This window comes from Streptomyces sp. ATCC 21386, from assembly GCF_018728545.1.
Taxonomy (GTDB): domain Bacteria; phylum Actinomycetota; class Actinomycetes; order Streptomycetales; family Streptomycetaceae; genus Streptomyces.
Map to the genome: position 1 here is coordinate 8,541,864 of NZ_JAAVVL010000001.1, position 57,671 is coordinate 8,599,534.

Consider the following 57,671-nt stretch of genomic DNA (forward strand, 5'->3'; position numbering starts at 1 on the left):
AGGAAGACCTGGGGGGCGTGCAGCAGCGGCACGCGCACGAAGCCGATGAGTTCACCGGGTCGCAGCATCTCCATGCCGGCCAGCAGGTGCGAAACGGGCATCTCGCGGCGGGCCCCGCCCGGCCCCGCGATGATCAGCGTGGCCTCCAGGGCGGCGAGCACGGGCAGCGCGTCCCCCGTGGGGGCGGCCGTCGCGATGTTGCCGCCAAGGGTGCCGGCGTTGCGGATCTGCGGTGGTCCGGCGGCGCGCGCGGCTGCGGCGAGCGCCGGAATGAGCGCCGCGAAGTCCGGGCGCCCCATCCGGGCGTGCGTCAGTCCCGCCCCCAGGAGGGCATGCCCGTCCTGGTACTGCCAGCCGCGGATCTCGCTGATCCGGCCGAGGCCGACCAGCGCCGCGGGCCTGAGCTGCCCGGAGTTGACCGCGGCCATGAGGTCCGTGCCGCCCGCCACCGGAACCGCCCAGGGCATGGCGGCGAGGGCCGCCACGGCCTCGTCCAGCGAGCCGGGCAGGGTCACGGCCTGCGCCGCCTGCGGTGCGTGCGTGGTCAAACCGGCTGCCCCTTCCCGCTGCCCCACCTGGTCCCCGCCTGTGTTGCCGTACGGTACGTGCTGACAGGGCGGACGTGGCAACTCTGGCACATTCTCGCGAGGCCCGAACGCGGGGGTCCGCTAGGAGGCATTCGCCCGCCTCACCCGAGAGATGGTCCGATTTGATACGGAACCACCCATAGGTGCGCATCGACTCCTTCCGTCAACTCGAGCACCTCTTGTCCCACTCGTATCCCGAGCGGCCACCGTCGCAGGGCATGCGCTTTCGGTCCTACGTCTTCGCCCCCGCCTCACACGTTCGGGGGCGCCCCCTCGATCGGACGTCCGAGCACCCCGGGTCGCCGCTGCCACGGCCGCGGCCCCGAAGGCGGCCGATAACCGACCCCCAGGGCGTCAAGTCGGGCGTAGTGCGCCGTCATCCGCCGCTCGAAGTCGCCGAAGTCACGCTCGGCGGGGGCCGGCAGCCGACTCCAGACCACCTCGGCGAAGGCCGCGAGGCGCGGGAACGTCTGGTAGTCCACGCGCCCCCGGTCCTCCATCACCTCGGTCCACACGTTGGCCTGGGCGCCCAGCACGTGCCGGGCCTCGTCGGCCGTCAACTCCGGTGGGACCGGCTCGAACCGGAAGACGTCCTCCAGGGTGCGGACCCAGCCGATGGGCACCGGCTCCTCGGGGCCGCCGTCCTGACGGTGGTCCAGGTACACCTGCTGCTCGGGGCACATGACCACGTCGTGGCCCATGCGGGCCGCCGCGATTCCGCCCGCGTACCCCCGCCAGGACGACACGGCGGCACCCGGTGCGAGGCTGAATTGTGCCGCCTCACCTCCGGGCGCTCTGCCCCCCTGTCGGCCCTCCTCGTCGAGCGGTCGCTTCGCTCCCTCCTCCTCGTCGCTTCCGACAGGGGCGCGCCCTTCGGTTCGGCTCCCGCCCTGAAGGATCTCGTCCCATCCGATCAGGCGACGCCCGCGCGCGGTCAGCCAGTTGTCGAAGTGCCGGACGAACCAGGACTGCAGTGCGTCCTCGTCCGCGAGCCCCAGCTCCCGCATCCGGGCCCGCGCGGCAGCGGATTCCCGCCACTGGTCCTTGGGGCACTCGTCGCCGCCGATGTGCACGAAGGCCGAGAACGGGGCGACGTCGGCCGGGAACAGCTCCAGGAGCTCCTCGAACACCCCCTCGTAGAAGCGCAGGGTGTGATCGGTGGGGGCGAGGACGTTCTTGTTGACGCCCCAGGTGTCCCACACGCCGAGGGAGGCCGTGTCGACGACATCGGTGTTGCCGAGTTCCGGGTACGCGGCGATGGCGGCCTGGCTGTGCCCCGGGACGTCGATCTCGGGGACCACGGTGATGTGCCGCCGCGCCGCGTACGCGACGATCTCCCGGAGGTCGTCCTGGGTGTAGTAGCCCCCGTGCGGTTTGTCCTCCCACAGCGGTGACGCCCGGTGGCCGAATTTCGTACGCGCCCGCCAGGCGCCCACCTCGGTCAGCCGGGGGTACCTCTCGATCTCGACCCGCCAGCCCTGGTCGTCCGTCAGGTGCAGATGGAGGACGTTGAGTTTGTGCGCGGCCATCAGGTCCAGGTAGCGCAGGACCCCGTCCTTGGGCAGGAAGTGCCGGGCCACGTCGAGCATGAGACCGCGCCAGCGGAAGCGGGGCGCGTCCTCGACGGTGACGTACGGCACGGTCCAGACCCGGTCGCGGGCGGCCGGAGCCCTGCGGTACGCCTCGGGGCCGAGGAGCTGACGCAGCGTCTGGGCGCCCCAGAAGACACCGGCCGCGCCACCGCCCTCGACGAGGACTCCGGAGGCGTCGCTGACGAGGCGGTACTCCTCGGGGCCGAGTCGGGGGTCGAGCCGGAGTTCGATGCCGTCCCCGTCCGTGTCGTCGAGCTCCCGCCCCTCACGCAGCGGCAGGCCGGTGGCCTCCCGCAGGACGGTGAGCAGCCAGTGGCCGACGCCCTCGGTCCCCTCGTCGGCGTGGAGGCGGGAGCGCTCCGTGAGCCGTACGCCGCCGGAAGCGGAGCAGCGGGTGCGGGGCGCCGGGATCAGGTCCGCGTGCATCGCGTCAGTCCTTCACCGCGCCGCCCAGGCCGGAGACCAGGCGCCGCTGTACGAGTACGAAGAAGATCAGCACCGGCACGGTCATCACCGTGGAGGCGGCCATCACACCGCCCCAGTCCGGCTCTTCCGGCTTGTAGAAGACCAGCAGGGCCATCGGCAGGGTCGACTGGGAGGTGTCGCTGATGATGAACGACTTGGCGAACAGGAAGTCGTTCCAGGTCGAGATGAAGGAGAAGACGCTGGTGGCGACCAGGCCGGGGAGCACGAGCGGGAAAAGGATCTGCCAGAGGAATCGGGAACGGCTCGCCCCGTCGAGATACGCGGCCTCCTCCAGCGCTTCCGGTACGGCCTTCACGAAACCCCTCAGCATCCAGATCGCGAACGGCAGGGAGAAGGCGATGTGGGGCAGGATCAGCGCGCCCAGGGTGTTGAGTTGACCGAAGTCCCGCATCTGGAAGAAGAGGGGGATGGTCAGCGCCTCCACCGGAACCATCTGGGCCACCAGGAACATGATCAGCAAGGTGGTCCGGAATCGGAAGCGGAATCGGCTGACCGCCGTCGCGGCGAGAAACGCGATGAGCGCGGAGGCGACGACCACCGCGCAGGCGACGATCAGGCTGTTGGCGAAGTACCGGCCGAATTCCTGCTGCCCGAAGACACGGCGGAAGGAATCCAGGGTCGGCGCGAGGGTCCACGGCCGGGGCTCGGACGACTCGATCTCGCCCGCGGGCTTGAAGGCGCTCAACGCCATCCAGTACAGCGGGAACGCCACCACGACCGCGATGACCAGGGCCGACGCCTCCGCGGCGAGCCGCCAGGGCCGCCGTGTGAAACCCGGTGAATTCACAGCTCCTCCCCTTGCCTGCGCAGCAGTCGCAAATACACCAGGGTGATCGCCAGCAGAATCACCAGCATCACCACGCCGATCGCCGAACCGAGGCTGTACTGGGAGGACGCGAAGGCCTTCTGGTAGGCGTACACGTTCAGTACGAGGTTCTGGCCCGCGATTCCGCCGCCGCCCGTCATCACATAGATCTGCGTGAAGACCTTGAAGTCCCAGATGATCGACTGAATGGTGACGACGACGAGAATCGGGCGGAGCATCGGCGCGAGCACCGACCGCCAGATCCGCCACTGCGAGGCCCCGTCCAGGGCAGCTGCCTCCAGCACCTCCGACGGTACGGAGCGGATGCCCGCGTAGACGGTCACCATCACGAACGGGAAGGAGCACCAGACCACTTCGAGCAGGACGAGGAGGAAGGCGCTGTACCGCCCGTACGTCCAGGAATGGTCTCCGAGGCCCAGAACGCGGTTGACCGGCCCGAAGTCCGGGTCGAACAGCAGCAGCCACACCGTGGACCCGGTGACGGCCGGGGTCGCCCACGCGCCGAGCGCCGCCAGCATCAGCGCGAGCCGCGGCACGGCCCGTACTCGTGTCAGCAGCACGGCGAGCGCGCACCCGACGGCGAGCGTGGACACCACGCACGCCGCCGCGAACACGACCGTGGCCAGCAGCACCTGCCAGAACTGCCCGTCCCCGAACAACTCGGCGTAGTTCCCGAACCCCTGGAACGTGGCCGGTTCCCCACCGCTGACCTGCGCCTGCGTGTACTCGAAGAACGAAATCAGCCCGAGCTGGTAGACGGGATAAACCAGCAGCCCACCGAGAACGACCAGCGCCGGGCCGAGATAGAGCCAGGGGGTGACTGCGGCGCCCCCATAGGGGCGCGAGGAACTGCGCGACAAGCCACGACGAACCCGAGCCCGCCCACGCTCCTCACCCGCCACCCCACTGGGCGCCCCCCGCTCAACCGGCGGAGCCGAACGCATCGTTCATCTGCTTCGCCGCGTCCTGCGACGCCTCCGCCACGTCCTTCTTGCCGCTGACGACCTCCTGGAACATCGTCGGCAGCACCAGAGACGCGTCGATCTGCGCCCACGCCGGGGAGGCGGGCACGAACTTCGTGCCGGAGGCCAGCGTCTTCACGAACGGCTCGATGAAGGGCTCCTCCTTCGCCGCCTCCGCCCGCACGTCCGTGTACGTGGGCAGGAAGCCCATGGCGTCGAAGAGTTCGCCCTGGGTCTTCTTGGACGCCAGTCGCTTCATCAGGTCGACGGCGAGGGTGCGGTGCGTGGTGCTCTTCAGGACGCCGACGTTGTTGCCGCCCGCGAACGCCGGGGCCACCGAGCCGGACTTCACCCCCGGCAGCGGTACGACCGCGTACTTGCCCTTGACCTTGCCGGCTTCCACGGCCGCGTGGCTGAAGTCACCGCCGATCGCCATGCCCGCCTTGCCGGCGGCGAACGCGGTGACCGTGTCGTTGCCGCCCATGCTCGCGCACTTGGCGGCGGGGCAGTTGTCGTCGCCGAAGAGCGAGGTGTAGGCCTTGATGCCCTTCTGGGCGGCCGCGCTGTCGATGGTCGAGGTGTACGAGCCGCCCTTGCCCTCGGCTATCTCGCCGCCGTTGGCCCAGACGAAGGGCATGGCGCCGTAGGTGTAGGCGCCGCCGACGACGAGCCCGTACAGGTCGGGCTCGGCGGCGCGGATCTGCTTGGCGGTGGCGGCCAGCTCGTCCAAGGTCTTCGGGGGTTCGAGGCCGAGCTCGTCGAAGACATCGGTGCGGTAGTAGAGCGCGCGCACACCCACGAAGAAGGGCGCCCCGTAGACCTTGCCCTCGACCGTCACGGACGTCTTGGCGGTCGGGTCGGAGTCCTTGGCCTCGGACCAGCCGTTGAACTCCGCGGTGACGTCGGCGAGTCCGCCGTCCTTCACGTAGCCGGCGGTGTCCGTGTTGCCGTACTCGATGACGTCGGGGGCGCTCTTGGGGTCGTTGAAGGCGGCCTTGATGCGCTGGGCGCGGGTCTCGACGGGGATGTACTCGACCTTGACCTTCGCGCCGTCGTGCGCCTTCTCGAAGGCGGCGACCACCTTGTCGACGACCTTCTGCTTCGGCTCGTTGCTCACCTCCTGGAAGAGCCACACCCGCAGGGTGCCGGTCTTCTCGTCCTCCCCGGTGGAGGAGTTGTCGGAGGTCTGGGGGGCACAGGCGGTCAGCCCGGCGAGGGCCAGCGCCGCTACGGGCGCGGCGAGTCGGGCGGCGAGCTTCATCGAGCGAATCCTCCGGAGGGGGGAGCGGAGCGTTGCATTCTCTGCAACGGGCGTTCTGCTCTACACAACACACCGGAGGTTATGGACTACATGAACATGACCACAAGAGGTCTCGACCACCTTGTGATCCAAAGAAGCGCGCGACAAAGCTCGGGAGCACCGGTTCGTGGGCGGTGCGGGTGAGTGGGGGCTGCGCGAGCAACCACACACTCACCCGAACCCGCCCACGAACGGAATGCTCCCGAGCCGGAGCGCGCCCGCTCTACTTCTTGCCGTCGCCCTGGTCGTCGCCGCCCGCGCCGAGGGACTCGAAGATCTCCTTGCACATGGGGCACACGGGGTACTTCTTCGGGTCGCGGCCCGGGACCCACACCTTGCCGCACAACGCCACGACGGGCGTGCCGTCGAGGGCGCTCGCCATGATCTTGTCCTTCTGGACATAGTGGGCGAAGCGCTCGTGGTCACCATCGCCGTGCGACGTCTGCGGCGTCGGCTCGACGAGGGTCCCCGTACCAGTACCGCGCTCGGGCTCAAGAGTGCTCATGACGCCAAGGGTAATCAACCGCCGGGAACTGTGGGTCCCGGGCTTGCACAACGGGCGCCACTGGCCGTGACGCTTCGTTTGCGTCCAGTTCCACCCCGCTGCGCGGCGGTGGAGCAGGGACCGTCGACTGGGCCCCGCGTCGCCACAACTCCCACGCACGAGCGCGGATGTTGCGGGAGCTGTTCCGGTCCGCGTGATCAACGAATCCGCAGGACCGGCACGCGAACCGTGCTTGGGACACCCGGTTCGCCTGGTGAATGTGGCCGCATTCGGCGCAGGTGCGCGAAGTGCAGGCCGGATCGACGTACACCACGGGCACCCCGGCCCTACGGGCCTCCCCGCAGATTCGTCCGCAACGTCGCATACGCATCGCAGGTCTTCTTGATCACATGCTGGGCAGCCTGCGCCCCCAGGTTCCACCGGTCCTTGACCTGCCCATAGGTGTGCCTGCGCAGCGCGAAGTTCGTGAACACACCACGTTCGAAGGCCACCTCAGCCACCCAGCCGGCGGCCTCGTTGCAGGCGCGCAGGGTCTTCTCCAGCGCCGACGCCTGTACAGGCGTCGGCAGCAGCCTGACCTCCACCACCAGCTTCATGCCTGAGACGCCATGTCGCGCCCGACAGCATTCGACCCGAACTTGATCTCGAACACTCGAAAGAGTGATCCATGGAGATGTGCACCCTCCACACCTGCCCGACGTCAGTTGAGCGAAGGGTCGTCCGGATACGTGGCCACCATCGCGAGTTCGTTGCGCTGGCGGCGCAGGACCTCGCGCCAGAGCCGTTCCGGGCAGGGCGAGGAGACGTCGCCGGGTTCCGACTCGACGACGTACCAGGCGCCCTCCGCCAGTTCGTCCTCCAACTGGCCGGGGCCCCAGCCCGCGTACCCGGCGAAGATGCGCAGCGAGCCGAGCGCGGAGGCCAGCAGCTCCGGCGGGGCCTCCAGATCGACCAGGCCGATCGCCCCGTGCACGCGCCGCCAGCCGAGTGGCGCCCGGTCCACGGAGCCCCCGCCGGGGATCACCGCGACCCCCAGGGCCGAGTCCAGTTGCACGGGGCCGCCCTGGAAGACCACCCCGGGTTCGCCGGCGAGGTCCGCCCAGCCCTCCAGGATGTCGCCGACGTCCACCGGGGTGGGCCTGTTGAGGACCACGCCGAGCGAGCCCTTCTCGTCGTGGTCGAGAAGGAGCACGACTGCGCGGTCGAAGTTCGGGTCCGCCAGGGCGGGCGTGGCCACGAGCAGCCGCCCTGTGAGCGAGGACACCTCGGTCATGCCAGACATGATCCCGCATCCCGCCCGGGTACGGGGAGCCAATCCCCCCAGCAGTGTGCGCGCGGCCATGAATCCAGGCCAGCGGCCCGCAGGGGTCTCCGACAGGCCGGTGGCGGGAGACGGACGGGCACAGGGAAGCGGCCGGGGCGCACGGCCGGTCCGGTGACCCCCCGTGGCCGGTGGTGAACGGTTCGTGTTGTGGCCAATCCATGACGTGGCTGAGAGGCACTTGGGCTTACGGAAGGGGGGTGTGCGGCGATTACGCTAGCTCTCCGGCTCGCGCCGCGCCGGCCCCCGCACAACGGGTCCGTCGGCCGTCCGCCTACGCCGCACACGCCTCTGCCCAACTCCACGGAACGCGAGATCCATGACCGTCAACGGCTCTGACGACGTACTGCTTGTACACGGCGGCACCCCGCTCAGTGGCGAGATCCGTGTCCGCGGTGCGAAGAACCTCGTACCCAAGGCCATGGTCGCCGCGCTGCTCGGCAGCGGTCCGAGCCGGCTGCGCAACGTGCCCGACATCCGCGACGTACGCGTCGTGCGCGGGCTGCTGCAGCTGCATGGCGTAACGGTCCGCCCGGGCGACGAGCCGGGCGAGCTGGTGATGGACCCGACGAACGTGGAGAGCGCGAACGTCGCCGACATCGACGCCCACGCGGGCTCCTCCCGCATCCCGATCCTCTTCTGCGGCCCCCTGCTGCACCGCCTCGGCCACGCCTTCATCCCCGGTCTCGGCGGCTGCGACATCGGCGGCCGGCCGATCGACTTCCACTTCGAGGTGCTGCGGCAGTTCGGCGCGAAGATCGAGAAGCGGGAGGACGGCCAGTACCTGGAGGCGCCGCGGCGGCTGCGGGGCACGAAGATCCAGCTGCCGTACCCGTCCGTGGGCGCCACGGAGCAGGTGCTGCTGACCGCCGTCCTCGCGGAGGGCGTGACGGAACTCTCGAACGCGGCGATCGAGCCGGAGATCGAGGACCTGATCTGCGTCCTGCAGAAGATGGGCGCCATCATCGCGATGGACACCGACCGCACGATCCGCATCACCGGTGTGGACTCGCTCGGCGGCTACAACCACAAGGCGCTCCCGGACCGCCTGGAGGCCGCCTCCTGGGCGTCCGCCGCGCTGGCGACCGAGGGCGACATCTACGTCCGGGGCGCCCAGCAGCGCTCGATGATGACGTTCCTGAACACCTACCGGAAGGTGGGCGGCGCCTTCGAGATCGACGACGAGGGCATCCGCTTCTGGCACCCGGGCGGCCAGCTGAAGTCGATCGCGCTGGAGACGGACGTCCACCCGGGCTTCCAGACCGACTGGCAGCAGCCCCTGGTCGTCGCGCTGACGCAGGCCACCGGCCTCTCGATCGTCCACGAGACGGTCTACGAGTCCCGGCTGGGCTTCACCTCCGCGCTGAACCAGATGGGTGCGCACATCCAGCTCTACCGCGAGTGCCTCGGCGGCTCCGACTGCCGCTTCGGCCAGCGCAACTTCCTGCACTCGGCGGTCGTCTCCGGCCCCACCCGTCTGCAGGGCGCCGACCTGGTCATCCCCGACCTGCGCGGCGGCTTCTCGTACCTCATCGCCGCCCTCGCGGCCCAGGGCACCTCCCGGGTCCACGGCATCGACCTGATCAACCGCGGCTACGAGAACTTCATGGAGAAGCTCATGGAGCTCGGCGCGAAGGTGGAACTGCCGGGCAAGGCACTGGGCTAGGACCGCGCCTGGGAGAAGCAGGGGCGCAGCCCCGCTTCTCCCAGGGGCCCGGGGGACCGCGCGGCGGGCCCCGACGGACCCGCAGCCGACATCCCTACGACGATGGGGGCGGCACCCGGAAGACCAGGTGCCGCCCCCATCAGGCGTCCTACGTGCGCCCCATCGTCCCGTGAGAGACAGATGGCAAGGTTACTTGCCCTTGGCCGCTTCCTTGAGCTTGCTGCCCGCGGAGACCTTCACGCTGTAGCCGGCGGGGATCTGGATCGGGTCGCCGGTCTGCGGGTTGCGAGCGGTGCGAGCGGCACGGTGGGTGCGCTCGAAGGTCAGGAAGCCGGGGATGGTGACCTTCTCGTCGCCCTTGGAGACGATGTCGCCGACAGTCTCAGCGAACGCGGCCAGCACGGCGTCGGCGTCCTTGCGGGTCACCTCGGCGCGGTCGGCCAGCGCGGCCACCAGCTCACTGCGGTTCATGTTGTTACTCCCGTGTTCTTCTTGCCGTTGAGGCGGACCCGGGTCCGTCGTCAGACCCTCGCGCCCAGAAACGCATCCTGCACTCACCTGCGGCGGGAAAGCCAATCCAGCACCCCTGGGAGTCACACGAACACCCCTGGGAGTCATATGAACACCCTTGGGAGTCGTGGCAGGCCTGAGCTTGGCCGCCACACTAAAGGGCGGCGCAAGCCCTCCGGCCCCGCGACGCGCCGATGGGGCGGGCCGTGGCCACCGTCACAGCGGGCCTCAGGCCGACGCCGCCGCCTTCGCGGCCTCGCGCACCGCGCCGGCGACCGCGCCCGCGACCTTGTCGTTGAAGACGCTCGGGATGATGTAGTTCGGGTTCAGCTCGTCCTCGGTGACGACGTTCGCGAGCGCGGTGGCCGCGGCGAGCATCATCTCCGTGTTGACGGTCCGGGACTGGGCGTCGAGGAGACCGCGGAAGACACCCGGGAAGACCAGCACGTTGTTGATCTGGTTCGGGAAGTCGGAGCGGCCGGTGGCCACGACGGCCGCCGTCTGCCGGGCGACCGCGGGGTCGACCTCGGGGTCGGGGTTCGCGAGCGCGAACACAATGGCGTTGTCGGCCATGGCGGCCACGTCGTCGCCGTCGAGGACGTTCGGGGCCGAGACGCCGATGAACACGTCGGCGCCGCGCACGGCCTCCTTGAGGGTGCCCGTGAGGCCCTCGGGGTTGGTGTTGTCGGCGATCCAGCGCAGCGGCGAGTCGCCGGCGGCGTCGACGAGGTCGGCGCGGTCGCAGTGCACGACACCGTGGATGTCGGCCACGACGGCGTTCTTCACACCGGCGGCGATCAGCAGCTTGAGGATGGCCGTACCGGCCGCGCCGGCGCCCGACATGACCACGCGGATGTCCCCGATCGCCTTGCCCGCCACACGAAGTGCGTTGGTGAGGGCGGCGAGGACGACGATCGCGGTGCCGTGCTGGTCGTCGTGGAAGACGGGGATGTCGAGGGCCTCGCGCAGGCGGGCCTCGATCTCGAAGCAGCGGGGCGCGGAGATGTCCTCCAGGTTGATGCCCGCGAAGCCGGGGGCGATCGCCTTGACGATCTCGACGATCGCGTCGGTGTCCTGGGTGTCCAGGCAGATCGGCCAGGCGTCGATGCCGGCGAACCGCTTGAAGAGGGCCGCCTTGCCCTCCATGACGGGCAGTGCGGCCTTGGGGCCGATGTTGCCGAGGCCCAGCACGGCGGAGCCGTCCGTCACGACCGCAACGGAGTTGCGCTTGATGGTGAGGCGGCGGGCGTCCTCGGGGTTCTCGGCGATCGCCATGCAGACGCGGGCCACGCCCGGCGTGTAGATCATCGAGAGGTCGTCACGGTTGCGGATGGGGTGCTTGGACGCCATCTCGATCTTGCCGCCGAGGTGCATGAGGAACGTACGGTCGGACACCTTGCCGAGCGTCACGCCCTCGATGTGGCGCAGCTGCTCGACGATCTCGTCGGCGTGCGCCGTGGAGGTGGCGGCGATGGTGACGTCGATGCGGAGCTTCTCGTGGCCGGACGCGGTCACGTCGAGGCCGGTCACCGAGCCTCCGTGGGACTCGACGGCTCCGGTGAGCTGGGACACCGCGGTTCCGCTCGCGGGCACCTCCAGCCGGACCGTCATCGAGTAGGAGACGCTGGGCGCCGTTGCCATGGCCGACTTCCTCTGCTTTCGCGTACTTCTGCTACTGCGTTTGCTGCGTTTTGCCGTCCGATCGTCGCACCTACCGTCGAGTAGGCGTTAGCCGTCCGGGGTTGAGAACGTTTTGTTCTCAACGAGAAGAGGTCCACGTCACATTCGACGTGGACCTCTTCGTACGGTCAGTGGCACCGACCCGCCATGCTCGCCTCGCGGCAAGTGGTCGCTCGTAGCGACGAAGGTTGGGCCCGGGGGCTTGGATCGAGCCGGTGCCACCACCCAGGCTAACAGGCGCGTTGGCGTTCTGGGAGTTGACGGTGCGTCGGCGGGTGCGGGTGGTGTGTGGTTGATCGCGCCCGCAGGCGACCGACCGCCCCCTCAGTCCCGCAGCAGGTCGGGGACCCCGTCGGCGTCCGGATCGTCCCGTTCCGCCGAGACGACCGTCAGCTGCTGTGTCGCCCGGGTGAGTGCGACGTACAACACACGCAGCCCCGCGGGGGACTCGTCCGCGATCTCCGCCGGGGAGACGACCACCGTGGCGTCGTACTCCAGGCCCTTGGCCTCCAGGCTGCCGAGGGCCACCACGCGGTCGCCGAGGCCGGCCAGCCAGCGGGCGGCCTCGTCCCGGCGGTTCATGGCGACCACGACGCCCACGGTGCCGTCCACGAGGTCCAGCAGACGGGCGGCCTCCGCGCGGACCGTGCGGGCCAGGGTGTCGCGGGCGGCCGTGACGAAGCGGGGCCGCACTCCGGTGGAGCGGACCGCCGACGGGGACTCGGACCCCGGCATGGCCAGGGCCAGCACCTTCGCCGCCAGCTCGGCGATCTCGGCCGGGTTGCGGTAGTTGACGGTGAGGGTGAAGCGGCGGCGCGGGCGGGTGCCCAGGGCCTCGTCGCGGGCCTCGGCCGCCTCGTCCGGGTCGGACCAGGACGACTGGGCAGGGTCGCCGACGACCGTCCAGGTGGCGTGGCGGCCGCGGCGGCCCACCATCCGCCACTGCATCGGCGTCAGGTCCTGCGCCTCGTCGACGATGACGTGCGCGTACTCGGTCCGCTCCTGCGCCAGCCGCTCGGCCCGCTCCCGCTGGGTCTCCTCGCGTACGGGCATCAGCTCCTCCAGGCCCGTGAGCTGGTCCAGCGGGTCGAGTTCGCGCTTCTTGCGGGGGCGGGCTGGGAGGCCGAGGATCGCCTGGAGTTCGTCGAGCACCGCGACGTCGTGGACGGACAGCCCGTCCCGTTTCAGGGAGCGGGCGACACGGCGGATCTCCCCCGGATTGAGGATGCGGCGGGCCCAGCGGCCGAGGCGGCGCTCGTCGGCCATGGCGGTGAGCACCGCGCGCGGGGTCAGTTCGGGCCACCAGGCGTCGAGGAAGGCGATGAACTCGTCCTCGCTGGTGATGTCCTCGTCGAAGGAGGAGCGCAGTTCGGCGGCCAGCTCGGGGTCGCTGTGGCGGCCCGCCGCGCCCGACCGGTCCCACAGGGCGTCCAGCAGCAGCTTGCGCGCGCGGGGGCGCAGCAGGTTGACCGGGGCCGTGCCGCTGAGCGCGGTGCGGCGGACGCGGTCCAGGTCGGGGGCCTCCAGCTCCAGGCGGCGGCCGAAGGCGACGACCCGCAGGCGGGTGGGCGCGTCGCTCGACTCCAGGGCGCCCCGGGCGGCCTTCCGCAGCACCTTGAGCATGCGGTACGAGCCCTTGGCGCGGGCCACGGCCGGGGAGTCGTACAGCGTGGCCTCGGCGCCGTCGACGAGTGAGCCGATGGCGCGGATGGCGACCTGGCCCTCCTCGCCGAGGGAGGGCAGGACACCCTCGGTGTAGGCGACGAGCAGCGGGGTCGGGGAGACGATGAGGATGCCGCCCGCGTACCGGCGCCGGTCCTGGTAGAGGAGGTAGGCGGCGCGGTGCAGGGCGACGGCCGTCTTGCCGGTGCCGGGGCCGCCCTCGACGTAGGTCACGGAGGCGGCGGGGGCACGGATCACCAGGTCCTGTTCGGCCTGGATGGAGGCGACGATGTCACGCATGGTGTGGCTGCGGGCCTGGCCGAGGGCGGCCATGAGGGCTCCGTCGCCGATGACGGGCAGTTCGCCGCCGTCGAGGCGGGCCGTCAGCTCGGGGCGCATCAGGTCGTCCTCGACGCCGAGCACCTTGCGGCCCTTGGAGCGGATGACGCGGCGGCGGACGACGCGGCCGGGGTCGACCGGCGTCGAACGGTAGAAGGGGGCGGCCGCCGGGGCCCGCCAGTCGATGACCAGCGGCGCGTACTCGGAGTCCAGGACGCCGATCCGGCCGATGTGCAGGGTCTCGGCGATGTCGGCGGTGTTGTCGGGGCGCACCGCGCCCTCGGCGGGTTCGACTGCGGTGTACGCCCCGTCCGGGCCCTTCTTGCCGTCCTTGCCCTGCAGCAGGTCGATCCGGCCGAAGAGGAAGTCCTCGAACTCGTTGTTCAGACGGTTCAGGTGGACGCCCGCCCGGAAGACCTGGGCGTCCCGCTCGGCGAGTGCGCCGGGGGTGCCGACCTGACCGCGCTTGGCCGCGTCGTTCATCAGGAACTCGGCCTCGTGGATCTTCTCCTCGAGGCGCCGGTAGACCCGGTCCAGATGTGCCTGTTCGACGCCGATCTCCTTCTCACGCACCGAGTCGTGAGCGGAGTCGAGCGTTTCCTGCTGAACCTGAGCGGCCACCCGGGCCCCCTTCTGACGTGCTGGGCAGCCGTCCACCGTACGCGAAAAGGACCCCGACAGGCTATGTGCCCGACCGAGGTCCGTCCGCTGTTCGCCGCGAGCGTGTCCGTTTCGCCTGGACGCGTTACGCCTTGACCGAGACGAGCTTCTTGCCGCTGAAGGTCAGGATCTCGAAATGGTCGATCTCGTCGGGGGTGAAGGCCGCGCCGCCGTGGACGTAGAGCGGGTTCTTCGCCTGCTCGGTCGTGGCGTTCTTGATGCCGTAGCCCCACTTCGGGACGGACCAGGAGGTGACCGTCTCACGCTCGCCGTTCTTGCCGACGGCGATGAGCGAGCACTTCTCCGGACCCTTGACGTTCTTCAGCTCCAGCACCGCGTGCGTGCCCCAGGCCTTGGTCTCCATGCCGACCGTGGCGGTGACCTGGGTGGACGCGTCGGTGGACGAGACCTTGTCCGATGCCTTCATACCCATGAAAGCGTCCTTGGCCGGGCTGGCGACCACGGTCCGGTTCTGCGGTTCGTCGTCCCCGCCGCCCGTCGTCGCGAACACCGCTGTCGGGCCGCCGACGATCAGGGCCACGCCTGCCGCCAGCATGAAGAAGTTCCGTCGGCTCTTCTTCGCCCGGTGCTGGACCACCTCGCCGACGAGCCGGTCCGCGAGACCGGTGGTCGGTTTCACGGACAGGGACTCGCCGATCGCGGGCGTTCCCTGGGCCGCGGGCAGGTCCGCGAGCGCGGCAAGCATCGGTTCCATGCCGGCCAGCTCGTCGAGCTGCTGTCCGCACCACTCGCACGTGGCGAGATGCATCTCGAACTGTGTGGCCTCGGCGTCGTCCAGTATCCCGAGGGCGTACGCGCCGACGGTCTCGTGGATGTTGTCGCCGGAACCTTGGGCTCCTTGCACAGATCCGGGCATTCCCGGTCCATACCCCCCGTAGATGTTGCTCATGCCGTCACCCCGCGCTCCTCTAGAGCCAGCTTCATCGACCGCAGGGCGTAGAACACCCGGGAGCGGACGGTGCCACTGGGGATGCCAAGCGTCTCGGCCGCCTCATTGACCGTACGCCCTTTGAAATAGGTCTCGACCAGGACCTCCCTGTGGGCAGGGGTCAGGTCGTCCAGCGCGTCCGACAGTGTCATCAGCCACAACGCCTTGTCGATCTCGTCCTCCGCGGGGATGACCTCCAGCGGCGACGGGTCGACCTCCTGCGGCCGGGCCTGCCGGCTGCGGTGGCCGTCGATGACGATGCGGCGTGCGACCGTCACCAGCCAGGGGCGTACCGATCCGGTCGCTCGATTGAGCTGACCGGCGTTCTTCCAGGCCCTGATGAGAGTTTCCTGCACAACGTCCTCGGCACGCTGGCGGTCGCCCGCGACCAGACGCAGCACGTACGCGAGCAAGGGTCCAGCGTGCTCGCGGTACAGCGCGCGCATCAGCTCCTCGTCTGGCTCTGAGGGCTGTGATGCGCGATGTCGTGCCCTGTGCGGGCGTTCATCGGCCACAGCGGAATCCTTGCGCACGGCTACCTCCGGTGTCCGGGGGTTCCCCCAGTCGGTCGCTCACATCGGGATACGTAGGTAACCAGTTGTGTGTTCAGAGTTGAGCCACAACTTTCTCGATTAAACGCGGGAAGGATGAGGCAGGTGAGGGACAAGTACGGCCATATCCGCGCTTAAACCGGCACGCGGGGGCGGGAATTGTGAAGACATCCGCATTGCGATGTGAAAAACAGCACTGCTGCTTCTTTACGGCCACCCGGGGTTTGCCCAACCACCGTGCCGGGTAGGGCGGGTGGGCATTTCGGTCCCAACTACGCGCGGGCGCGGGCCAGGTCGGCTCGGCGGCGGTGTCGGGCCACGCGTTCGCGGTTGCCGCAGATCTCGCTGGAGCACCAGCGGCGGCGCCGACCGCGGGAGGTGTCGACGTACACCACGGGGCAGTTGTCGCCGGCGCACTGGCGCAGGCTCGCGCAGGCGACCGGGTCCGTGAGCAGCTCCACGGTGTCGCGGGCCAGCACCGCGAGCAGTGCGGCGCACTCGGGGACGCGGTCCAGCGCGCGGGTGAGGGTGCCGTCGGGGGCGCGGACGGCGCGGAGGGCCGGAGTCGCCGCGCGGGCCAGGTCGTTGACCCTGGCCAGGGAGATGTCGACGGCGCGGGGGTCCGGGGCGCGGTCGGGGATGGGGCGCACCAACTGGTCGATGTGGCCGCGGAGTTCCCTGAAGCCGACCAGCCAGTGGGGGGTGATGTGGTCGAGGGGGGTGGCCTCGGGGACCAGGTGGGCGGCGCTGATCCAGGTGCGCAGGCCGGTGGGGGTGTCGAGTTGTTCCTCGGGGTGGGTGGTGGTGAGGAAGTCCAGGCAGAGGTGGCCGCAGTCGAAGCGAGGGGGTTGGGGGTGTGCCATGTACCTGTCACCGCCCTGGGGTTGTCGGCCGGCAGGGGTGCGTTTGAGGGGTACGTACCCCTTACAGTGCCTGGGCGCACGTGGTGGGGGAAGCCTCCGGTCCTTGGCCGGTTCCTTCGCCCCCGCCGCCCCTACCCGTCCCATCCCCAGGGGCTGCGCCCCTTCGACCCCCGGACGTCCGCCCGGTGGGGGCTGGTCGCGCAGTTCCCCGCGCCCCTGAAAAGCGGGGCTGCGCCCCACGCTTTTCAGGCCCGCAGGGCCTGGAACTGCGCGACCAGCCCCCCGTACCCGCAGTCGAAGTCCCTGCCGCGCCGTTCCCGCCTACGCGTCGTACTTCGCGTCCGCCGCCGGGTCCAGAGCCAGGCGGTAGCCGCGTTTGACCACTGTCTGGATCAGTTTGGGCGTGCCGAGGGCCGTGCGGAGGCGGGCCATCGCCGTCTCCACGGCGTGTTCGTCGCGGCCGGCGCCGGGCAGGGCGCGCAGCAGGTCGGAGCGGGGGACGACCCAGCCCGGCCTGCGGCCGAGCGCGCGGAGCAGGGACATGCCGGCCGGGGGGACGGGGCGCAGGGCGCCGTCGACGAGAACCGCGTGGCCGCGGATCTCGACCCGGTGGCCGGCGATGGGCAGCGTACGGGCGCGGCCGGGCAGTTCCTGGCAGAGGAGTTGGACCAGGGGCCCGAGGCGGAAGCGTTCGGGCTGGACCGTGTCCACGCCGTGGGCCTGGAGGGGGAGCGCCGTCACCGGGCCCACGCAGGCGGGCAGGACGTCGTGGTTCAGGGCGTTGAGCAACTCCGGGAGCATGCCCCGCTCTTCGGCTCGGGAGAGCAGGGACGCCGCCGCGGGGGCGCTGGTGAACGTGAGGGCGTCGAGGCCACGGGCGACCGTGGAGTCGAGGAGGCGGTCGACCGGGGTGATGTCCTCGGGGGGCATCCAGCGGTAGACGGGGACGCCGACGACTTCCGCGCCCCCGGCGCGCAGGGACTCCACGAAACCGGGGAGCGGTTCGCCGTGCAGCTGGACGGCGATCCGGCGGCCGTCGACGCCGTGCTCCAGCAGCCGGTCGAGCACCTCGGCCATGGACTCGGAGGAGGGGGACCACTCCTCCGTGAGGCCGGCGGCGCGGATCGCGCCCTTGACCTTCGGTCCGCGGGCCAGGACCTCGACACCGCGCAGGCGGTCGAGCAGGGCCTCGCCCAGGCCCCAGCCGTCCGCGGCCTCGATCCAGCCGCGGAAGCCGATGGCCGTCGTCGCCACCACGATGTCGGGGGCCTGGTCGAGCAGGTCCTTCGTCGCGGCGAGCAGTTCGCTGTCGTCCGCGAGCGGCACGATGCGCAGGGCGGGGGCGTGCAGGACCGCGGCTCCGCGGCGCTGGAGCAGCGCCCCGAGTTCGTCGGCCCTGCGGGCGGCGGTGACGCCCACGGTGAACCCCGCGAGCGGCCCGTGTTCGGTCCGCGACTCCCGGTCCGTGCGGTCCATCCGATCCATCAGAACCGTCCTGTCTGGTCGATCGGCTCGATCTGATCGCTCGGGTCGCTCGGGTCGCTGCTGTTCGTCGTACATGGCTCTCGTCCCGCAGTCGAGTCGTTGCACTCAGTCGAAGTTCCGTGCGTGCGGGTGCACCGGTTGGTGGACCCACATGCCGAACGAGCCTGTCAACGGCGCGTGACAGGCTCGGTTCGGCTTGATGTCGCTGGTGTTACGCCGCACGTGTCACGGCATGGGCGATGTCACACCTCGGCGTAGCTGAGCTGCGGCTTCGATTCCGTCGTGGCGGTGGCCGCAACCGTGTTCGAGGCCGTTCGGCGAAGGTATACGGCCCAGGTCACCGCGAAGCAGAGCCCGTAAAAGGCGAGGAAGGCGACGAAGGCGCCGGTGCCGGAGCCCACGGAGAGGAAGGACTGCCGGAAGGCCAGGTTGATGCCGAGGCCGCCGAGGGCACCCACCGCGCCGATGATGCCCATGGAGGCGCCGGAGAGACGGCGTCCGTAGGCCGCGGCCTCCTCGCCCTGAAGTCCCTTGGCGAGGGCCTTGGCCTGGAAGATGCCCGGGATCATCTTGAAGGTGGAGCCGTTGCCGACGCCGGTGAGGACGAAGAGCGCGATGAACGCCGTGGTGAAGAGCGGCAGCGACTTCTGCATGGAGGCGATGACGATGACCCCGGTGGCGGCGGCCATGCCGACGTAGTTCCACAGGGTGATCTTGGCGCCGCCGTACTTGTCGGCGAGTGCGCCGCCCACCGGCCGGATCAGCGAGCCGAGCAGCGGGCCGATGAAGGTGACGTAGGCGGACTCCAGGGGCGTACGGCCGAACTGGGTCTGCAGGACGAGGCCGAAGGCGAAGCTGTAGCCGATGAAGGAGCCGAAGGTGCCGATGTAGAGGAAGGACATGATCCAGGTGTGGGCCTCCCTCACGGAGTCCTTCGCGGCACCGGTGTCGTTCTTCACGGACGCGATGTTGTCCATGTAGACGGCGGCGAGGACCGCGGCGATGACGATGAAGGGGATGTAGATCCCGAGCAGGACGCGGGGGCCGCCGGCGGCGCCGATGACGGCCAGACCGATGAGCTGCACGACCGGGACACCGATGTTGCCGCCACCCGCGTTGAGGCCGAGCGCCCAGCCCTTCTTCCGCAGCGGGAAGAAGGCGTTGATGTTCGTCATGGAGGAGGCGAAGTTGCCGCCGCCGATGCCGGCGAGCATCGCGCAGATCAGGAACGTGTTGAACGAGGTCCCCGGCTCCATCACGATGAAGGCCGCGATGGTCGGGATCAGCAGCAGGCTCGCGGAGACCACCGTCCAGTTGCGTCCGCCGAAGATCGCCACCGCGAAGGTGTACGGGATGCGGACGATGGCGCCGACCAGCGTGGCCATGGAGACGAGGAAGAACTTGTCGGCCGGGGTGAGCCCGTACTCGGGGCCCATGAAGAGCACCATCACCGACCAGACGGTCCAGATGGAGAAGCCGATGTGCTCCGAGAGCACCGAGAAGAAGAGGTTGCGGCGGGCGACCTTCTCGCCGGTCTCGTTCCAGAACGCCTCGTTCTCGGGGTCCCAGTGCTGAATCCAGCGGCCTCCCCTGCTCGATGCGGGGGCAGTGCTCGGGGCTGTCATGACGCCTCCACGTTCTCCGGGCTCCGGTGTCGCGATGCGGTGATGAGGGGTGATGAGTCCCGAAGGTAGGGAGAGCGCGTTTCCTGGCTGTGGCACCGGGTGACCGGAAAGGAACTTTGCTCTCACGAGCGGGCGGACCGGGCGGTGAGGAATCGGTGAGCGGGGCGTCATACCGGGTCGACACCTGGCGGATACCCGGTGGTCACACCACCTTCGGCGCCGCCCTCATGCCAATGTAGGCGCACCGCGTGCCGTCGCTCAGCGTGGCGAAGACCACAGGCATCCAGTCCTCCGCGAACGAGGCGCCGCCGCCCGCTCCGGCGAACACCGTCTCCGACAAGGGCACGAGTTCCATCTCCAGGTCCGGCGAGTAGCCGACCATGCCGTCCACGAAGGCGTACGTGAGGTGCGGTGTGCCGTTCCTCTCGCTGATCGTGATGACGACTCCCTCCCTCTTGTACGTACCGGTCCAGGGCGTGAGGTCGACGGTGGGCGGCTCGGCGGGCGGGGCGAACGGGGCGGGCAGGGTGATTCCGGCCAGCTCCGCCAGCAGCTCGCGCAGCAGGTCGGCGTAGAGGAGGCGGGAGGAACCGCCGTTGGTGAGCAGCGCGACGGCGACACCCCGGGTGGGCACCACGCGGAGGAAGGCGTACTGGCCGGTCGCGGCGCCGTCGTGTCCGTAGCCCGGGACGCCGTCCCAGTCGTAGAGCGTCCAGCCGAGGCCCCAGCCGTCGGCGCTGACCGTCCACTTGTCGGGGACGTCGGTCTCGCGGGTCTGCATGGCCGTCACCGTCTCGGGGCGCAGGACGCCGGCGCCGCCGTCGAGGTGGGCCTTGGCGTACCGGACGACGTCTCCGGCGGTGGCGAGCACCCGGGCACCCGGGCCGGCCGCGCGCGGCATCATGTCCCAGACCGGGGCCGGGACCTGCGTCCCGTCCTCGCCCGCGAGGTGGCCCATCGCCGCGCGGAACGGCAGCGCCTCCTCCGGCAGCGTCATGGAGTGCGTCAGGCCGAGCGGCGCGAAGATGCGCTCCTTGAGGGCCTGGTCCCAGGTCAGCCCGGTCAGGACCTCGACCATCCGGCCGAGGACGACGTACCCGATACCGCTGTACGACACCGCCGTGGCCGGCGGGCAGTCCATCGCCACGCCCTTCGCGGCCTCGACGTACTTGGCGATCGCGTCGTCGCCGCGCCCGGTGTCGATGTGGAAGTCGCAGGTCAGGCCGCTGGTGTGGGAGAGCAGCATGCGGGGCGTGATGACGTCCGTGGCGGCCGGGTCCACGGTCGCGAACTCCGGCAGCACCTTCACCACCGGGACGTCCAGGTCGAGTTCGCCGGACTCCACCAGCTGCATGACCAGGGCGGCGGTGTAGACCTTCGCGATCGAGCCGAGCTGGAAGACGGAGTCGGTGGTGGCCTCCACTCCGGTGGCACGGCTCAGCACCCCGCTCGCGAGTTCGTGGACCTCACCGTCCACGACGAACGCGAGGCTCGCGCCGGGCACGTCGTGGGTGGCGCGAAGGGTGTCGAGGCGGCGCTGCCAGTGGGCGAGGTCGAGGGCGGGGGCGGTGGTCTGGAACATGGCGAAACCTCCGGGAAGCGTGGGTGGGGGCCGCCGCCGCGTCCTGCGCGGCGACATGGAACACTGTACGCAGTGCGAACAGTGTGCGCAAGAGAGGACGGTGTACCCCCGTGGGCACGCAGAAGGCCGCGCACGGCGACGGCCGGGCGCGGCCTCGGGGGTTGGGGGAGGGCTCAGAAGCGTGGAGGCTTCGGGGCGGAGATCTCGGAGCGCGGACCGATCAGCGGGCTCAGCGATCAGCTGTCAGCGGTCAGCGGCCAGCGGCCAGCGGCCAGCGATCACAGCGGTTTTCGACGCCTGGGGCGGCGGCGGTCAGTCACCGGCCCGGCGTTGCGCGTCCGGCTCCAGGCCGTGTCTGAGTTGCTCGGTGATCCGGACGAACGCCGCCCGGAGGTGCTCCGGGATGCCCAGCGCGGTCGCCGCCTGCTCGGCGGAGAGGGGGTGACCGCCGGGTGCCGTGCCGGGCACGGGTGGCGTCGAGGGCTTCGGCAGGTCCTGTTCGGTCAGCTTGCCCGAGCGGATCAGGACATCACGCACCGGGACACCCAGAGCCCGGGACAGCCCGCGCATCGTCTCCAGATCGGGCATGCTCCGCCGCTGCAGCAGCCGCGTGATGGCGGCCCGGTGCACCCCCGCGTCCTCGGCCAGCCTGGTCTTCCCACCGCCCCGCGGGCTGTCGATGTCGTACCCGCGCGCCCGCATCACGTCCTCCATCCAGGCCGCGAACGCGTCGATGCGTCCGGCATCGCTCTTCATGGTCGACGCTCCTCCTCCGCCCGGAAAGGACCTGAGCCGGCCTCCGGTCGATGTAGTCGTCACCGCGCCGCCGCTCGGTTGCCCCGGGACACGGCGGTGGGGGTGGGCCGCCGACCGCGGCCCACCCCCACCGGCGTACCCGGGCGCGTCAGCTCGACGACTCGCCCACGTAGCTGAGTCTGTCCGTGCCGCCCTTCTCCCAGGTGATGATCACGTCGTCGCCGGAGCGGCGGACCGTGGCGAAGGTGACGTCCTCGTCGCCGACGTCCTTGGAGGCCATCGGGGTCAGGGCCATGCGGAAGTTGTTGTCGTCGCGGTAGGCGCCGACGCCGGTCAGGATGCCCTTGCCGCCGACCATGTCTATGTAGGAGAGCGGGTGCTGGCCCTTGCCGTCACCGCTGGTCTGCTCGGCGCCGATGGTGAGGGTCCGGGCGTCGTCGTCCTGCCACTGGCCCTCGACACCCTTGGCGGGCGCGGTGGTCGAACCGCCGTCGTCCAGACCGCCGTCGGGCGTTCCGAGGCCCTCGTCGGTGGCGTCGTCGGTGGCCTCCTCCGTCGGGCTCGCGGAGTCGGTCGCCGAGGCCGAGACGCTCTGCCGGGGCTTGGCCGTGGTGTCGTCGTCCCCGTCGCCGGTGAGGAGGAAGATGCCCCCGCCGATCACCGCGAGCGCCGCCACGGCGGCCACGACGATCATCGCGACTTTGCCACCGCTACCGCCGGAGGGCGGGGGCGGAGGCGGATATCCCCCGTACTGCGGGCCGTAGTTGGGCGCTCCCGGCGCCCCGTACGGCGGCTGCCCGCCGGCCCCGTACGGCTGCTGCGGAGCCGTCGCGTACGGGTTCGGCGGCTGACCGGGCACCTGGCCCGGGGGCGGGTACGCCCCCGGGTACGGCTGCTGCGGCGGCGGGGCTCCGTAGCCGTCGTACGGCGGCTGGCCGGGAGGCTGGGTCATCGGCGGGCGTCACTCCTTGAGTCGCTTCGGCGAGGCGAGCAGTGCGCGGAACACCTGCCTCAAGCGAGCCCAACATCCAACACCCGGTCAGTCGTACGCAAGTGCGTATCCCGGTTGGTTACCGGGTCAGTACACGGCGGCTCGGCCACCATCGTGGCCTGCGCCGGGCCGCCAGATCCTCCGCCCAGCCGAAGGCGACGACGCAGACGGCGATCAGCAGCCAGGTCACGACCAGCACGGGCCAGACGCTCTCCAGCAGCCAGGGCACGTGTCGTTCGAGGAAGACCACGCTCCACAGCCGGTCCCACTGGGTCGCGGCGATCAGGACACAGGTGTTGTGCCAGAGATAGATCGTCACCGCACGGGCGTTGAGCAGGGTGATCAGCCCGTCCCAGCGGCGCAGCCGGTCCGGCCACTCCTGCCACGACGGGCTGATGTGCAGCAGCAGCGCCACCGTGCCGACGGACCAGAGCGCCTGGGCGAACGGCATGCTGTCCAGGTCGTTGCCGGTGCCGAAGTCGTGGTTCAGGGCGTACCAGAGGCCGGTCAGGGCGACCACCGGGGCCACGGAGGGGACGAGGTAGCGCGGCAGGCGCGCGAGGATGCCCTCCTGGTGGGCCATGCCGAGGATCCAGCAGGCGCCGAAGGTGCTGAAGTCCGTCAGCCCCGACGCGAACCGCTCGCCCGGTAGCTGGAGCAGGCCCAGCTCGAACACTCCGGCCAGCGCGATCGGCGCGAGGACCGTCACCGCCGGCACCGCCCGCAGCGCGCGGAGCAGCAGCGGGGAGAGGACCACGTACCAGACGTAGGCGCGGACGTACCAGAGCGGCCCGGCGAGCTCCGCGGCCCAGTCGGCGCCGATGAGGCCGTGCACCGCGGGCAGACCCTCGGCGTACGGCGGATCGCTGATCGGGAGGATCCAGAACGTGAGGTGGAACCACCACCAGGCGGGGTGTCCGTCCGCGTCCGGCCCCCATCCCTGGACCACCATCGCGGTCACGCCGACGACGCCGAGCAGCCACACGGGCGGCAGCAGTCGGCGCAGGCGGCCGCGGACGACGCCCAGGGCCGGGCGCTTCAGCGAGCGCGCCATGAGGTGGCCGGCGAGGGCGAACATCACGCCCATGGAGGGGAAGAGGAGCGGCAGCCAGGCCCAGCCGGTGAGGTGGTAGAGCACCACCCGGAAGAGGGCGAGGGCCCTGAGAAGGTCGAAGTACCGGTTCCGGCCGGGAGCGCGGGCGGGCGGGTCCTGCGGTCCGGCGCCGGCCTGCGGGGGCACGCCCGGCGCGGTGGAACCGGACCGCGCGGGGTCGGTCTGCGCGGGGTCGGACTGCGCGGCGTCCGGCGGCGTGGAGTCCGGTGGTGTGGAGCCGTGTGCGAGGGTGCTCATCCCACGGGCCTCCGCTCGGCCGACTTCTGCTGGGGCACGGCCCCTTCCGGGGAGCCGCCGGGCAGCCCCACGGCCCCCGTCCGCCGCAGCTTCTGCCAGCGCAGCCGGCCGCCGGTCAGCGCCGTGATCCACGACTGGAGCAGGACGACGTACATCAGCTGGCGGTAGAGGAGTTGCTGCAGCGGGAGGGAGATCAGATGGGTCATGCGCTCCTTGTCGAGGTGGAACGCGAGGGCCGCGCAGACCACTTGGACGGCCAGGACGCCCAGCCAGGCGCCGATGGTCTTCTCCGTGGGCCCGAAGATCAGCCCGTAGAGCAGGAAGACGTCGATGAGCGGGGCCAGCAGGGGCGCGACGACCATGAAGAGGGACACCAGCGGCAGGCCCACGCGCCCGAAGCGGCCGGAGGGGCCCCGGTCGAAGAGTGAGCCCCGGTGCTTCCAGATCGCCTGCATGGTGCCGTACGACCAGCGGTAACGCTGGGACCACAGCTGCTGGACGGATTCCGGGGCCTCGGTCCAGGCGCGCGCGTTCTCGGCGTAGACGACGTGCCAGCCGTCGCGGTGCATGGCCATGGTGATGTCGGTGTCCTCGGCGAGGGTGTCCTCGCTCATCCCGCCGACGCGTTCGAGGGCCGTGCGGCGGAACGCCCCGACCGCTCCGGGGATGGTCGGCATGCAGCGCAGGATGTCGTACATCCGGCGGTCGAGGTTGAAGCCCATCACGTACTCGATGTGCTGCCAGGCCCCGATGAGGGTGTCCCGGTTGCCGACCTTGGCGTTGCCCGCGACCGCGCCGACACGGGGGTCGGCGAAGGGCTGGACCAGCTCACGGACGGTGGACGGTTCGAAGACCGTGTCGCCGTCCATCATGACGATGATCTCGTGCCGGGCGTTGGCGATGCCCCGGTTGAGGGCGGCCGGCTTGCCCGCGTTGAGCTGCCGTACGACACGGACGCCCGGCAGGTCCTTGCCGAGCTCCTCGACGATGCCGGCCGTGCCGTCGCTGGAGCCGTCGTCGATGACGAGCACCTCGATGGGGTGGTCGCTCGCCACCAGGGAACGGACCGTCTTCTCGATGCACTTGGCCTCGTTGTACGCGGGGACGAGCACCGAGACGGGTTCCGTGACCGGCCCGTCCGGGCCCCAGCGGAAGTTCCGGCGGCGGACCCGGCGGGCGTGCACGAGGGACAGGACCAGCATCAGGCCGAAGCGGGCGAGGACGAGGACGCCGACGACCGCGAGGGCGACGACGAGGACGCTGGTGGTGCTCTCCGAGACCTGCACCAGGGTGACCCAGACCTTGCCCTTCACCAGGCCGAGGCCGGTGACCGGGGTGTGCGCGCTGGGTGCCTTCAGAGCTCCGGTCAGGGTGTCGAACTTGTAGCCCTTGACCTGGAGTTGGGGGATGTAGCGGTCCAGCGCGGCGACGGTCTGCGAGCGGTCGCCGCCGGAGTCGTGCATCAGCACGACCGCGCCCTCGCCGCGCTCGGGCGTGGACCGGCGGATGATCTCGGCGACGCCCGGCCGCTGCCAGTCCTGGCTGTCGGTGTCGCTGACGACGGTGATGTAACCGCGGCTGCCGATGTACTGCGTCACCGGCCAGGTCCGGTTGTCCATGCGCTCCGAGAACGACGAGTACGGCGGCCGGAACAGCGAGGTGCGGATGCCCGCGGCGCCCGCGAGCGCCAGCTGGTTCTGGGAGAGCTCCCAGTCGATGCGGTCCTTGCTCTGGAGCGAGAGGTCCGGGTGGTTGAAGGTGTGCAGACCGATCTCGTGGCCCTCGTCGACCATCCGCTGGACCAGGTCCGGGTAGCGGGAGGCCATGGTGCCGGTGATGAAGAAGACGGCCTTGGCGTCGTGCTTCCTCAGCATGTCGAGGACCTTGGGGGTCCACCGGGGGTCCGGCCCGTCGTCGAACGTCAGGACCAGCTCGTAGTCGGGGACCTTTAGGCTGCGCCGGTTCTCCGAGCGGGTGTCGATCACGGGCCCGCCCTTCAGTATGTCCTTCGGTACCTGGTCGTTGGAGACGGGCGGGCGGACCCGGTGGTCCGCGAGGATCTCGCTGTGCACGTATCCGCGCAGCATGAGCATGGCCATCAGGGCGAGGAGCAGCACACAGGGCAGCAGGTAGCGCAGCGGCAGGCGGCGCCCGGAACGCTTCTTCGGGCTCTTGCGCGACCGCTTGGCCTTCGCGGAGCCGTTCCCCGGGCTGTCGGCGGCGCTGCCCGCACTTGTGTTCGAGGAGCGCGACGGGTGGGAGGGGCGCTTGGCGGCACGCGAAGGCGTGCCGCCGCGCTGGGAGCGGGTCATCAGGCGGGTGTCTCCGGGTTCTGCGGGTCCTGCGGGCCCGTCGGCTCCTGCGGGCTCTGCGAGCTGTCCGAGGTCGCCGGGGCCGGCTCGACGGGCGCCGGGGAGGCGGGACCGCCGGCGACGGTGTCCGTGCCGCCACCGTCCGGAGCGGGTCCGGGGTCGGTGGTGTCCGAGGGCGCGGGCGAGGGCGAGTCCGAGGGGGTCGGGTCGACCTTCGGCGGCTCGGACGCGGAGGCGGACGGCTCGGGGTCCTTGGCGCTGGTGCTCGGCTTCGGCTGCGGCACCACTCCGGCGCTGGGCGCGGCCGAGGGTTCGGCACCGGAGGACTCCTCCGGTTGCCTGGCCCGGCCCGACGCACCGGTGGGCGACTTGCCGCCGGGCGAGACCGTGGCGCCCGCGCGACCGCCGCCCGGACCGGCGTCCGGGACGAAACCGTCCGCCGTGTCGGACCGGTCGTCCGACTCGGCCGGCTCCGGAGGTGTGTCCACCCTGCCCGCCGGCTTGTCGTCCTTCTGCATCGGCACCGGCAGCCAGGGCGCGTCGGAGTTGCCCGACACCAGGGTGCCGACGATGACCACGGCGTACGCCGCGCAGGCGGTGCCGACGGCGATGCCGAGCCGCCGGTAGAGGTTGCGGCGCCGTCCCGACTCGTCGACGAAGACCGGCCCGTCGGAGTCCTGACCGGCGCCGGCCGGGTCCCCGTTCTTGCCGGCGTGCCTGCCGGTCCCTTCCTCCACCTCACGCCCGACGCCGTCGAGCTGCACGGTCACCTCGTGCGGGTCGTGGTTGCGCCCGGGCTGGTCGGGCTGTTCCCAGGGCCTCGCCTCCACCTGGGAGACTGCTCCCGTTCTGCCGGCGGCGTCGGGCCAGACCACCCCGTCCGACGCACCGCTGCCGCTGCCACCACCACTGCCACCACGGCCCGGACCCGGGCCCTCGCCCTCGGTCCGCTTCGGCTGAATGCCCTTGGGCCAGTTGTCGACGTGCACGCACTTCCCCCCACGGGATCGTTCCGAGCGCGTGGTCGATGCCGGACGGTCGCACTTTCCTGTACCGGACCGGGCCCCCACCCGATCCGGGGCGCCCCACCCATCACACGCACCCGGGCCAACGAATGTATGGGCGGGAAAGATGTGTATGTGTGTGACGTCAGGTGAAGGTCATCATGATGAGTGCATCTGTGGGCGGAATCCACCCGTCCTCCGGATGTGACAGCCATACTTCCGCCCGCGCCAGCTCGGCGGCGGCCCGCCGCAACGCGTCGAGCCCCGGATGGCTGAAACCCTTCCGCCACACCAGCGAGACCGGGGACAGCGGCACGGGGTCGACGAGCGGCCGCGCCACCGTGCCCGGCATGGGCGGGAAGTCCACCACCGCGAGCACCGGTGACCTCCTCTTGGCCATGATCCGCTGGAACTCCTCCTCCCCCACGGCCAGCGGGGCGGGTGCCGCGATCTCGATGCCCCGCCCCGCGAAGAGCCGCGCCGCCAGGTCCGTCCACTCCGGCGTACGCGGGTTCCCGGCCCCGGCGTACACCCGCTCGCCCGCGAGTTCCGCCAGCGGTACGGCGTCCAGCGCGGCCAGCCGGTGGTCCTCGGGCAGGATCACCGTCATCGGCGCGTACCGCACCGGCTGCTGCGCGAGCCGTGCCCGCACCGCCGGTTCGAGCCCGGCGAACCTCCCGAACGACACGTCCAGCCGCCCGGCGAGGATCTCGGCGGCCGCGTGGGTCAGCCCGCTCTCGTAGCGGGCCATCAACTCCAGCTCCGGCGCGAGTTCCCGGGCCCGCCGCAGCACGCGGGCCCCGGTGTCCAGTCCCGGTGAGTTCAGGTCCACCAGCAGGGGCCGCACCTGCCGGAACGCGGCCATCAGCTCCTCGTGCGCGTCCAGCACCCGCCGCGCGTGGGGTACCAGCCGCTCCCCGTCCCCCGTCAGGACCACCTGCCGGGTGCTGCGCACGAACAGCTCCACCCCCAACTCCCGCTCCAGCCGCCGCACATCCCGGCTGAGCGCCTGCTGGGCGACGTAGAGCCGGGCGGCGGCCCGGGTGAAGTGCAGTTCTTCGGCGACGGCGAGAAACCCCCGCAGCAACCGGGGCTCGACGGCATGGGGCAGGGAGGACATCCGCCGAATTTACAACCAGGATGCGTGAATCACCACGGATCAGGTGTTGGACGGTGGATCACGACCGGGGCGAGGGTTGCGCCATGCCGCACCACGAACCCGCCGAGCAACACAGCCCGTTGCTGACTGTCACCGCCGACACGCTCGTGGCAGCCGACTTCCGCCCCCGCCGGCCCAAGGGGCGCGGGGAACTGCGCGAGAAGCCCGACCGAACCCGCACCCGCCGACGCAGGGGCGCAGCCCCTGCTTCTCAGGGGCGCGGGGAACTGCGCGACCAGCCACAACGCGCCAGCACCCGAGGAAGGCGACGCACCACCACCCCCACCCCATCAGGCGCCATCACCCCCTACCGCACCCTCTTCCGCATCCCCGGCACCCTCCGCTTCACCGCCGGAGGCATCCTCGCCCGCCTCCCCATGGGCATGTTCAGCATCAGCGCGATCCTCATGATCGCCGGCTCCCGCGGCTCCTACGCCCTCGCCGGCGCCGTCGTCGCCACGGGCCTCGCCGCGACCGCCCTGGTCGCCCCCTGGACCGCCCGGCTGGTGGACCGCCACGGCCAGGCCAGGGTCGCCGTCCCCGCCACCGCCGTCGCCCTCCTCGGCGGCCTCGGCCTGATCGCCTGTGTCCACTGGAACGCCCCCGACTGGACCCTGTTCGCCTCCTACGCGGCCACCGCCACGGCCCCCAACACCGGCGGCATGGCCCGCGCCCGCTGGGCCCACCTGCTGAAGGACGACCCGGCCGCCCTGCACACCGCCAACTCCTTCGAACAGGCGGCGGACGAGCTCTGCTTCATGCTCGGTCCGGTCGTCGCCGCCTTCCTCTGCACCACCCTGTTCCCCGAGGCCGGCACCCTGATAGGCGGCCTGCTCTTCATGACGGGCGTCCTGGTGCTCGCCGCCCAGCGCGCCACGGAGCCGCCGCCCACGGGCCGTACGGCCGCGAAGTCTCCCCTCAGGACCCCCGGGATCCCCCGACTCCTCGCCGTCTTCTTCGCCGCCGGCGCGGTCTTCGGCTCCCTGGAGGTCGTGACCATCGCCTACGCGGACGCCCGGGGTCACGCCTCCGCGGCGGGCGTGATCCTCGGCCTCCAGGCGGCCGGCTCCTGCGTGGCGGGCCTGGCGTACGGCGCGCTGCGGGTGACGGGCCCCGCGGAACCCCGCTTCCGCCGGTGCCTGGCCGCGATGGCCGCCCTGATGGCGCTGCCCTGGCTCACCGCCGCCACCACCGGCTCCCTCCTGTTCCTCGCCCCGGCCCTCCTCCTCGCCGGCATGGCCACCGCCCCCACGATGGTCACCGCCATGGCGCTGGTCCAGCACCGCACTCCGCCGGGCCAGTCGAACGAGGGCATGACCCTCGCCGTCACCGGTCTGCTCGGCGGGATAGCGGGTGGCTCGGCCCTCGGCGGCTGGGTCGTGGAGCACGACCCGGCGGGGGGCGCCGGCCCCGCCGTCGGCACCACAGGCTTCGCGGTGCCGGTGGCCGCGGCGGCCTCGGCCCTGCTGATCGCCGCGATCCGGACGAATTCGCGCTCGCCCATTGACGCGCCCTGAACCCACCCCTACCTTCCGTCGAAGCGCTTCGACATCATTCGTCGAAGCGATTCGACCACCACCGTTCGACGATCCATCCGACTCCCCCGGAGGCACAGGATGTCAACGGCACGAAGGCGTATGACGGCGGTCGCCGCGGCGGCCCTGGGCGGAGCCCTGCTCCTGACCTCCTGCGGCGGCTCGGACGGCGGCGGGAGCGGGGACGGCAGGACACTCCGCCTCTGGCACTACGAGGGCCCCGACAGCGCGATGGGCGTGGCCTGGAGCGCGGCGATCGAGGAGTTCGAGAAGACCCATCCGGGCGTGGAGGTCGAGTTCGAGGAGAAGGGCTTCGAGCAGATCCGCAAGACGGCCCCGATGGTCCTCAACTCCTCCGACGCGCCCGACCTCATGGAGTACAACAAGGGCAACGCGACGGCCGGGCTCCTCTCCAGGCAGGGCCTGCTCACCGACCTCACCCCGGAGGTCACCGCGCGCGGCTGGGACAAGAAGATCGGCGCGGGTGTCCGGACCACCAGTCAGTACGACACGGACGGGGTCATGGGCTCCGGCAAGTGGTACGGCGTGCCCAACTACGCCGAGTACACGATGGTCTTCTACAACAAGGACCTCTTCGCGAAGCACGGCATCACCGAGCCCACCACCCTCGGCGAACTCACCGCCGCCATGGACGAGTTCGTCGACGCGGGCATCACCCCGCTGGCCAACGCCGGCGCCGAGTACATGGCACAGCAGTACCTCTACCAGCTGGCGCTGAGCCGGGCGGACCGCTCCTGGGTCGATGCCTACCAGCTGTACGAGGGCGAGGCCGACTTCCACGACGCCGCGTGGACGTACGGGGCCGAGACCTTCGCCGACTGGGTGGAGAAGGGGTACTTCAGCGAGAGGTCGACGGGGACGAAGTCCGAGGACGCGGGCGTCTCGTTCATCCAGGGCAAGGCACCGATCCTGTTCTCGGGAAGCTGGTGGTTCGGCCGCTTCGAGGCGGAGAACCAGTTCGACTGGGGCACCTTCCCGTGGCCCGACACCGACCTCACCCTCGGCTCGGGCGGCAACCTCTGGGTCGTCCCGAAGGGCGCGGAGAACAAGGAACTCGCCTACGACTTCATCGACATCACCATGTCGGAGAAGATCCAGAACCTGCTGGGCAACGAGGGCGGCGTCCCGGTGGCCGCCGACCCTGACGCCGTCACCGACCCCCGGGCGAAGGAGCTGATCGCCGACTTCAACGCCCTGGCCGAGAAGGACGGCCTGGCCTTCTATCCCGACTGGCCCGTCCCCGGCTTCTACGACGTCCTCGTCTCCGAGACCCAGAAACTGATCACCGGCGGCGCGGACCCGGACGCCTTCCTGGACGCGATCGGGGAGGCGTACGAGAAGGACGCGCCGAAGCGATGACGGTGACCGTCGCGCGGCGGCCGGCCGCAGGTGAGGAGCGCCATGCCCCGCACCGCCCCCGCCGCCCGGGTGACTCCTACGCCCTGTACCTCCTCCCTGGCGCCCTCGCCTTCCTCGCCGTCGTCGTCGTCCCGTTCCTGATGAACACGGGGGTGAGCTTCACCGACTGGCAGGGGGTGGGCAGCCCCGAGTGGTCCGGTCTCGCCAACTACCGGGAGCTGTTCGGCGACGAGGACTTCTGGGCGTCGTTCCGGCACAGCCTGTTCATGGTGGTCGCCATGGCCGCCGTGCCGACCGCGCTCGGGCTGGTCCTGGCCGCCGCCCTGTTCGACTTCGTCGGCAAGCACTTCGGCGACCGGGTCACCGCCGTGCTGCGCGCCTGCTTCTACCTGCCCCAGGTGCTGCCGATCGCGGTCGCCGGCATCGTCTGGAGCTGGATCCTCGCGCCGGAGAACGGGTCCCTGAACGAGGTGCTGAAGGCGGTCGGGCTGGGCGGCTGGCAGCAGGACTGGCTGGGCGACCCTGATCTCGCCCTCTACACCGTCATGGCCGTGATGGTGTGGGTGCAGCTCGGTTTCCCGCTGGTGGTCTTCATGGCGGGCCTGCAGCGCGTCGACCCGGCGCTGTACGAGGCGGCCGAGCTTGACGGCGCCGGCTGGTGGCGCCGCTTCCTGCACATCACGCTGCCGCAGATCCGCCCCGAGATCCACGTCGTCCTCCTGTGGTGCACGATCGCCGCGCTCAAGGTGTTCGGCGCGGTGTACGTCCTGACCAAGGGCGGCCCCGGCGGTGCCACGGACGTGCCGTCCTACTTCTCCTTCACCACGTTCTTCGAGAAGACGCAGGTCGGCTACGGCGCGGCGATCTCCACCGTGCTGACCGTGCTGGTCCTCGCCCTGGCCCTGGTCGGCCTGAGGCTCCAGGAGAGGGCCGAGCGATGACCGCCGCCCTGCGCCGCTACCCGGTGCTGATCGCCCTGTGCGTCGCGGCCCTCTTCATGATCGTGCCGTTCCTGATCGTCGCGCTCAACGCGGTCAAGTCCCCCGCCGAGTACGCCCAGAACGGCCCGCTCAGCCTCCCCGAGGGGTTCTACACGGACGGCGTCAGGGACTTCTGGGAACGCGTCGACTTCGGCGGCAAGCTCATCAACTCGGTACTGATCAGCGGCTCGGTGGCGGTGCTCGCCGTGGTCCTGTCCGTCCTGAACGCGTACGCGATCGGCATCGGCCGGATCAGGGGCCGGACCTGGGTCCTCGCCTTCTTCGTCCTCGCGAACGTGCTCCCGCAGGAAGCGCTGGTCTATCCCGTCTACTACTTGAGCAAGGAGGTCGGCCTCTACGACACCAGGCTCAGCGTGATCATCGTCTTCACGGTGATCCAGGCGGCCTTCGGCACCTATCTCCTCGCCTCCGTCCTCGCCGGGTTCCCCCGCGAGATCCTCGAGGCGGCCCGGATCGACGGCGCGAGCAAGTGGCAGGTGCTGTGGCGGATCGTCGTCCCCGTCAGCCGCCCCACCCTCGGTGTGCTCCTGGTCTTCTTCTTCATCTGGACCTGGAACGAGTTCCTGCTCCCGCTGGTCATGCTGATCTCCAACGACAACCAGACCGTGTCCGTGGCCCTCGGTGTCCTCCAGGGCCAGCGTCTGATGGACGCCACGATGACCAACGCGGCCGCCCTCCTCGGTCTGCTCCCCGCCCTCGTGTTCTTCCTCCTCTTCCAGCGCACGCTCACCCGTGGCATCGCCGTGGGAGCCGTGAAGTAGGCCGTGACGTAAGGAGATCCCCCCATGAAGTTCACCGACGGCTACTGGCTGCTGCGCGAAGGTGTCACCGCCGCGTACCCGGTCGAAGTGCTCGACGTCACCGCGACGGAGGGCGGCGCCCTGAAGGTGCACGCCCCGACCCAGCCGATCCGCCACCGCGGCGACCTGCTGAAGGGACCGGTCGTGACGATCAGCGCCCACGCCCCGATGGCCGACGTCATCGGTGTCACGTTCACCCACTTCGAGGGCGAACGGCCTCGCGGCCCGCACTTCGAGCTGACGAGCGAGGAGTTCACCCCGCACACCTCCTACGACGACGAGCACGCCACGCTCACCGCCGGAGAGCTGTCGGTCCGGGTCTCCCGCGGCGGCCCCTGGCAGGTCGACTTCCTCGCGCACGGCCGCACGCTCACCTCCAGCGGCCCCAAGTCGATGGGCATCATGCGCGAGGCGTCCGGCGCCCACTACCTGCGCGAACAGCTCAACCTGGGCGTCGGCACCTCCGTGTACGGCCTCGGCGAACGCTTCGGCCCGCTGGTCAAGAACGGCCAGGTGGTGGACATCTGGAACGCCGACGGCGGCACGGCCACCGAACAGGCCTACAAGAACGTGCCGTTCTACCTCACCGACGCGGGTTACGGCGTCTTCGTCGACCACCCCGGCAAGGTGTCCTTCGAGGTCGCCTCGGAGGTCGTGTCCAGGGTCCAGTTCAGCGCGGAGACCCAGCAGCTCACGTACTACGTCATCTACGGCCCCACCCCGAAGGACATCCTCCGCAAGTACACGGCCCTCACCGGGCGTCCGGCCCTCCCGCCCGCCTGGTCTTTCGGCCTGTGGCTGTCGACGTCCTTCACCACCTCCTACGACGAGGAGACGGTGACCTCCTTCATCGAGGGCATGCGGGAGCGCCGGCTGCCCCTGTCCGTCTTCCACTTCGACTGCTTCTGGATGCGCGAGTTCCAGTGGTGCGACTTCGAGTGGGATCCCCGGGTCTTCCCCGACCCGGAGGGGATGCTGGCCCGGCTCAAACGCCGGGGCCTGAGGATCAGCGTCTGGATCAACCCGTACATCGCCCAGCGCTCCCCGCTCTTCGCGGAGGGCAAGGCCCTCGGCCATCTCCTGCGCCGGCCGGACGGCAGTGTCTGGCAGTGGGACCTGTGGCAGCCCGGCATGGCGCTGGTCGACTTCACCAGCGCGGCGGCCCGCGAGTGGTACGCGTCGAAGCTGGAGAGGCTGCTCGCCCAGGGCGTCGACTGCTTCAAGACCGACTTCGGCGAGCGGGTGCCCCTGGACGTGGCGTGGTCCGACGGCACGGACCCGGAGCGGATGCACAACTACTACACCTACCTCTACAACCGCACCGTCTTCGACGTCCTGCGCAAACACCGGGGCGAGGGCGAGGCGGTCCTCTTCGCCCGCTCGGCGACGGTCGGCGGCCAGCGCTTCCCCGTGCACTGGGGCGGCGACTGCGAGTCCACGTACGAGTCGATGGCCGAGTCCCTGCGGGGCGGCCTGTCGCTGGGCCTGTCGGGCTTCGGCTACTGGAGCCACGACATCGGCGGCTTCGAGGGCACTCCCTCGCCCGGCCTCTTCAAACGCTGGATCGCCTTCGGCATGCTCTCCTCCCACAGCCGGCTGCACGGCTCGTCGTCGTACCGGGTCCCCTGGCTCTTCGACGACGAATCGGTCGACGTGCTGCGGAAGTTCACCCACCTCAAGCTGAGCCTCATGCCCTACCTCTACGAGGCCGCGCGCACCGCCCACACCGAGGGGGTGCCGATGATGCGGGCGATGGTGCTGGAGTTCCCGGACGACCCGGGCTGCGCGCACCTCGAACGCCAGTACATGCTGGGCCCCGACCTCCTCGTGGCGCCCGTCTTCAACGACGAGGGGGACGTCACGTACTACGTCCCCGAGGGCACCTGGACCCGCTTCCCGGACGGCGGCACGGTCACCGGACCCCGCTGGGTCCGCGAGCGCCACGACTTCAGAAGCGTGCCGCTGCTGGTCCGGCCGGGCGCGGTCGTTCCGGTCGGCGCGGCGGTCGACCGCCCGGATCACGACCACGCCGACGGGGTCACCCTGCACGCGTACGGCCTCGAACACGGCGCCCAGGTGACGGTCCCGGTGGGCGGGGTGACGTTCACCGTGGTACGGGAGGGGAACGTGCTGCGGGCCTCCTGCGGCGACCCGGCGGCGCCCTGGGGGCTGGCGGCGGACGGGCGTGAGGTCCGGGCGGAGGCGGGCACGGGATTCCTGACGATGGATCTGGACGAGGAGTCCACTCACGCGGAGACGAGGTCGCAGTGACGGTGAAGATCACGGACGTGGCCCGGCACGCGGGCGTCTCCCCGAGCACCGTCTCGTACGCGCTGAGCGGCAAGCGCCCGATCTCGGCGGAGACGCGGGCGCGGGTCGAGGCGTCCATCCGCGAGCTGGGGTACCGTCCGCACGCGGGCGCCCGCGCCCTGGCCAGCAGCAAGTCCAACGTGCTGGCGATGGTGGTGCCGTTACGGGCCGGGATCCATGTGCCGGTGGTCATGCGGTTCGCGGTCTCGGCGGTCACGACGGCCCGCGCGCACGACCACGACGTCCTGCTGTTGACGCAGGAGGAGGGCGACGAGGGCCTGCGGCGGGTGGCGGACTCGGCCCTGGTGGACGCGTTGATCGTGATGGACGTCCAACTCCACGATCCGAGGCTGCCGTTGCTGCGCGCGCTGGACCGCCCCTCGGTCCTGATCGGCTTTCCCGCCGACCCCTCCGGTCTGACCTGCATCGACCTGGACTTCAGGACGGCGGGCGAGCTGTGTGTGGAGCATCTGGCCGGTCTGGGTCATCGGGTGGTGGCGCTGATCGGCTCCCCGCCCGAGGTCTACGTCCGCCAGACGTCCTTCGCCCAGCGAGTCGTCCAGGGCTTCACCTCCGCCGCCACCCGCAACGGCATGGCCTCCACCGTCCACCCCTGCGAGGCCAGTCCGGCGGCGGCCCGCGCGGTCGCGGAACGGCTCCTGCGCGAACAACCGGCCCTCACGGGCTTGGTGATCCACAACGAGGCCGTCCTGGAGCCTCTCGTCGACGCCTTCGAGCATCTGGGCCTGCGCGTCCCCGCCGATCTCTCGATCACGGCCCTGTGCCCGGACGACCTCGCCACCGCCCTCCCCGTCCCCGCCACCTCGATCGGGATCCCGGCGGCGGAGGTGGGCGAACAGGCGGTGGCACTGCTGATGAGGAAGCTCTCCGGCACGCCCGTCCCCGAGGCCACCCTGCTCGCGCCCCGGCTGACCGTGCGCGCGAGCACGGCCCGCCGGGTGACGGGATGACCGGGCGTCGGCCGCTGTGAAATGACGAAAGCCCCGCTGCCGTTACGGCAGCGGGGCCTCGCCCACATGGGAATTGTGGAGATGGCGGGAATCGAACCCGCGTCCAACGGTGTAGAACCAGGGCTTCTCCGTGTGCAGTTCGCTGTGATTTTCTCGGCCCCGGCGATCACGCGAACAAGTCGCCGACGGGCCCAGTCACTGTTTGATTTCCCATTGAACCCCGTGACCGGGCTCAATGGTTTAGTTCCCTAGATTATGCCAGGATCCGGGCCGGGAACGCTCCCGGGCTGACACCCATTAGGGACCTTCAGTCACTGCTTATTAGGCAGCGAGGGCGAAGGTCTGGGAATCGCGCTTGGTGTTGGCGATTATTTGGTGCGACATATGGTTAACGAGATCATTGCCGCTTCCTCGACACGCTTCCCCTGCCTCAACATCCGCTGTCGAAACCGATCATCCCCATGTTGTTTTTTCAACGCCCTCCGGAGAGAGCCGGCGCACCCGCTGTGAGGTGCAGAGCCATCGTACGTGACCAACGCGAGCGCGTGCCACCGTATTCCCGGCGGCCTCGCCCTACTGGCCCCGCTGCCTCCGCTTCGCCGCCGCGATCGCCCGGTCCGACTCCCGCCGGTCCTGCTTCTCCCGCAGCGTCTGCCGCTTGTCGTACTCCTTCTTGCCTCGCGCGAGAGCGATCTCGGCCTTGGCCCGGCCGTCCTTGAAGTACAGGGCGAGGGGCACGATCGTGTGACCCGTCTCCTGCGCCTTGGACTCCAGCTTGTCGATCTCCTCGCGGTGCAGCAGCAGCTTCCGCTTGCGGCGCGCGGAGTGGTTGGTCCAGCTGCCCTGGTGGTACTCGGGGATGTGGGCGTTGTGCAGCCACGCCTCGCCCCGGTCGATCTGGACGAAGCCGTCGGTCAGCGAGGTCCGGCCCTCGCGCAGCGACTTGACCTCGGTCCCCATGAGGACGAGACCGGCCTCGTAGGTGTCGATGATCGCGTAGTCGTGCCGGGCCTTCTTGTTCTGGGCGACGATCTTCTTCCTGCCGCCCTTCTCGCCGTCCCTGGCCTTGGCGGCCGCCCCGCCCTGCTTGGGCTGGGACTCCTTCGGTACGTACATTCCCTTGCTCATAGTGCCGTCCATTTTGGCACCACGGAGGGGGTGCGGGGGAAGCCGATTAACGGGCGCGGTCCGCGCGCACGGTCACACGTGCACGATCAACGGGTGTGGCTCACCGCCCGAGGCCGCTCAGCACCGTCTCGGCCCGCGGGAGGGCGTCCTCGTCCGCCTCGAGGTCGGGGGTGATGCCCCGGCCGTCGACGCCCCGGCCGGAGGGGGTGCGGTAGTGGCCGACGGTCAGCTCGGCGACGGAGCCGTCGGGGAGGCGGCTCGGCATCTGCACCGAGCCCTTGCCGAAGGTGCGGGAGCCCACGACCACCGCGCGGCCCCGGTCCTGGAGGGCTCCGGTGAGCAGCTCGGCCGCGCTCATCGTGCCGCCGTCGACCAGCGTGACCAGGGGTCTGGTGGTGTCGCCGCCGGGTTCGGCGTGCAGGGCCCGCTCCCTGCCCTTGACGTCGTACGTGGCGACGAGGCCCCCGTCGAGGAAGGCGGAGGCGGCGGTGACGGCCTCGGAGACCAGACCGCCGGCGTTGCCACGGAGGTCGAGGACGAAGCCGGAGGCGTCGGCGGACTGCCGGGCGGCGGCTCGTACGAGATCGCCGGAGCCCTTGGTGAACGCGTCGACCGTGATGACGCTGACCCCGCCCGCGGTACGGCTCACGGTCACGTCCTCGGTGGAGAGGCGGGCCCGGCGCAGGGTCGCGGACCAGGTCCGGCCGGCGCGCTCCAGCTCCAGCCGCACCTTCGTACCGGCGGCCGCGCTCTTCGGGGTCCCGGTGCTCCCGGTGCCCTCGTCGATCGCGTCGCCGCGGAGTAAGGAGACGACCTCGGTGACCGGGCGGCCGTCGACCTTCTCACCGTCGACGCCGACGAGGCGGTCGCCCGCGCGGATCCCGGCACGGGCGGCGGGCGAGCCGTCCTGCACCCGGGTCACCTCGATCCGGCCGTCGCGCTCCAGCCGGGTCCAGAGGCCGACGCCGGTGTACTCGCCGTCGAGGGCCTCCTCGAACTGCTCGTACTCGCCCTCGGAGTAGACCGCGCCCCACCGGTCGCCGCTGCGGCTGACGGCCCGTTCGGCGGCCTCCACGGGGGACTTGCCCTCGGCCATGGCCTCGGCCGCGGCGTCGGCGACGTCCTGCTCCTTGTCGGCCGGGGTGGAGCGGGAGGGGTGCGCGACGGCCGTGGCCTCCCGGCGCGGGTCGTCGAAGGAGCCGGTCGCGGCGCCGGTGGCGAGCACGCTCGCGAAGACCAATGTCAGGGCGGCCCCGCGGCGGATGCGGCGGGGCGGTGAGAACAGGTCGCGGCCTGACATGTCGGCGAGTCTAGGACAACGCGAAGGGCCGTACCGGCCCTTGCCCGGTACGGCCCCAGGGGCATGCGTCACACCTTCAGGTACTTGCGCAGTGCGACGAACGCGGCCAACGCCGGCATCAGGAAGCTCACCGTGAGGATGAGCGGCAGCTTGATGAGGACCGCGTCCCAGCCGACGAAATTGATCAGGGGCAGGTTCTGGGACAGCGACACCCCGTTGTCGATCACGAAGTACTGGCCGAGTCCCAGGAAGACGCAGGCGATCACTCCGCCGATGACACCGGCGACCGCCGCCTCCATGATGAACGGCGCCTGGATGTAGAAGCCCGACGCGCCCACCAGCCGCATGATCCCGATCTCACGACGACGGCTGAACGCGGAGACACGCACCGTGTTGACGATCAGCAGCAGCGCGACGACCAGCATGACCGCCATCACACCGCGCGCCGCGAGGTTCAGGTAGCCGAGGAGCTTGAAGAGGTTGTCCAGGATGCCCTTCTGGTCCTGCACCGACTGCACACCGTCCCGGCCGTTGAAGGCGCTCGCGATGACCTGGTACTTCTCCGGGTCCTTCAGCTTGATGCGGTACGACTCCTGCATCTGGTCCGGGGTGAGGCTGCTGGCCAGCGGGGAGTCGCCGAACTGCTCCTTGTAGTGCTTGTACGCCTCGTCCTGCGACTCGTGGGCGACGTCGGCGACGACCGCCATCTTGTCCAGGTCGGACCTGATCTGCTTCTTCTGCTCGGTCGTGACGGCGCCCTTGGCGCAGTTCGGGTCGGACTCCGCGTCGCTCTTGTTGCAGAGGAAGATCGACACGTTGACCTTGTCGTACCAGTAGCCCTTCATCTGGCTGACCTGGTCGCTCATCAGCAGCGAGCCGCCGAACAGGGCGAGGGAGAGGGCGACGGAGACGATGACCGCGAAGGTCATCGTGAGGTTGCGGCGGAGACCGACACCGATCTCCGACAGGACGAACTGGGCGCGCATGGCGACTCGATAGGCCTTTCCGTGGACGGGGCGGTCAGTGCTGGTAGCCGTAGACGCCGCGCGCCTGGTCGCGGACGAGGCGGCCCTTCTCCAGCTCGATGACGCGCTTGCGCATCTGGTCCACGATGTTCTGGTCGTGGGTCGCCATCACCACGGTGGTGCCGGTGCGGTTGATGCGGTCGAGCAGCTTCATGATGCCGACGGAGGTCTGCGGGTCGAGGTTGCCGGTGGGCTCGTCCGCGATCAGGAGCTTGGGCCGGTTCACGAAGGCCCGCGCGATGGCCACCCGCTGCTGCTCACCACCCGACAGCTCGCCCGGCATCCGCTCCTCCTTGCCGCCGAGGCCGACCAGTTCCAGCACCTGCGGCACGGACTTGCGGATCTCACCGCGCGACTTGCCGATGACCTCCTGCGCGAAGGCGACGTTCTCGCCGACCGTCTTGTTGGGCAGCAGCCGGAAGTCCTGGAAGACCGTCCCCAGCTGGCGCCGCATCTGCGGCACCTTCCAGTTGGACAGCCGCGCGAGATCCTTGCCCAGGACGTGCACCTGTCCCTGGCTGCACCGCTCCTCCCGGAGGATCAGCCGCAGGAACGTGGACTTTCCGGAGCCGGAGGAGCCCACGAGGAACACGAACTCGCCCTTCTCCACCTCCAGGGAGACATCCCTGAGTGCGGGGCGGGTCTGCTTGGGGTAGACCTTGGACACGTTGTCGAATCGGATCACGGATGCACCACAAGCCGTCGGGGATGGATGGACGAGACTGTACCGCGCCGTGAGCGGGCCCTCGTGAGGGCGCAGCCCGAACAAAGGGGCGCAGGGCTGTGACACATGCGGCCTCGCTGCGTGGGCGCGACCAGCCCCCACCCACGCGCGGCCCTCCGACACCTGCGCCCACCCCTTTCCGAGGCCCCCGCGCAACCTCCGGCGGAACCTGGCACAGTGGTGTAGAGGAACGGTCCGGTTCCGCGAAGCGTTGAGGTATGTGTGAGGCCATTGCAAGGAGGGCGAGGCGCATGACGTACGACCGGTTGGTGTGCGCGAACTGCGCGTCCCCCGTCGCCGAGGGCCGCTGCCATGTGTGCCGGGCCAGCCGCGAGCGACTCCAGCAGGAGAACCCCTTCGCGGGCCTGAGTCCCATGACCCTGATCGCCCTGCTGGCGATCCTCATAGCGGCTGTGGCCCTGCTGGCACACCAGACGGCATAGGGGCGGGCGCCGCACCGACACGGGGCGGGCGCGGGACGGACGGGTACGTACGACGAGGGCCCGGGGCTGGCTGCCCCGGGCCCTCGTCGTACGTGTGCGGTGCTGTGCCCGACCGCCTGGGATCAGGCGGCCGCGCCGCGGCCGGCCATCAGGCGCGGCAGCAGACGGAAGCCGATACCGCCGGCGATCATCGTGGCGGCGCCGACCAGCAGGAACGTGGTCTCGGCGGCACCCGTCTCGGCCAGCTCGCCGGTGCCGGCGCCCTGGGCCTCGGCCTCCGAGCCGGTGTCGGTGAGGGCCGAGGAGCCCTCCTGCTGCACGGACTCGTCGTTGCCGCCGTCGGTGTCGGTCCCACCGGAGGTGGAGCCGCCGTCGGAGGAACCACCGGAGGTTGAGGAACCGGAGGTGGAGGAACCGCCGTCGGTGCCGCCGTCGGACGAACCGCCGGAGGTGGAGCCGCCGTCGGTGGAGCCGCCGGAGGTCCCGTTGGAGGTGGAACCGCCCGAGGTGCCGTTGGAGGTTCCGTTGGAGGTGGAACCGCCGGAGGTTCCGTTGGACGTGCCGTTGGACGTACCGTTCGAGCTGGAGCCGGTGGTACCGGTGGTGCCCGTGGTACCCGTGGTGCCCGTGGTACCGGTCGTGCCGGTGGTACCGGTCGTGCCCGTGGTGCCGGTCGTGCCGGTGTCGCCGCCCGTGGTCCCCGTCGTACCGACGCTGCCCGTCGTGCTGACGCTGCCGGTCGTGCTGACGCTGCCGGTCGTGCTGACACTGCCGGTGGTCTCACCGGTCGTGGTCTCACCGGTCGTGGTCTCACCGGTGGTCTCACCCGTGGTCGCGCCCACGTTGGTGTTGCCCTCGGTGTCGTTGCCGGTCTGGACCGAGACGCCGGCCCCGATGGAACCGTCGTCGGTGCTGACACCGACGCCGACTCCGAGGTCCAGCGCGGAAGCGGCGCCCGCGGCGGTCAGCGACGCGCCGGCGGCGATCACGGCACCCGCGGCTATTCGCGCCACACGGATCCGCGTCTTCTTCGTCATATGGCTGCTACCCCCAGTAGCTATCAGTAAATGGAGCAGCGCCCGGGGCCGCGATCAACGGGAGCAGTCGGTTGGGTCGAAGTCCCCCGGTTCACATGCGCCCCAGTAATGCGCATGCCATACGCCAACCTTCCCAGTTTTCCCAGTAACGTCAAGGTCGTTGCGTACGCGATGTCCCGTTCACCGCTTTTGACCTCGTCACCAACATGTGAGTGTGACGTAAGACCCAGACATCCCCCCACAGACAAGGCAACTGCCCTCCAGTGGAGGGCAGTTGCCTTGTCGACAAAGCGCTGAATTTTGAGGCCTTACTTCTCCTGCTGCTTGCGCCAGCGAATTCCGGCCTCCAGGAACCCCTCGATCTCGCCATTGAACACGGCCTCGGGGTTACCGACTTCGTACTCGGTGCGGAGGTCCTTGACCATCTGGTACGGGTGCAGGACGTACGAACGCATCTGGTTGCCCCAGGAACTGCCGCCGTCCTTGAGGGCGTCCATCTTGGCCCGCTCCTCCTGGCGCTGCCGCTCCAGGAGCTTCGCCTGGAGGACGTTCATGGCGGTGGCCTTGTTCTGGATCTGGGACCGCTCGTTCTGGCAGGAGACGACGATGCCGGTGGGGAGGTGGGTCAACCGCACCGCCGAGTCGGTGGTGTTGACGCCCTGGCCGCCGGGCCCGGAGGACCGGTAGACGTCGACGCGCAGCTCGGATTCGTCGATCTCGATGTGGTCGGTCTGCTCGACCACGGGCAGCACCTCGACACCGGCGAAGGAGGTCTGGCGCCGGCCCTGGTTGTCGAAGGGCGAGATGCGGACGAGCCGGTGGGTGCCCTGCTCGACGGAGAGCGTGCCGTAGGCGTACGGCACCTGCACGGCGAAGGTGGTGGACTTGATGCCCGCCTCCTCCGCGTACGAGGTCTCGTACACCTCGGTCTTGTAGCCCTTCTGCTCCGCCCAGCGCAGGTACATCCGCTGCAACTTCTCGGCGAAGTCGGCGGCGTCGACGCCACCGGCCTCGGCGCGGATGTTGACGAGGGCCTCGCGGGAGTCGTACTCGCCGGACAGGAGCGTACGGACCTCCATCTCGTCCAGCGCCTTGCGGACGAGCACCAGCTCCGACTCGGCCTCGGCACGGGTGTCCGGGTCGTCCTCCTCCTCGGCCATCTCGAAGAGGACGGCGAGGTCGTCGATGCGACCGCGCAGCGCCTCGGCCTTCCTGACCTCGGCCTGGAGGTGGGAGAGCTTGCTGGTGATCTTCTGCGCCTCGTCCGGGTTGTCCCACAGGGACGGCGCGGCCGCCTGCTCCTCGAGCACGGCGATGTCTGCCCTCAGCTTGTCGAGGTCCAAAACGGCCTCGATCGACTCCATGGTCGAGGAGAGGGACTTCAGCTCTTCGGATACATCGACGACTGCCACACCCCCAGCCTAACGGCTCCGCCGGGTGACGATGGTGGGACGCCCTCGGCCCCGGGGCGGCAGCCGGCGGTGACCTCCTCCCTCACCCTCCGACCACGACTGCCTCGTCGCCGGTCCTGGTCGGGTTGACGGTGTCGAAGAGGATCCTGTTCGAGGCGGGGTCGAAGTAGAACGCCGCGGTGTACAGGCCCTGCGTGATCTCCTCGTCCACGTCGGAGCTGGTGAGCCACTCGTGGTTCTCCGGCATCGAGGCACTGAGGGCATCAGGGATGTCCTCGGGCTCGTCCTTCTCGAACGTCCTGCCAGGGGCGTCGAGGACGGCTTTCATGTCCTCGGCCGTGGTCTCGAAAGAGCCGACCATTCTGATGTCGGTCGGGCCGGGGACGCGGGACGAGCCGCCCGAGAGGTCCATCGCGCACCACTCGGCGGTGACGACCCTGCCCAGCGCGGAGAAGCGGTCGGCGACCTGCTGGGTGGTGTCACGGATCTCGCAGCCTCCCGGGGCGCTGTCCGGCCCCGGGGAGGACCCCCGCGGTTCCGGAGAACCGCAGGAGCCGACCGAGACGATGGCAGCGAGGACGAGTGCGCCCCTGAACGCGACGCCGGCTCGTGGGCCGCGGGCGACGAGGAGTTCGGCCCGGCCGGGGGCGCGGCTTCCGCCGTTGACCTCGTCGGGGGTTTCGCTCGCGATGTCGTTCATCCCCTTGTCGCGGGTCGCACGGCGCCGGTGTTCCTGTCAGGCGTGGAATGCGCGATGTTCACGTCACATCACGGCGATGTCGGCGTGGAGTTGTTGGTGTCCTTGGACCCGCCGCCCGAGTCGCCTCCCGATGTCGCCGCCCAGGTGCCCACACCCGCCGCGACCACCAGCGCCACCGCCGCGGCCCCGAGGGTGATCCGTCGGCGACGGGCCATCGCCCGACGGCGGGCCGAGCCCGGCCGGGGCGCCCCCGAGGCCCTGGGCACCCGCGCCGTCCCCCGGGCCCCGCCCGCCAGCTCGTCCGGCCCGGGCACCCTCATCGACGTGTGCGTGTCCCGGTTGGAGTCCGGCTTCGCCCCGGGCACCAGCGGTACGGCCCCTCGCCGCACCCGCTCCCCGGGCACCACCGGCACGGTCTGCTCCTCGGCCGCCTCCTCCGTCTCCGCCCCGGGCTCGTCGACGTCCAACGGCGGCATCCCCGCCAGCAGCGGCAGCTGCTCGCGCAGTCGCGTCGCCAGTTCCGAGGCGCGCAGGCGGGAGGCCGGGGCCTTCGCCAGGCACTGGACGAGGAGCTGCCACAGTTCCTCGGGGATGCCGGGGAGGGGGACCACGGTCTCGGTGACATGGCGGCGCAGGACCGCGCCGGGGTGGCCGCCGCCGAACGGGGTGAATCCGGCCAGCAGCTCGTAGAGCACGGTCGCCAGGGCGTAGATGTCCACGGCCGCGCGGGGCGGCAGGCCCTCGACGATCTCAGGGGCGAGATAGTCCGGTGTTCCGATGATCTTCGTGGCGCGGGTGCGCCGAGGGGAATCGATCAGCTTGGCGACGCCGAAGTCGGTGAGGAGGGCCGGGTGCGCGCCGCCGGGGCCCAGCGGGCCCTGCATGTCCAGCAGCACGTTCTCCGGTTTCACGTCCCGGTGGACGACCCCGGCCGCGTGCGCCGCCGCCAGACCGTCGGCGATGTCGGCCACTATCGCGACCGCCGCCTCGGGGGCCATGCGGCGCTCCCGGTCGAGGCGGGTGCGCAGGTCCGTGCCCCGGACGAGGTCCATGACGAGGGCGAGGTCGTTGCCGTCGACGACGAGGTCGCGTACGGAGACCACGTTCGGGTGGTCGAGGCCCAGCAGGGCGGTGCGCTCCTGGACGAAGCGTCCGACCAGTTCCTCGTCGGACGAGAGGTCCTCGCGCAGCAGCTTGATGGCGACGGGGCCCTCCGGGCCCTCCCCCAGCCACACCGTGCCGGCGCTGCCCCGCCCCAGAATCTGGTTCGCGGTGTACCGGCTTCCGATCTTCCGTCCCAAGACTGCTCCTACAGGCCGCGTGTTGGCGACAAAGCTACGCGCCCGGGGACCCAAGGTTCACCGCCGAGGCGGAAATCACCCCTCGGATGTCGACAAGTCCCCAACGTGGGACTCCGTCTTGGGGCGGGGTGCGCGGAGGGGGTGGGTGGATCGGTGCGTCGGCGGGTGCCGGTGAGTGGGGCTTCTCGCGCAGTTCCCCGCGCCCCCGAAAAGCAGGGGCTGCGCCCCGTTGCTGTTCAACCGCCGCGGCCCCGTCGACTTCCGGCCGCAGGGCGTGGGCTTTTCCGGCCCGCAGGGCGTGGGCTTTTCCGGCCCGCAGGGCGTGGGCTTTTCCGGCCCGCAGGGCCGTGGTCTCTCAGGCCCGCAGGGCCTGGGTTTTTGGGGGCGCGGGGAACTGCGCGAGAAGCCCCACCGGGCCGCACCCGCCACGGGACCCCGCCCGCCGAGCCATCAGGCGCTCTACTGCCCGGAGCCCCCCGAACCGGAGCCGCTGCCCAGTTCGTCGATCCACTTCCCCACCTGGCCGACCCAGTCGGCCAGCTGGCCCCACCAGCTCTTCCCCGTGTCGAACCACTCCTGCAGCGGCGTGAACTCCCAGATCAGCCAGCCGCCGACGACGAACAGGACGATCATGAACAGGCACCCCTTGAGGCACCCGAGCCCGGGGATCCGCATGGGATTGGCGCTGCGCTGACGCGGCGGCCGGGGCTCCCGCTGAGGCCGCGGCGCCGGCTGCTGCGGCTGCGGCGCGGGCGCGTACCGCTCCGGCTGCCGCCGCTGCGGCTGCTGCTGCGGTTGCCGCGCGGGCGCCGGCGCCGGGGCGTACGGCTGTTGCTGCTGCGGGTGGCCGTACCCGGGTCCCGGCCCGCCCTGCGGCGGCCGCTGCTGCTGCCGACGCGGCGGCTGCTGCGGCTGCTGCGGACGGGCCGCCTGCCGCTGGGGCCGGCGCCGCAGCGGATCCTCGTTGGGGTCGAGGTACTGGACCTGCGTCTGCTCGTTGCGGTCGCGGGCCGCACGGAGCTGGTTCTGCCAGGGGTGCGGCTGCTCGGGCGGCTGCCCACCGGGGTCGTGCGACGGCACCGGCGGCATGACGGACGTCGGGTCGGCGCCGGAGGTGTGCGGGAGCACGGTCGTGGGGTCGCCCGAGCCCGCGGGTCCGGAGGTGTGCGGCAGAACGCTGGTCGCGGCGTTCGGGTCGTACGCGCCCGCGCCGTGCGGCAGCACCTGCGTCGGGTCGGCCGAGCCGAACGGCTCCGGGGAGCCCGGCACCTGCGCGGGCGCCGGGTCGGGGGCGAGGATGTGGCCCACGCCCTCGGCGGCGGCGATCTGCATGGAGTTCGCGTGGACGCCGACGCCCTCGGCGACGATGCGCAGCGCCCGGGCGAGGTTGACGGCGCTGGGCCGCTCGCGCGGGTTCTTGCGCAGACAGCGCTCGATGACCGTCCACAGCGGGTCGGGGACGGTGGAGGGGCGGCGCGGTTCGGCGCTGAGGTGCTGGTGCAGGACTTCGAGCGCGGACTGGCCGTTGAACGGCGGGCGCCCGGTGACCAGTTCGTACATCAGGATGCCGGCGCCGTAGATGTCGACGGCGGAGGTCTGCGGCTGGCCCTCGGCGGACTCGGGGGCGACGTACGCGGGCGTGCCGACGAACTCGCTGGTCCGGGTCAGCCCCGGGGAGTCGGCGAGGCGGGCGATGCCGAAGTCCGTCAGCATCGGGTGCATCTCGCCGCCGCCCTGCTTGAGCAGGACGTTCGCGGGCTTCAGGTCGCGGTGGACGACGCCGTCGGCGTGGCTGGCGGCGAGCGCGTCGGCGATCTGGGCGGTCATCAGGGCCGCGCCGACCGGCGAGAGGGGGCCGCTCTCCCGGAGGTAGCGGTGCAGGTCCGGGCCCTCGACCAGGTCCATGACCAGGGCGAGCAGATCGCCCTCGACGACGAGGTCCCTCACGCGCACGATGTTCGGGTGGGTGAGCCGGAGCAGGACGGAGCGCTCCCGCAGGAACCGCATCACGATGTCCGCGTCGCTCGCGAGCTCCTCCTTCAGGACCTTGATCGCGACGGTCTCGCCGGGGTGGCCCGGCACGGCCGCCTCGGCGCCGGCCGTCTCCCGCTGGCGGGCGCGCCAGACAGTGCCTGTGGCGCCGCGTCCAATCGGCTCCTCAAGGAGGTACTTACTGCCTACCGGCCGCACGTCATGCGCTCCCTGTTGCTTGCTTGCCTGGTCACGCCCTGGACTCACGCGGACGTTCCGACCACTGTAGTGCGGCCGTCCCCGGGACCGGGCTGTTCGCTTCCCGACTCTTCCTGCCCACTCTGTCCGTTCGCTGTGGGTCGAGTACGTACGGGTACCCGTGTGCGTTCGATGGAAAGACGCTCCCTCGCGGGCCTTGGTTGCCGTGCGGGGGTATGTCGGGTTCCGGATGCGGACGTGACCGATCCCGAATGCGGCCCCGTTGCGGACGTGACCGATCTCAAGTGATCAACTGGCGGGCACTGGTCAGGCATTTTTGTGGGCAGAGCCGACCAATCAAGATCACTTGATGCCGGGCGGCGGGCGAGTTGTCAGTGGCAGGTGCGAGGATGCCTCCAGTACTGGCCGACGTGCCCGTGAAGCGGTGGGGGAAGTCTGCGGTGGGGACCGCGCAGTCTCGTCCTCGTCGTCGCGGGTGCCCGCGCGGAAGGGACCGCTGACGGCGATGCAGATCCGGCTGACCGTCGTAGACCCGCTGGGACCGCCCTCCGAGCCGCGAGGACGTGCCACGGCCTGCGACGTGCTGGTCACGGCGCCCGCCGGGACGGCTCTCGCCGCCGTGGCCTCGGGCCTCGCCTCCGCCGTCGGGGAGGGCGGTGCGGAGCGGCTGGAGCGCAGCCGGGAGGTCGGCGGCGGACAGGTCGTGCTGTACGCCGGTGCCGAGCGCCTCGACGTCCAGCGGTGCACCCTCGGCGAGCCGCCCCTCATCGACGGCGCCGTGCTGTCCCTGGGCGCCCCCTCCGAGCCGGGCCCCGAGGTCGACGAGGCCGCCGCGCAGCTGCACGTGGTGGCGGGCCCCGACGCGGGCGGCGTCCATCTGCTGCACGGGGGCAAGATCCACATCGGCCGCTCCGCCGACGCCGACGTCCCGCTCGACGACCCGGACGTCTCCCGCCTGCACTGCGCGGTCACCCTCTCCGCCGACGGCCGTGTCTCCGTCGTCGACCTCGGCTCCACCAACGGCACCACCCTCGACGGCACCCGCGTCGGCGACCGCCCGGTCCGTCTGGCCCCGGGCGCGCTGCTGCGCATCGGCGAGTCCGCGCTCCGGCTGGCCTCGTCGTCGGGAGCGCGCGGGGTCGGCACGACACCCGACGGCGAGGGACACGTCCGGGTCGCGGCGGGGGCCGGGGCAGCGCCGGCAGGTGACAGCGGGTCCGGCGGCGGGTCCGGTGGCGGGTCCGGGTCCGGGTCCGGTGGCGGGTCCGGGTCCGCTTCCGGTGGAGTGGCTCGGGGGAGTGGGCGTACGGGAGCGCCGGGGGCCGGGGGTTCCGGGCACGGGAGTGCCGAGCGGCGGACGGTGCCGGGGCAGGGCGGGATGCCCGGCATCGAGCGGACGACGGGAAGCACCCGGCCCGGCGCGACCGGGGGCACCGGCCGCGGGGCCGCGCCGAGTGCCGGCCAGGGGCCGGTGCCGCAGGTGCCGCCGGTGCCCGAGGGTGCCGGTGAGGGCGGCGGGAGCGGTGTGGGGGCGCAGAGCCACGGCCGTCCCCGCGACGGCCACGATCCCCTCGGCGGTGCCGGGGGCTCCCGCGACACCGCCGTCCCGCACGGATTCGAGGACCCGCGCGCCGGTGAGGCCCGCGGCCACGGCGCCTCCCGCCGGTCCCCCGACCCCCGCGCCGCCGGTGAGCCCGGCGGGCCGGGTGCCGGTGCCGGCGGACCCGGTGAGGGCGGTCTCGGGCACGGCGGTGAGGCCCCCGGGCCCGGGACCCGCAAAGGCACGCCCCTCCGGGGCACGGAGGTGCCGCGCGGGGTGCGCAAACGGGGTGGGCTCGGCGCCTGGGCCCGGCGGCTGACCGGCGGGCGGGCACAGTCGGGGGCCGAGTACGACCCGTACGAGTACGACGCGGAGTACGACGAGGACGAGCGCGGGGCGTCGGCCTCGGTGCTCCCGGCGGCCGGAGAGCGGCTGCCGGAGACCTGGCCGGACCTCGCCGCGCTGCTGCTCACCGCGCTCGGGCCCGGCACCCGGCTGTGGGAGCGCGGGCCCGAGCACCCGGAGGCGCTGACGGTGCGGCTGGGCACGACGGACCGTCCCGCGCCGGACGGATCGGGTCTGCTGCCCGCCGTGCCGGTGACCACCGGGCTGCGGGAGGTCGGCGCGCTGGGGCTCGCCGGACCGCGCCCCCGGCTGATGGGGCTGACCCGCGCGGTCGTGGCCCAGCTCGCCGCGCTGCACTCCCCCGACACCCTGGAACTGGTGCTGATCAGCGCGGACCGCGCCCGGCCCGTCGAGGAGCGCACCACCGACTGGTCCTGGCTCGGCTGGCTCCCGCATCTGCGCCCGGCGCACGGCCAGGACTGCCGTCTTCTCCTGGCCTACGACCGTGAGCAGACGACGGCCCGGCTGGACGAGCTTCTGCGGCGCGTGGAGGACCACGCGGCGGACACGGCGGGCCACGCGCCCGGGAGCACGCCGGGCGCCGACGGCGGACGTACGACGACGGGCAGGGCCACGGCCTCGGTCGACCCTGCCGATCGGGGTACCGGGGCGGCCGAGAGCGGCTCGGCCCGGCGGAGCGCGCGGCGGCCGTCGTGGGCGCGGGAGGACGAACCGGCGGGCGGCGGCTTCGCGGGGCCGTACACGGTGGTGATCGTGGACGGGGATCCCGGGGGCGCGGATGTGCGTGAGGCCGTGGTGCGGCTGGCGCAGGAGGGGCCCGTCGCCGGGATCCACGTCGTGTGCCTCGCCGAGACGGAGTCCGCGTCGCCCGCCTCCCCGGTGACCGAGACATACACGGCGGCCTGCGAGGTCTCCCCCGCGTTCCGCGCGTGCGGGGCCGTCGCCCTGCTCAGCGGTGACGTCGCCACGGCGCTGCGGCTGCTGCGTGTCACCTCCGCCGGGTACGCCGGGGGCAAGGGCTCCGGGGCGGCCGGCACGACGAACGCCATGAGCGTGACAGGCACGACGAGTACGGCTGGTACGGCGTCCACGGCGGGTGGCGCCGGGCGGGCCGGGGCGTCCGGTCTTCCGTCGCGGGAGCCTCGGGAGCCCTCGGAACACGCGCGCGGTACGGCCTCCGACGCCTCGCCGGGCCGCCCTCGCCCCGACCACACGGAGCCCGTGCGGCCCGACCGGGCCCCTGGCTCCGCTCAGGCGGACCCCGCCGTGGTGAGCCGTACGCATACCGCCCTCGACCTCTCGGAGGGCGCGCTCTCGGGTGCCGACGAGCGGACGCACCCCGGCACCCGGGACATCCCCTCGATCGACGCACGGGAAGCGCCCGGCCTGCTGAACCACGGCACGGTGGCCACGCTGGACGCGGTCTCGGCGGCGTGGGCGGAGCGGTTCGCGCGGGCGCTGGCGCCGTTGCGGACGGACGGGGCGGTCGGCGACCGGCAGGCGCGGGTCTCGGCGCCGTTGCCGCAGTCGGCGCGGCTGCTGGACGAGTTGGGCCTCGCGCGGGCCACACCGGCGTCGCTGATGGCGCGCTGGGCGGACGCGGGCGACGACACGACGGCGCTCGGTGGGCGCGCCTGGGCCGTGCTCGGCGCCGGTCCGCGCGGGCCCGTCTCCGTGGACCTCGTCGCCGAGGGCCCACACCTGTTGATCGAGGGGCCGGTCGGCAGTGGCCGTACGGAGCTGTTGCGGGCCGTCGCCGCGTCGCTGGCCGCCGCCGAGCGGCCCGACCGGCTGGGCATCGTCCTCGTCGACGGGCGGGACGGCGGCGCGGGTGGCGCCGCCGGCAGCGGCGGCGCGGGCCGTGCGGGAGAAGGGCTCGGCGTCTGTACCGACCTGCCCCATGTGGGGACCCATCTGACGGCCAACGACCCCGTCCGGATGCGGGAGTTCGCCCAGTCACTGATCGCCGAGCTGAAGCGTCGGTACGAACTGCTCGACGGGCTCGGGTTCGTGGAGTGGCACACGCGGCGCGAGGTGTCGGGCCGTATCGTCCCGCAGCGCTCCGCGACCTCGGCGACCTCGGGGTCCGGTGCGGCGAAGCCGGCCGCTCCGGGGGTGGGGTTCTCCGGGCCGGGCGGGTCGGGGGCCGGGGCCGGGCAGGCCGCGGCGACGGCGGGGGCCGCCGATCTCGACTCGTCGTCCAGCTCCACGCTGCGGCTGCGGCCGAGCCGGCGCAACACCGAGCAGGACGGCAGGGGTGGGGCCGGACAGGGCCTCGCCTCGGAACTGCCCAGGCTCGTCGTGATCGTCGACGACCTCGACGCGCTGCTGTCACCGCCCCTGGGCTCCACGGGGCGGCCGGCGGCGGGGTCGGTCGTCCGGGCCCTGGAGGCGGTGGCCCGGGAGGGCGAGCGGCTCGGGGTGCATCTCGTGGCCACGACCGGCGGGGGCGGGCGGAAGAGCGAGAGCGAGCTGGGGCGGGCGGCAGGGGGGCGGGTCGTCCTGAGCGCGCCGGTGCCGGGTCCCGACGAACCTGCGCCAGGGCGCGGCGAGTTGCTGGGCGAGAGGGGTCGTACGACCGCGTTCCAGGCGGGACGGGTGACGGGCCGCATTCCGCGTACGGCCACCCTCCGGCCGACCGTCGTCCCGCTCGACTGGACGCGGATGGGCGACCCGCCCGCGCGGCGCCCGGTGAGGGAGTTGGGCAACGGCCCCACGGACCTGGCCCTCCTGGCCAGCGCCCTGGACCGAGCGGCCCGCGAGGTCTCGGCGACGGCGGCCCCGTCCCTACTCTGAGGGACGGAGCCGCAGGCCCCTCCCAGGGCCGCGGGGAACTGCGCGAGCAACCACGACGAACCAGCCACCCGCCAACGCCTCCTCACTGACCCATCGCTCCGAGGGACGGGGCCGCAGGCCCCTCCCAGGGGCGCGGGGAACTGCGCGAGCAACCACGACGAACCGACCACCCGCCGACGACGAACTCCCCCACGGCTCATGGGCACCCCACACCCGGCACCCCGCACCCCGCACCCCGCAACCGGCACCCGGCACCCGGCACCCGGCAGCGCCTCCCCGCCGAGTCATGGTCACGACGCGGTCACGATCAAGACGTTGACACGGCAGGCGCTCTTGCCGCCCCCGAGCACCCGGCGTAGACCAGAGCCCACGGGACAGCGCTCTACGTTCGACGACGCACGGAGAACGGGGTCAGAGATGCGCAACATCCACCGCATGGGTCGCATGCTTCGCACACGCAAGCCCACTTCCCTTGGCAAGCCCACCCATCCCCCCACATTCAGGGCCACCACACACAATGCCCCCGCCGCCAGGGCCGTCGCGGCCCTCGCCGCCGGCGTCCTCGCCCTCTCCCTCACCGCGTGCGGCGGTGACGACGACAAGGGCGACGGCGCCGACAACGGCAACGGCGGCGGCAGCGAGGCCACCGTTCAACTCCCCAAGCTGGACGGCCAGAAGCTGGAGGTCGCGGCCGTCTTCACCGGCCCGGAGCTGGACAACTTCCAGAAGGTGCTGGACGAGTTCGAGAAACGCACCGGCGCCTCGGTGACGTTCGTGCCGACCGGCAACAACACGTCCACCTTCCTCGGTACGAAGATCGAGGGCGGCAAACCGCCGGACGTGGCGTTCCTGCCGCAGGTCGGCGTGTTGCACCAGTTCGCCGAGAAGGGCTGGGTGAAACCGCTCGGCAGCGAGGCACAGGCGCAGTTGGACAAGAACTTCTCGGACGGCTGGAAGGACCTCGGCGCGTACGAGGGCAAGCAGTACGGCGTCTACGCGAAGGCCGCCAACAAGTCCCTGGTCTGGTACAACACCGCCGCCTTCGAGGCGGCCGGGATCACCGAGGAGCCGGGGACCTGGGACGAGTTCCTGCAGACGGCGCAGACGCTCTCCGACGCGGGTTCGCCCGCCGTCTCCATCGGCGGCGCCGACGGCTGGACGCTCACCGACTGGTTCGAGAACGTCTATCTGTCGCAGGCCGGCCCGGAGAAGTACGACCAGCTCGCCAAGCACGAACTCAAGTGGACCGACCCGTCCGTGAAGGACGCCCTCACGACGCTCGCCGAACTGTGGGGCAAGGACGAGCTGATCGCGGGCGGGGCCGCCGGCGCCCTGCGGACCGAGTACCCGAAGTCGATCACGCAGACCTTCAGCGGGGACGCCCCGGCCGGCATGGTCTTCGAGGGCGACTTCGTGGCCGTCACCATCAACGGGGACACAGACGCCGAGATCGGCGCGGACGCCAAGGTCTTCCCGTTCCCGGCGGTGGGCGACGACTCCCCCGTGGTCACCGGCGGCGACGCGGCCGTGGCGCTGAAGGACAGCAAGGGCGCGCAGGCGCTGCTCACCTTCCTCGCCTCGACCGACGCGGCGGAGATCTGGGCGGCCCAGGGCGGCTTCCTCTCCCCCAACAAGGAGATGGAACAGGGCAGTTACAAGGACGACGTGACCCGGGAGATCGCCAAGGCGCTGCTCGCGGCGGGTGACGACTTCCGCTTCGACATGTCCGACCAGGCCCCGGCGGCGTTCGGCGGCACCCAGGGCGTCGGCGAGTGGAAGGACCTCCAGGACTTCCTGAAGGATCCCGATGACGTGGCCGGTGCCCAGAAGCAGCTGGAGACCGACGCGGCCAAGGCCTACGGGAACGGCTGACGGCGACTCATGTCGTCCGCCGTGACGAAGACGGTGGGGGGCGCCGGCGAGCTGCCGACGCCCCCCGCCGCACCGCGCAAGAGCGTGACGGGCACCCGGCTGTGGGTGGCGGTGCTGTTCCTGCTGCCCGCGCTGGCGCTGCTCGGCGCGCTCGTGGTCTACCCCATCGGGTACTCGGTCTGGCGGAGCCTGTTCGACGCGGACGGCTCGGGCTTCGTCGGCCTCGACAACTACGCGGAGATCTTCACCGACGACGCGACCCTCGTCGCCGTACGCAACACCGCGATCTGGGTCGCGGTGGCGCCGGCGGTCGTCACCGCGCTCGGGCTGATCTTCGCGGTACTGACCGAACGGGTGCGCTGGGGAACGGCGTTCAAGCTGATCGTCTTCATGCCGATGGCGATCTCGATGCTGGCCGCGGGCATCATCTTCCGGCTGGTGTACGAACAGGATCCGGACCAGGGCGTGGCGAACGCGGTCGTGACGTCCGTGCACGACATCTTCGTGGACGAGTCCGTGTACCCGAAGGCCCGGCCCAACGCGCAGGTGAGCGATCTGAAGGCGTCCGGCGGCGGGGCGTTCACCACGGAGGGGACGGTCCGGGCGGGCACCCCGGCGCTCCTCCCGCTGGTCGGAATCGCGCCGGGCAGCCTGCCCGGTGACGCGCGGGACGCGAAGGCCCCCGGCGCCGGCACCGGGGGCGGTGTCACCGGCACCGTCTGGCTGGACTTCCGGCTCGGTGGCGGCGGTGAGAAGGGCGTCGTCGACCCGGGTGAGAAGGCGCTGGAGGGCGTCGAGGTCGAAGCGGTGAAGAACGGCACGGTCGTCGCCACCGCGACCAGCGGCTCCGACGGCACCTTCAGCCTGCCGGAGTCCGCCGACGGGTCCCGGCTCCGGCTGCCCGGCTCGAACTTCGCCGCGCCCTACAACGGCATCGACTGGCTCGGCCCGACCCTGGTCACCCCGGCCGTCATCGGCTCGTACGTCTGGATGTGGGCCGGCTTCGCGATGGTGCTGATCGCGGCCGGACTGGCCGGGGTGGACCGCAATCTGCTCGAAGCGGCCCGGGTCGACGGCGCGAACGAGTGGCAGGTGTTCCGGAAGGTCACCGTGCCGCTGCTCGCGCCGGTCCTGGTCGTCGTCCTCGTCACGCTGATGATCAATGTGATGAAGGTGTTCGACCTCGTCTACATCATCGCGCCCCAGCCCACCCAGGACGAGGCCAACGTCCTCGCCCTGCAGCTCTATCTGGTGTCGTACGGCGGTGGCGGCGACTTCGGTCTCGGCAGTGCGATCGGTGTGGTCCTGCTGCTGCTCGTGCTGCCGGTGATGTGGGTCAACATCCGTCGCCTCAGGAAGGAGCGCCAGCGGTGACGACTGTCGAGGAACGCTCCACACCTGTCGAGAAACGCTCCGTAGCCGCCCGGCTCGCGAGCGGCGCGGCAGGGGGCGCGTTGCGCGTGTTCCTGCTGCTGGTGGCGCTGTTCTGGCTGGTGCCGACCTTCGGACTGCTGGTCTCGTCGTTCCGCGACCCGACCGACATCTCCACCTCCGGGTGGTGGAAGGTGTTCTCGGCTCCGGCCCAACTCACCACCAGGAGCTATGAGTCGCTGCTGGAGAACGACGGCATCACGGACGCCCTGTTCAACACGGTCTGGATCACGGTGCCGGCGACGCTGCTGGTCGTCCTGATCGGCGCGATGGCCGGATACGCCTTCGCCTGGCTGGACTTCAAGGGCCGCGACTGGTGGTTCATGGGCGTGGTGGGGCTGCTGGTGGTGCCGGTGCAGGTGGCGCTGATCCCGCTGTCCGGGCTCTTCCGGGATCTCGGGATCTTCGGGGACATCATCGGCGTGGTGCTCTTCCACGTCGGCTTCGGACTGCCGTTCGCGATCTTCCTGTTGCGGAACTTCTTCGCCGAGATCCCGCGGGAGTTGCTGGAGGCGGCGCGGCTGGACGGGGCGGGCGAGGTACGGCTGTTCGCGACGGTCGTCCTGCCGCTGGCCGCACCGGCGCTCGCGTCCCTCGGGATCTTCCAGTTCCTGTGGGTGTGGAACGACATGCTGGTCGCGCTGGTCTTCTCCAGCTCCGACTCCCAGCCGCTGACGGTCGCGCTCCAGCAGCAGGTAAGGCAGTTCGGCAGCAACATCGAGGTCCTGGCGCCGGGCGCGTTCATCTCGATGGTGATCCCGCTGGCCGTGTTCTTCGCGTTCCAACGGCAGTTCGTGTCGGGGGTGATGGCCGGGGCGGTGAAGTAGCGGCCGCCAACTGGGGGCGCACGCACCGCGAAACACACCCGTGCGCCCCCAACTCCCTTGAGAATCCCCCGTATGGAACACGCACCGTAACCAAATCATCCCATCGGCCGTTTCCGGGCAGTATGCCCGCGCCGACCCATGGATGTCCTCCTTGCCCAGGTTCAGTGTCATCGTTCCCGCGTACAAGGTTCAGGCGTACCTGCACGAATGCCTGGATTCTGTGCTGTCCCAGTCCTTCACCGACCTCGAACTGATCGTCGTCGACGACGCCTCGCCCGACAACTGCGGCGCGATCGCCGACGAGTTCGCCGCCCGCGACCCCCGAGTGCGCCGCACCGTGCGCCTGCGGGAGAACGCGGGGCCCGGCGCCGCCCGCAACACGGGGATGGAGCACGCCAGGGGCGACTACCTCCTCTTCCTCGACGGTGACGACACGTTCACGCCGGGCGCGCTCCAGGCGATCGCCGACCGCGTCAAGGAGACCGGCGAACCGGACGTCCTCGTCCATGACTTCGCGCGTGTCGCGTGGACGGGCGAGCCGGTCCACGACGCGCGTGACCGCCGGCTCACCGAGCAGGGCCCGGCCCCGTACCGGCTCGACGACCGCCCCGGCCTGCTCACCGTCCGCCCTGCGGCGTGGAACAAGGCGTACAAAAGAGAGTTCGTCGAGGACCACGACTTCCGGTTCCCGTCCGGCATCTACGAGGACACGGCCTGGACGTACCCCGTCCTGATGACGGCCGAGTCCGTCGCCACCCTCGACCGGGTCTGCGTCCACCACCGCCTGCGCCGCCACGGCAGCCTCCTCGGGGCGACCACGTACGGTCACTTCGACGTGTTCGGGCAGTACGACCGGGT

Annotated in this window: 46 protein-coding genes and 1 other RNA gene (2 of these 47 cut by a window edge); 13 read left to right on the forward strand and 34 right to left on the reverse strand. The window is 71.1% G+C overall.

Features of this window, described 5'->3' with window-relative positions:
- From GWK25_RS36640 to GWK25_RS36675, 9 genes are all read right to left on the reverse strand, one after another.
- Window positions 1-548: the 5' portion of a xanthine dehydrogenase family protein subunit M gene (locus GWK25_RS36640; protein WP_184893457.1), read on the reverse strand. The gene continues 346 nt to the left of window position 1, outside the view; 548 of the gene's 894 nt are visible here — the first part of the coding sequence; it begins with the start codon at window positions 546-548; its stop codon lies off the left edge, out of view.
- A gap of 290 nt (window positions 549-838) precedes the next feature.
- Window positions 839-2,605 carry a beta-N-acetylhexosaminidase gene (locus tag GWK25_RS36645; RefSeq protein ID WP_215455783.1) on the reverse strand — a complete coding sequence of 589 codons (1,767 nt, stop codon included), beginning with the start codon at window positions 2,603-2,605 and terminating at the stop codon, window positions 839-841.
- A gap of 4 nt (window positions 2,606-2,609) precedes the next feature.
- Window positions 2,610-3,452 (reverse strand): carbohydrate ABC transporter permease, encoded by an 843-nt coding sequence (locus tag GWK25_RS36650; RefSeq protein ID WP_215455784.1) that lies wholly within the window; start codon window positions 3,450-3,452, stop codon window positions 2,610-2,612.
- Window positions 3,449-4,435 carry a carbohydrate ABC transporter permease gene (locus tag GWK25_RS36655; protein WP_215455785.1) on the reverse strand — a complete coding sequence of 329 codons (987 nt, stop codon included), beginning with the start codon at window positions 4,433-4,435 and terminating at the stop codon, window positions 3,449-3,451. The genes GWK25_RS36650 and GWK25_RS36655 overlap by 4 nt, the downstream gene beginning before the upstream one ends.
- Window positions 4,413-5,714: an extracellular solute-binding protein gene (locus tag GWK25_RS36660; RefSeq protein WP_215455786.1), complete on the reverse strand. Its 1,302-nt coding sequence runs from the start codon at window positions 5,712-5,714 to the stop codon at window positions 4,413-4,415. The genes GWK25_RS36655 and GWK25_RS36660 overlap by 23 nt, the downstream gene beginning before the upstream one ends.
- 262 nt (window positions 5,715-5,976) lie before the next feature.
- Entirely contained in the window at window positions 5,977-6,258 is a 282-nt protein-coding gene (locus tag GWK25_RS36665) for a DUF3039 domain-containing protein (protein ID WP_005486786.1), read from the reverse strand.
- On the reverse strand, window positions 6,245-6,628 hold the full coding sequence (locus GWK25_RS44025; protein ID WP_308404409.1) for a transposase: 384 nt from the start codon (window positions 6,626-6,628) through the stop codon (window positions 6,245-6,247). The genes GWK25_RS36665 and GWK25_RS44025 overlap by 14 nt, the downstream gene beginning before the upstream one ends.
- Entirely contained in the window at window positions 6,585-6,854 is a 270-nt protein-coding gene (locus GWK25_RS44030; RefSeq protein WP_251829205.1) for a hypothetical protein, read from the reverse strand. The genes GWK25_RS44025 and GWK25_RS44030 overlap by 44 nt, the downstream gene beginning before the upstream one ends.
- Before the next feature lie 104 nt (window positions 6,855-6,958).
- The gene (locus GWK25_RS36675; RefSeq protein WP_184893447.1) at window positions 6,959-7,531 is read right to left on the reverse strand and encodes a YqgE/AlgH family protein; all 573 of its coding nucleotides are present in this window, start codon (window positions 7,529-7,531) and stop codon (window positions 6,959-6,961) included.
- 367 nt (window positions 7,532-7,898) lie between these two features.
- On the opposite strand from GWK25_RS36675, the gene murA reads away from it, so the two are divergent.
- Entirely contained in the window at window positions 7,899-9,245 is a 1,347-nt protein-coding gene (gene murA / locus GWK25_RS36680; protein WP_215455787.1) for a UDP-N-acetylglucosamine 1-carboxyvinyltransferase, read from the forward strand.
- Window positions 9,246-9,434: 189 nt separating this feature from the next.
- Here the strand turns inward: murA and GWK25_RS36685 are convergent, their stop codons facing one another.
- The 15 genes from GWK25_RS36685 to GWK25_RS36755 all read right to left on the reverse strand — a co-directional run bounded on the left by GWK25_RS36685 (window position 9,435) and on the right by GWK25_RS36755 (window position 28,685).
- A complete protein-coding gene (locus GWK25_RS36685; RefSeq protein WP_152169247.1) occupies window positions 9,435-9,716 on the reverse strand; it encodes an HU family DNA-binding protein in 282 nt (93 codons plus the stop codon).
- A 267-nt stretch (window positions 9,717-9,983) separates the two neighbouring features.
- A complete protein-coding gene (locus tag GWK25_RS36690) occupies window positions 9,984-11,396 on the reverse strand; it encodes an NAD-dependent malic enzyme (protein ID WP_215455788.1) in 1,413 nt (470 codons plus the stop codon).
- Between the two features lie 363 nt (window positions 11,397-11,759).
- Window positions 11,760-14,057: a UvrD-helicase domain-containing protein gene (locus GWK25_RS36695; protein WP_215455789.1), complete on the reverse strand. Its 2,298-nt coding sequence runs from the start codon at window positions 14,055-14,057 to the stop codon at window positions 11,760-11,762.
- A gap of 124 nt (window positions 14,058-14,181) precedes the next feature.
- A complete protein-coding gene (locus GWK25_RS36700) occupies window positions 14,182-14,973 on the reverse strand; it encodes an anti-sigma factor (RefSeq protein ID WP_215455790.1) in 792 nt (263 codons plus the stop codon).
- Window positions 14,974-15,002: 29 nt separating this feature from the next.
- The gene (locus GWK25_RS36705) at window positions 15,003-15,578 is read right to left on the reverse strand and encodes a sigma-70 family RNA polymerase sigma factor (protein WP_013003188.1); all 576 of its coding nucleotides are present in this window, start codon (window positions 15,576-15,578) and stop codon (window positions 15,003-15,005) included.
- A 290-nt stretch (window positions 15,579-15,868) separates the two neighbouring features.
- Window positions 15,869-16,459, reverse strand: a complete 591-nt coding sequence (locus GWK25_RS36710; protein ID WP_215455791.1) for an ABATE domain-containing protein — start codon at window positions 16,457-16,459, stop codon at window positions 15,869-15,871.
- A 321-nt stretch (window positions 16,460-16,780) separates the two neighbouring features.
- Window positions 16,781-17,935, reverse strand: a complete 1,155-nt coding sequence (locus GWK25_RS36715) for a uroporphyrinogen-III synthase (RefSeq protein WP_215457850.1) — start codon at window positions 17,933-17,935, stop codon at window positions 16,781-16,783.
- A gap of 251 nt (window positions 17,936-18,186) precedes the next feature.
- Window positions 18,187-19,569: a NarK/NasA family nitrate transporter gene (locus GWK25_RS36720; protein WP_215455792.1), complete on the reverse strand. Its 1,383-nt coding sequence runs from the start codon at window positions 19,567-19,569 to the stop codon at window positions 18,187-18,189.
- 202 nt (window positions 19,570-19,771) lie between these two features.
- Window positions 19,772-21,151: a serine hydrolase gene (locus GWK25_RS36725; RefSeq protein WP_251829206.1), complete on the reverse strand. Its 1,380-nt coding sequence runs from the start codon at window positions 21,149-21,151 to the stop codon at window positions 19,772-19,774.
- 312 nt (window positions 21,152-21,463) lie between these two features.
- Complete coding sequence (locus tag GWK25_RS36730) at window positions 21,464-21,907, reverse strand: helix-turn-helix transcriptional regulator (RefSeq protein WP_215455794.1); 444 nt, start codon at window positions 21,905-21,907, stop codon at window positions 21,464-21,466.
- Between the two features lie 148 nt (window positions 21,908-22,055).
- Window positions 22,056-22,859, reverse strand: coding sequence for a hypothetical protein (locus GWK25_RS36735; protein ID WP_215455795.1), 804 nt, complete (start codon window positions 22,857-22,859; stop codon window positions 22,056-22,058).
- 118 nt (window positions 22,860-22,977) lie between these two features.
- Window positions 22,978-24,249 (reverse strand): acyltransferase, encoded by a 1,272-nt coding sequence (locus GWK25_RS36740; protein ID WP_215455796.1) that lies wholly within the window; start codon window positions 24,247-24,249, stop codon window positions 22,978-22,980.
- Window positions 24,246-26,561, reverse strand: a complete 2,316-nt coding sequence (locus GWK25_RS36745; protein WP_215455797.1) for a glycosyltransferase — start codon at window positions 26,559-26,561, stop codon at window positions 24,246-24,248. Before GWK25_RS36745 ends, GWK25_RS36740 begins: the two co-directional genes overlap by 4 nt.
- Window positions 26,561-27,550: a hypothetical protein gene (locus tag GWK25_RS36750; protein WP_251829207.1), complete on the reverse strand. Its 990-nt coding sequence runs from the start codon at window positions 27,548-27,550 to the stop codon at window positions 26,561-26,563. The genes GWK25_RS36745 and GWK25_RS36750 overlap by 1 nt, the downstream gene beginning before the upstream one ends.
- A gap of 160 nt (window positions 27,551-27,710) precedes the next feature.
- The gene (locus GWK25_RS36755) at window positions 27,711-28,685 is read right to left on the reverse strand and encodes a LysR family transcriptional regulator (protein ID WP_215455798.1); all 975 of its coding nucleotides are present in this window, start codon (window positions 28,683-28,685) and stop codon (window positions 27,711-27,713) included.
- A gap of 83 nt (window positions 28,686-28,768) precedes the next feature.
- Between GWK25_RS36755 and GWK25_RS36760 the strand changes: the two genes are divergently transcribed.
- From GWK25_RS36760 to GWK25_RS36785, 6 genes are all read left to right on the forward strand, one after another.
- Window positions 28,769-30,241 (forward strand): MFS transporter, encoded by a 1,473-nt coding sequence (locus tag GWK25_RS36760; RefSeq protein ID WP_215455799.1) that lies wholly within the window; start codon window positions 28,769-28,771, stop codon window positions 30,239-30,241.
- Between the two features lie 99 nt (window positions 30,242-30,340).
- Complete coding sequence (locus GWK25_RS36765) at window positions 30,341-31,639, forward strand: extracellular solute-binding protein (protein WP_215455800.1); 1,299 nt, start codon at window positions 30,341-30,343, stop codon at window positions 31,637-31,639.
- A complete protein-coding gene (locus tag GWK25_RS36770; RefSeq protein ID WP_215455801.1) occupies window positions 31,636-32,580 on the forward strand; it encodes a carbohydrate ABC transporter permease in 945 nt (314 codons plus the stop codon). The genes GWK25_RS36765 and GWK25_RS36770 overlap by 4 nt, the downstream gene beginning before the upstream one ends.
- Complete coding sequence (locus tag GWK25_RS36775; RefSeq protein ID WP_215455802.1) at window positions 32,577-33,401, forward strand: carbohydrate ABC transporter permease; 825 nt, start codon at window positions 32,577-32,579, stop codon at window positions 33,399-33,401. The genes GWK25_RS36770 and GWK25_RS36775 overlap by 4 nt, the downstream gene beginning before the upstream one ends.
- Before the next feature lie 24 nt (window positions 33,402-33,425).
- Entirely contained in the window at window positions 33,426-35,711 is a 2,286-nt protein-coding gene (gene yicI / locus GWK25_RS36780; protein ID WP_215455803.1) for an alpha-xylosidase, read from the forward strand.
- Complete coding sequence (locus tag GWK25_RS36785) at window positions 35,708-36,721, forward strand: LacI family DNA-binding transcriptional regulator (protein WP_215455804.1); 1,014 nt, start codon at window positions 35,708-35,710, stop codon at window positions 36,719-36,721. The genes yicI and GWK25_RS36785 overlap by 4 nt, the downstream gene beginning before the upstream one ends.
- 73 nt (window positions 36,722-36,794) lie before the next feature.
- Here GWK25_RS36785 and ssrA read toward each other — a convergent pair.
- The 5 genes from ssrA to ftsE all read right to left on the reverse strand — a co-directional run bounded on the left by ssrA (window position 36,795) and on the right by ftsE (window position 40,859).
- Window positions 36,795-37,182, reverse strand: a transfer-messenger RNA (tmRNA) gene (gene ssrA / locus GWK25_RS36790).
- Window positions 37,183-37,294: 112 nt separating this feature from the next.
- Complete coding sequence (gene smpB, locus GWK25_RS36795; RefSeq protein WP_251830589.1) at window positions 37,295-37,837, reverse strand: SsrA-binding protein SmpB; 543 nt, start codon at window positions 37,835-37,837, stop codon at window positions 37,295-37,297.
- A 112-nt stretch (window positions 37,838-37,949) separates the two neighbouring features.
- Complete coding sequence (locus GWK25_RS36800) at window positions 37,950-39,149, reverse strand: S41 family peptidase (protein WP_215455805.1); 1,200 nt, start codon at window positions 39,147-39,149, stop codon at window positions 37,950-37,952.
- 68 nt (window positions 39,150-39,217) lie between these two features.
- Window positions 39,218-40,135: a permease-like cell division protein FtsX gene (gene ftsX / locus GWK25_RS36805; protein ID WP_215455806.1), complete on the reverse strand. Its 918-nt coding sequence runs from the start codon at window positions 40,133-40,135 to the stop codon at window positions 39,218-39,220.
- Between the two features lie 34 nt (window positions 40,136-40,169).
- Window positions 40,170-40,859 (reverse strand): cell division ATP-binding protein FtsE, encoded by a 690-nt coding sequence (gene ftsE / locus GWK25_RS36810; RefSeq protein WP_009320785.1) that lies wholly within the window; start codon window positions 40,857-40,859, stop codon window positions 40,170-40,172.
- 290 nt (window positions 40,860-41,149) lie between these two features.
- Between ftsE and GWK25_RS36815 the strand changes: the two genes are divergently transcribed.
- A complete protein-coding gene (locus tag GWK25_RS36815; RefSeq protein ID WP_033524968.1) occupies window positions 41,150-41,341 on the forward strand; it encodes a hypothetical protein in 192 nt (63 codons plus the stop codon).
- A 122-nt stretch (window positions 41,342-41,463) separates the two neighbouring features.
- Here GWK25_RS36815 and GWK25_RS36820 read toward each other — a convergent pair whose 3' ends face one another.
- The 5 genes from GWK25_RS36820 to GWK25_RS36840 form a co-directional block, all read right to left on the reverse strand.
- Window positions 41,464-42,378 carry a hypothetical protein gene (locus GWK25_RS36820; RefSeq protein ID WP_215455807.1) on the reverse strand — a complete coding sequence of 305 codons (915 nt, stop codon included), beginning with the start codon at window positions 42,376-42,378 and terminating at the stop codon, window positions 41,464-41,466.
- Window positions 42,379-42,686: 308 nt separating this feature from the next.
- Complete coding sequence (gene prfB, locus GWK25_RS36825; RefSeq protein WP_215455808.1) at window positions 42,687-43,790, reverse strand: peptide chain release factor 2; 1,104 nt, start codon at window positions 43,788-43,790, stop codon at window positions 42,687-42,689.
- A gap of 82 nt (window positions 43,791-43,872) precedes the next feature.
- Window positions 43,873-44,490 carry a hypothetical protein gene (locus tag GWK25_RS36830; protein ID WP_215455809.1) on the reverse strand — a complete coding sequence of 206 codons (618 nt, stop codon included), beginning with the start codon at window positions 44,488-44,490 and terminating at the stop codon, window positions 43,873-43,875.
- A gap of 68 nt (window positions 44,491-44,558) precedes the next feature.
- Window positions 44,559-45,791, reverse strand: a complete 1,233-nt coding sequence (locus GWK25_RS36835; protein ID WP_215455810.1) for a serine/threonine-protein kinase — start codon at window positions 45,789-45,791, stop codon at window positions 44,559-44,561.
- A gap of 459 nt (window positions 45,792-46,250) precedes the next feature.
- Complete coding sequence (locus GWK25_RS36840; RefSeq protein ID WP_215455811.1) at window positions 46,251-47,981, reverse strand: serine/threonine-protein kinase; 1,731 nt, start codon at window positions 47,979-47,981, stop codon at window positions 46,251-46,253.
- A gap of 505 nt (window positions 47,982-48,486) precedes the next feature.
- On the opposite strand from GWK25_RS36840, the gene GWK25_RS36845 reads away from it, so the two are divergent.
- The 5 genes from GWK25_RS36845 to GWK25_RS36865 all read left to right on the forward strand — a co-directional run.
- Complete coding sequence (locus GWK25_RS36845; RefSeq protein ID WP_215455812.1) at window positions 48,487-52,683, forward strand: FHA domain-containing protein; 4,197 nt, start codon at window positions 48,487-48,489, stop codon at window positions 52,681-52,683.
- 444 nt (window positions 52,684-53,127) lie between these two features.
- Window positions 53,128-54,555: an ABC transporter substrate-binding protein gene (locus GWK25_RS36850; protein WP_251830591.1), complete on the forward strand. Its 1,428-nt coding sequence runs from the start codon at window positions 53,128-53,130 to the stop codon at window positions 54,553-54,555.
- 9 nt (window positions 54,556-54,564) lie between these two features.
- The gene (locus GWK25_RS36855) at window positions 54,565-55,929 is read left to right on the forward strand and encodes a carbohydrate ABC transporter permease (protein ID WP_251829208.1); all 1,365 of its coding nucleotides are present in this window, start codon (window positions 54,565-54,567) and stop codon (window positions 55,927-55,929) included.
- A complete protein-coding gene (locus tag GWK25_RS36860) occupies window positions 55,926-56,813 on the forward strand; it encodes a carbohydrate ABC transporter permease (protein WP_215455814.1) in 888 nt (295 codons plus the stop codon). Before GWK25_RS36855 ends, GWK25_RS36860 begins: the two co-directional genes overlap by 4 nt.
- A 142-nt stretch (window positions 56,814-56,955) precedes the next feature.
- Window positions 56,956-57,671 carry the 5' end (the start) of a bifunctional glycosyltransferase family 2 protein/CDP-glycerol:glycerophosphate glycerophosphotransferase gene (locus GWK25_RS36865; RefSeq protein ID WP_251829209.1) on the forward strand. Its footprint extends 1,528 nt past the window's final position, so only the first 716 of its 2,244 coding nucleotides appear in the window; the start codon lies at window positions 56,956-56,958; its stop codon lies off the right edge, out of view.

What these genes read in the sequence shown, in the direction of transcription:
- GWK25_RS36700 (WP_215455790.1), bottom strand. Translation starts at nt 14,973, where the DNA reads ATGCCCGGATCTGTGCAAGGAGCCCAAGGTTCCGGCGACAACATCCAC.
- GWK25_RS36760 (WP_215455799.1), top strand. Translation starts at nt 28,769, where the DNA reads ATGCCGCACCACGAACCCGCCGAGCAACACAGCCCGTTGCTGACTGTC.
- smpB (WP_251830589.1), bottom strand. Translation starts at nt 37,837, where the DNA reads ATGTACGTACCGAAGGAGTCCCAGCCCAAGCAGGGCGGGGCGGCCGCC.
- GWK25_RS36820 (WP_215455807.1), bottom strand. Translation starts at nt 42,378, where the DNA reads ATGACGAAGAAGACGCGGATCCGTGTGGCGCGAATAGCCGCGGGTGCC.
- GWK25_RS36855 (WP_251829208.1), top strand. Translation starts at nt 54,565, where the DNA reads ATGTCGTCCGCCGTGACGAAGACGGTGGGGGGCGCCGGCGAGCTGCCG.
- GWK25_RS36830 (WP_215455809.1), bottom strand. Translation starts at nt 44,490, where the DNA reads ATGAACGACATCGCGAGCGAAACCCCCGACGAGGTCAACGGCGGAAGC.
- GWK25_RS36685 (WP_152169247.1), bottom strand. Translation starts at nt 9,716, where the DNA reads ATGAACCGCAGTGAGCTGGTGGCCGCGCTGGCCGACCGCGCCGAGGTG.
- GWK25_RS36745 (WP_215455797.1), bottom strand. Translation starts at nt 26,561, where the DNA reads ATGACCCGCTCCCAGCGCGGCGGCACGCCTTCGCGTGCCGCCAAGCGC.
- GWK25_RS44025 (WP_308404409.1), bottom strand. Translation starts at nt 6,628, where the DNA reads ATGCGTATGCGACGTTGCGGACGAATCTGCGGGGAGGCCCGTAGGGCC.
- GWK25_RS36690 (WP_215455788.1), bottom strand. Translation starts at nt 11,396, where the DNA reads ATGGCAACGGCGCCCAGCGTCTCCTACTCGATGACGGTCCGGCTGGAG.
- GWK25_RS36720 (WP_215455792.1), bottom strand. Translation starts at nt 19,569, where the DNA reads ATGACAGCCCCGAGCACTGCCCCCGCATCGAGCAGGGGAGGCCGCTGG.
- GWK25_RS36655 (WP_215455785.1), bottom strand. Translation starts at nt 4,435, where the DNA reads ATGCGTTCGGCTCCGCCGGTTGAGCGGGGGGCGCCCAGTGGGGTGGCG.
- GWK25_RS36665 (WP_005486786.1), bottom strand. Translation starts at nt 6,258, where the DNA reads ATGAGCACTCTTGAGCCCGAGCGCGGTACTGGTACGGGGACCCTCGTC.
- GWK25_RS36815 (WP_033524968.1), top strand. Translation starts at nt 41,150, where the DNA reads ATGACGTACGACCGGTTGGTGTGCGCGAACTGCGCGTCCCCCGTCGCC.
- GWK25_RS36730 (WP_215455794.1), bottom strand. Translation starts at nt 21,907, where the DNA reads ATGAAGAGCGATGCCGGACGCATCGACGCGTTCGCGGCCTGGATGGAG.
- GWK25_RS36845 (WP_215455812.1), top strand. Translation starts at nt 48,487, where the DNA reads ATGCAGATCCGGCTGACCGTCGTAGACCCGCTGGGACCGCCCTCCGAG.
- yicI (WP_215455803.1), top strand. Translation starts at nt 33,426, where the DNA reads ATGAAGTTCACCGACGGCTACTGGCTGCTGCGCGAAGGTGTCACCGCC.
- GWK25_RS36775 (WP_215455802.1), top strand. Translation starts at nt 32,577, where the DNA reads ATGACCGCCGCCCTGCGCCGCTACCCGGTGCTGATCGCCCTGTGCGTC.
- GWK25_RS36755 (WP_215455798.1), bottom strand. Translation starts at nt 28,685, where the DNA reads ATGTCCTCCCTGCCCCATGCCGTCGAGCCCCGGTTGCTGCGGGGGTTT.
- GWK25_RS36675 (WP_184893447.1), bottom strand. Translation starts at nt 7,531, where the DNA reads ATGACCGAGGTGTCCTCGCTCACAGGGCGGCTGCTCGTGGCCACGCCC.
- GWK25_RS36735 (WP_215455795.1), bottom strand. Translation starts at nt 22,859, where the DNA reads ATGACCCAGCCTCCCGGCCAGCCGCCGTACGACGGCTACGGAGCCCCG.
- GWK25_RS36710 (WP_215455791.1), bottom strand. Translation starts at nt 16,459, where the DNA reads ATGGCACACCCCCAACCCCCTCGCTTCGACTGCGGCCACCTCTGCCTG.
- GWK25_RS36740 (WP_215455796.1), bottom strand. Translation starts at nt 24,249, where the DNA reads ATGAGCACCCTCGCACACGGCTCCACACCACCGGACTCCACGCCGCCG.
- murA (WP_215455787.1), top strand. Translation starts at nt 7,899, where the DNA reads ATGACCGTCAACGGCTCTGACGACGTACTGCTTGTACACGGCGGCACC.
- GWK25_RS36645 (WP_215455783.1), bottom strand. Translation starts at nt 2,605, where the DNA reads ATGCACGCGGACCTGATCCCGGCGCCCCGCACCCGCTGCTCCGCTTCC.
- GWK25_RS36800 (WP_215455805.1), bottom strand. Translation starts at nt 39,149, where the DNA reads ATGTCAGGCCGCGACCTGTTCTCACCGCCCCGCCGCATCCGCCGCGGG.
- GWK25_RS36770 (WP_215455801.1), top strand. Translation starts at nt 31,636, where the DNA reads ATGACGGTGACCGTCGCGCGGCGGCCGGCCGCAGGTGAGGAGCGCCAT.
- GWK25_RS36660 (WP_215455786.1), bottom strand. Translation starts at nt 5,714, where the DNA reads ATGAAGCTCGCCGCCCGACTCGCCGCGCCCGTAGCGGCGCTGGCCCTC.
- GWK25_RS36725 (WP_251829206.1), bottom strand. Translation starts at nt 21,151, where the DNA reads ATGTTCCAGACCACCGCCCCCGCCCTCGACCTCGCCCACTGGCAGCGC.
- ftsX (WP_215455806.1), bottom strand. Translation starts at nt 40,135, where the DNA reads ATGCGCGCCCAGTTCGTCCTGTCGGAGATCGGTGTCGGTCTCCGCCGC.
- GWK25_RS36850 (WP_251830591.1), top strand. Translation starts at nt 53,128, where the DNA reads ATGCTTCGCACACGCAAGCCCACTTCCCTTGGCAAGCCCACCCATCCC.
- GWK25_RS44030 (WP_251829205.1), bottom strand. Translation starts at nt 6,854, where the DNA reads ATGAAGCTGGTGGTGGAGGTCAGGCTGCTGCCGACGCCTGTACAGGCG.
- GWK25_RS36765 (WP_215455800.1), top strand. Translation starts at nt 30,341, where the DNA reads ATGTCAACGGCACGAAGGCGTATGACGGCGGTCGCCGCGGCGGCCCTG.
- GWK25_RS36715 (WP_215457850.1), bottom strand. Translation starts at nt 17,935, where the DNA reads ATGGACCGCACGGACCGGGAGTCGCGGACCGAACACGGGCCGCTCGCG.